The 57,034-nt window shown below is 42.5% G+C and carries 60 protein-coding genes (1 of these 60 cut by a window edge); 29 read left to right on the plus strand and 31 right to left on the minus strand.

Annotated features, from left to right (window positions below; genetic code table 11):
* Positions 1-427 precede the first annotated feature (427 nt).
* The 3 genes from RMO68_RS00005 (at position 428) to RMO68_RS00015 (ending at position 3,634) form a co-directional block, all read left to right on the plus strand.
* Positions 428-1,669 (plus strand): OmpP1/FadL family transporter, encoded by a 1,242-nt coding sequence (locus tag RMO68_RS00005; RefSeq protein ID WP_310438673.1) that lies wholly within the window; start codon positions 428-430, stop codon positions 1,667-1,669.
* A 184-nt stretch (positions 1,670-1,853) separates the two neighbouring features.
* Positions 1,854-2,804 carry a hypothetical protein gene (locus RMO68_RS00010; RefSeq protein ID WP_310438674.1) on the plus strand — a complete coding sequence of 317 codons (951 nt, stop codon included), beginning with the start codon at positions 1,854-1,856 and terminating at the stop codon, positions 2,802-2,804.
* Positions 2,801-3,634 carry a hypothetical protein gene (locus RMO68_RS00015; protein ID WP_310438675.1) on the plus strand — a complete coding sequence of 278 codons (834 nt, stop codon included), beginning with the start codon at positions 2,801-2,803 and terminating at the stop codon, positions 3,632-3,634. Before RMO68_RS00010 ends, RMO68_RS00015 begins: the two co-directional genes overlap by 4 nt.
* 36 nt (positions 3,635-3,670) lie before the next feature.
* Here RMO68_RS00015 and RMO68_RS00020 read toward each other — a convergent pair whose 3' ends face one another.
* From RMO68_RS00020 to RMO68_RS00030, 3 genes are read right to left on the minus strand one after another with little or no spacing between them, the layout of a single operon-like run.
* Positions 3,671-4,711 (minus strand): Mrp/NBP35 family ATP-binding protein, encoded by a 1,041-nt coding sequence (locus tag RMO68_RS00020; protein ID WP_310438676.1) that lies wholly within the window; start codon positions 4,709-4,711, stop codon positions 3,671-3,673.
* On the minus strand, positions 4,701-5,075 hold the full coding sequence (locus tag RMO68_RS00025; RefSeq protein WP_310438677.1) for a hypothetical protein: 375 nt from the start codon (positions 5,073-5,075) through the stop codon (positions 4,701-4,703). The genes RMO68_RS00020 and RMO68_RS00025 overlap by 11 nt, the downstream gene beginning before the upstream one ends.
* Entirely contained in the window at positions 5,072-5,677 is a 606-nt protein-coding gene (locus RMO68_RS00030; protein ID WP_310438678.1) for a hypothetical protein, read from the minus strand. The genes RMO68_RS00025 and RMO68_RS00030 overlap by 4 nt, the downstream gene beginning before the upstream one ends.
* A gap of 292 nt (positions 5,678-5,969) precedes the next feature.
* Here RMO68_RS00030 and RMO68_RS00035 point away from each other — a divergent pair, with 292 nt between their 5' ends.
* The 7 genes from RMO68_RS00035 (at position 5,970) to RMO68_RS00065 (ending at position 14,473) form a co-directional block, all read left to right on the plus strand.
* A complete protein-coding gene (locus tag RMO68_RS00035; RefSeq protein WP_310438679.1) occupies positions 5,970-7,091 on the plus strand; it encodes a sulfurtransferase in 1,122 nt (373 codons plus the stop codon).
* A gap of 10 nt (positions 7,092-7,101) precedes the next feature.
* On the plus strand, positions 7,102-10,014 hold the full coding sequence (locus RMO68_RS00040) for a molybdopterin-dependent oxidoreductase (protein ID WP_310438680.1): 2,913 nt from the start codon (positions 7,102-7,104) through the stop codon (positions 10,012-10,014).
* A 9-nt stretch (positions 10,015-10,023) separates the two neighbouring features.
* The gene (locus tag RMO68_RS00045; protein ID WP_310438681.1) at positions 10,024-11,121 is read left to right on the plus strand and encodes a 4Fe-4S dicluster domain-containing protein; all 1,098 of its coding nucleotides are present in this window, start codon (positions 10,024-10,026) and stop codon (positions 11,119-11,121) included.
* Positions 11,121-12,323, plus strand: a complete 1,203-nt coding sequence (locus tag RMO68_RS00050; RefSeq protein WP_310438682.1) for an ethylbenzene dehydrogenase-related protein — start codon at positions 11,121-11,123, stop codon at positions 12,321-12,323. The genes RMO68_RS00045 and RMO68_RS00050 overlap by 1 nt, the downstream gene beginning before the upstream one ends.
* Positions 12,323-12,724: a hypothetical protein gene (locus tag RMO68_RS00055; protein ID WP_310438683.1), complete on the plus strand. Its 402-nt coding sequence runs from the start codon at positions 12,323-12,325 to the stop codon at positions 12,722-12,724. The genes RMO68_RS00050 and RMO68_RS00055 overlap by 1 nt, the downstream gene beginning before the upstream one ends.
* 98 nt (positions 12,725-12,822) lie before the next feature.
* A complete protein-coding gene (locus tag RMO68_RS00060) occupies positions 12,823-13,392 on the plus strand; it encodes a molecular chaperone (RefSeq protein WP_310438684.1) in 570 nt (189 codons plus the stop codon).
* On the plus strand, positions 13,385-14,473 hold the full coding sequence (locus RMO68_RS00065) for a 4Fe-4S binding protein (RefSeq protein WP_310438685.1): 1,089 nt from the start codon (positions 13,385-13,387) through the stop codon (positions 14,471-14,473). Before RMO68_RS00060 ends, RMO68_RS00065 begins: the two co-directional genes overlap by 8 nt.
* Positions 14,474-14,593: 120 nt before the next feature.
* Here RMO68_RS00065 and RMO68_RS00070 read toward each other — a convergent pair whose 3' ends face one another.
* The 3 genes from RMO68_RS00070 to moaC are packed head-to-tail and all read right to left on the minus strand — an operon-like array spanning position 14,594 to position 16,373.
* Positions 14,594-15,643, minus strand: a complete 1,050-nt coding sequence (locus RMO68_RS00070; RefSeq protein WP_310438686.1) for a DUF6781 family protein — start codon at positions 15,641-15,643, stop codon at positions 14,594-14,596.
* A gap of 9 nt (positions 15,644-15,652) precedes the next feature.
* Positions 15,653-15,919 carry a DUF493 domain-containing protein gene (locus RMO68_RS00075; protein ID WP_310438687.1) on the minus strand — a complete coding sequence of 89 codons (267 nt, stop codon included), beginning with the start codon at positions 15,917-15,919 and terminating at the stop codon, positions 15,653-15,655.
* Positions 15,888-16,373 (minus strand): cyclic pyranopterin monophosphate synthase MoaC, encoded by a 486-nt coding sequence (moaC, locus tag RMO68_RS00080; protein ID WP_310439100.1) that lies wholly within the window; start codon positions 16,371-16,373, stop codon positions 15,888-15,890. Before moaC ends, RMO68_RS00075 begins: the two co-directional genes overlap by 32 nt.
* Positions 16,374-16,628: 255 nt before the next feature.
* Between moaC and RMO68_RS00085 the strand changes: the two genes are divergently transcribed.
* The gene (locus tag RMO68_RS00085) at positions 16,629-17,513 is read left to right on the plus strand and encodes a hypothetical protein (protein WP_310438688.1); all 885 of its coding nucleotides are present in this window, start codon (positions 16,629-16,631) and stop codon (positions 17,511-17,513) included.
* Here RMO68_RS00085 and mobA read toward each other — a convergent pair.
* From mobA to RMO68_RS00105, 4 genes are all read right to left on the minus strand, one after another.
* Positions 17,510-18,085: a molybdenum cofactor guanylyltransferase MobA gene (gene mobA / locus RMO68_RS00090; RefSeq protein ID WP_310438689.1), complete on the minus strand. Its 576-nt coding sequence runs from the start codon at positions 18,083-18,085 to the stop codon at positions 17,510-17,512. The genes RMO68_RS00085 and mobA overlap by 4 nt on opposite strands.
* Entirely contained in the window at positions 18,085-18,546 is a 462-nt protein-coding gene (locus RMO68_RS00095; protein ID WP_310438690.1) for a DUF2780 domain-containing protein, read from the minus strand. The genes mobA and RMO68_RS00095 overlap by 1 nt, the downstream gene beginning before the upstream one ends.
* 71 nt (positions 18,547-18,617) lie before the next feature.
* A complete protein-coding gene (locus RMO68_RS00100; RefSeq protein ID WP_310438691.1) occupies positions 18,618-19,886 on the minus strand; it encodes a 3-isopropylmalate dehydratase large subunit in 1,269 nt (422 codons plus the stop codon).
* A gap of 52 nt (positions 19,887-19,938) precedes the next feature.
* On the minus strand, positions 19,939-20,460 hold the full coding sequence (locus RMO68_RS00105; RefSeq protein ID WP_310438692.1) for a hypothetical protein: 522 nt from the start codon (positions 20,458-20,460) through the stop codon (positions 19,939-19,941).
* A 188-nt stretch (positions 20,461-20,648) separates the two neighbouring features.
* Here RMO68_RS00105 and RMO68_RS00110 point away from each other — a divergent pair, with 188 nt between their 5' ends.
* Complete coding sequence (locus RMO68_RS00110) at positions 20,649-21,194, plus strand: cytochrome b/b6 domain-containing protein (RefSeq protein ID WP_310438693.1); 546 nt, start codon at positions 20,649-20,651, stop codon at positions 21,192-21,194.
* Positions 21,195-21,200: 6 nt separating this feature from the next.
* Here RMO68_RS00110 and RMO68_RS11145 read toward each other — a convergent pair whose 3' ends face one another.
* From RMO68_RS11145 to RMO68_RS00165, 10 genes are all read right to left on the minus strand, one after another.
* Positions 21,201-22,715, minus strand: coding sequence for an HD domain-containing phosphohydrolase (locus tag RMO68_RS11145; RefSeq protein WP_409574815.1), 1,515 nt, complete (start codon positions 22,713-22,715; stop codon positions 21,201-21,203).
* The gene (locus RMO68_RS00125) at positions 22,705-23,106 is read right to left on the minus strand and encodes a hypothetical protein (RefSeq protein ID WP_310438694.1); all 402 of its coding nucleotides are present in this window, start codon (positions 23,104-23,106) and stop codon (positions 22,705-22,707) included. Before RMO68_RS00125 ends, RMO68_RS11145 begins: the two co-directional genes overlap by 11 nt.
* Positions 23,106-24,095, minus strand: coding sequence for a DUF481 domain-containing protein (locus tag RMO68_RS00130; protein WP_310438695.1), 990 nt, complete (start codon positions 24,093-24,095; stop codon positions 23,106-23,108). The genes RMO68_RS00125 and RMO68_RS00130 overlap by 1 nt, the downstream gene beginning before the upstream one ends.
* A 74-nt stretch (positions 24,096-24,169) precedes the next feature.
* Positions 24,170-24,853: a TonB family protein gene (locus tag RMO68_RS00135; RefSeq protein ID WP_310438696.1), complete on the minus strand. Its 684-nt coding sequence runs from the start codon at positions 24,851-24,853 to the stop codon at positions 24,170-24,172.
* Complete coding sequence (locus RMO68_RS00140) at positions 24,850-25,494, minus strand: sulfite exporter TauE/SafE family protein (RefSeq protein ID WP_310438697.1); 645 nt, start codon at positions 25,492-25,494, stop codon at positions 24,850-24,852. Before RMO68_RS00140 ends, RMO68_RS00135 begins: the two co-directional genes overlap by 4 nt.
* A 3-nt stretch (positions 25,495-25,497) precedes the next feature.
* Positions 25,498-26,499 carry a 4Fe-4S binding protein gene (locus tag RMO68_RS00145; protein ID WP_310438698.1) on the minus strand — a complete coding sequence of 334 codons (1,002 nt, stop codon included), beginning with the start codon at positions 26,497-26,499 and terminating at the stop codon, positions 25,498-25,500.
* Positions 26,492-27,307, minus strand: coding sequence for a hypothetical protein (locus RMO68_RS00150; RefSeq protein WP_310438699.1), 816 nt, complete (start codon positions 27,305-27,307; stop codon positions 26,492-26,494). The genes RMO68_RS00145 and RMO68_RS00150 overlap by 8 nt, the downstream gene beginning before the upstream one ends.
* A 9-nt stretch (positions 27,308-27,316) precedes the next feature.
* Positions 27,317-29,497: a TonB-dependent receptor gene (locus tag RMO68_RS00155; protein ID WP_310438700.1), complete on the minus strand. Its 2,181-nt coding sequence runs from the start codon at positions 29,495-29,497 to the stop codon at positions 27,317-27,319.
* 228 nt (positions 29,498-29,725) lie between these two features.
* Complete coding sequence (locus tag RMO68_RS00160; protein WP_310438701.1) at positions 29,726-30,928, minus strand: hypothetical protein; 1,203 nt, start codon at positions 30,926-30,928, stop codon at positions 29,726-29,728.
* An 11-nt stretch (positions 30,929-30,939) separates the two neighbouring features.
* The gene (locus tag RMO68_RS00165) at positions 30,940-32,280 is read right to left on the minus strand and encodes a c-type cytochrome (RefSeq protein ID WP_310438702.1); all 1,341 of its coding nucleotides are present in this window, start codon (positions 32,278-32,280) and stop codon (positions 30,940-30,942) included.
* A 385-nt stretch (positions 32,281-32,665) separates the two neighbouring features.
* Here RMO68_RS00165 and arsC point away from each other — a divergent pair, with 385 nt between their 5' ends.
* Complete coding sequence (gene arsC / locus RMO68_RS00170; protein WP_310438703.1) at positions 32,666-33,010, plus strand: arsenate reductase (glutaredoxin); 345 nt, start codon at positions 32,666-32,668, stop codon at positions 33,008-33,010.
* On the opposite strand, the gene RMO68_RS00175 is transcribed toward arsC, so the two are convergent.
* Positions 33,007-33,465, minus strand: coding sequence for a nucleoside deaminase (locus tag RMO68_RS00175; RefSeq protein WP_310438704.1), 459 nt, complete (start codon positions 33,463-33,465; stop codon positions 33,007-33,009). The two genes, arsC and RMO68_RS00175, sit on opposite strands and share 4 nt — an antisense overlap.
* Before the next feature lie 4 nt (positions 33,466-33,469).
* Entirely contained in the window at positions 33,470-34,237 is a 768-nt protein-coding gene (locus tag RMO68_RS00180; protein ID WP_310438705.1) for a M15 family metallopeptidase, read from the minus strand.
* Positions 34,238-34,344: 107 nt separating this feature from the next.
* Between RMO68_RS00180 and RMO68_RS00185 the strand changes: the two genes are divergently transcribed.
* Positions 34,345-34,671: a hypothetical protein gene (locus RMO68_RS00185; protein WP_310438706.1), complete on the plus strand. Its 327-nt coding sequence runs from the start codon at positions 34,345-34,347 to the stop codon at positions 34,669-34,671.
* On the opposite strand, the gene RMO68_RS00190 is transcribed toward RMO68_RS00185, so the two are convergent.
* Positions 34,625-35,953: a diguanylate cyclase gene (locus tag RMO68_RS00190; protein WP_310438707.1), complete on the minus strand. Its 1,329-nt coding sequence runs from the start codon at positions 35,951-35,953 to the stop codon at positions 34,625-34,627. The genes RMO68_RS00185 and RMO68_RS00190 overlap by 47 nt on opposite strands.
* Before the next feature lie 228 nt (positions 35,954-36,181).
* On the opposite strand from RMO68_RS00190, the gene RMO68_RS00195 reads away from it, so the two are divergent.
* Complete coding sequence (locus RMO68_RS00195; RefSeq protein WP_310438708.1) at positions 36,182-37,522, plus strand: diguanylate cyclase; 1,341 nt, start codon at positions 36,182-36,184, stop codon at positions 37,520-37,522.
* Between the two features lie 6 nt (positions 37,523-37,528).
* Here RMO68_RS00195 and RMO68_RS00200 read toward each other — a convergent pair whose 3' ends face one another.
* Together RMO68_RS00200 and RMO68_RS00205 are read right to left on the minus strand one after the other, a co-directional pair.
* Positions 37,529-37,819: a c-type cytochrome gene (locus RMO68_RS00200; RefSeq protein ID WP_310438709.1), complete on the minus strand. Its 291-nt coding sequence runs from the start codon at positions 37,817-37,819 to the stop codon at positions 37,529-37,531.
* A gap of 68 nt (positions 37,820-37,887) precedes the next feature.
* Complete coding sequence (locus tag RMO68_RS00205; protein ID WP_310438710.1) at positions 37,888-38,655, minus strand: RMD1 family protein; 768 nt, start codon at positions 38,653-38,655, stop codon at positions 37,888-37,890.
* A gap of 66 nt (positions 38,656-38,721) precedes the next feature.
* Between RMO68_RS00205 and RMO68_RS00210 the strand changes: the two genes are divergently transcribed.
* Positions 38,722-39,855: an OmpA family protein gene (locus tag RMO68_RS00210; protein WP_310438711.1), complete on the plus strand. Its 1,134-nt coding sequence runs from the start codon at positions 38,722-38,724 to the stop codon at positions 39,853-39,855.
* A gap of 2 nt (positions 39,856-39,857) precedes the next feature.
* Here RMO68_RS00210 and RMO68_RS00215 read toward each other — a convergent pair whose 3' ends face one another.
* Both RMO68_RS00215 and RMO68_RS00220 read right to left on the minus strand, forming a co-directional pair.
* Positions 39,858-40,739, minus strand: coding sequence for a hypothetical protein (locus tag RMO68_RS00215; RefSeq protein ID WP_310438712.1), 882 nt, complete (start codon positions 40,737-40,739; stop codon positions 39,858-39,860).
* A complete protein-coding gene (locus RMO68_RS00220; RefSeq protein WP_310438713.1) occupies positions 40,736-41,341 on the minus strand; it encodes a hypothetical protein in 606 nt (201 codons plus the stop codon). Before RMO68_RS00220 ends, RMO68_RS00215 begins: the two co-directional genes overlap by 4 nt.
* A 223-nt stretch (positions 41,342-41,564) precedes the next feature.
* Here RMO68_RS00220 and RMO68_RS00225 point away from each other — a divergent pair, with 223 nt between their 5' ends.
* From RMO68_RS00225 to RMO68_RS00255, 7 genes are all read left to right on the plus strand, one after another.
* Positions 41,565-42,560, plus strand: coding sequence for a hypothetical protein (locus RMO68_RS00225; RefSeq protein WP_310438714.1), 996 nt, complete (start codon positions 41,565-41,567; stop codon positions 42,558-42,560).
* A gap of 61 nt (positions 42,561-42,621) precedes the next feature.
* Positions 42,622-43,080: a hypothetical protein gene (locus RMO68_RS00230; protein WP_310438715.1), complete on the plus strand. Its 459-nt coding sequence runs from the start codon at positions 42,622-42,624 to the stop codon at positions 43,078-43,080.
* Positions 43,077-44,156, plus strand: coding sequence for an ABC transporter permease (locus RMO68_RS00235; protein WP_310438716.1), 1,080 nt, complete (start codon positions 43,077-43,079; stop codon positions 44,154-44,156). The genes RMO68_RS00230 and RMO68_RS00235 overlap by 4 nt, the downstream gene beginning before the upstream one ends.
* The gene (locus tag RMO68_RS00240) at positions 44,153-44,788 is read left to right on the plus strand and encodes an ABC transporter ATP-binding protein (RefSeq protein WP_310438717.1); all 636 of its coding nucleotides are present in this window, start codon (positions 44,153-44,155) and stop codon (positions 44,786-44,788) included. Before RMO68_RS00235 ends, RMO68_RS00240 begins: the two co-directional genes overlap by 4 nt.
* A complete protein-coding gene (locus RMO68_RS00245) occupies positions 44,757-46,307 on the plus strand; it encodes a cbb3-type cytochrome c oxidase subunit I (RefSeq protein ID WP_310438718.1) in 1,551 nt (516 codons plus the stop codon). Before RMO68_RS00240 ends, RMO68_RS00245 begins: the two co-directional genes overlap by 32 nt.
* Positions 46,304-47,257 (plus strand): hypothetical protein, encoded by a 954-nt coding sequence (locus RMO68_RS00250; protein ID WP_310438719.1) that lies wholly within the window; start codon positions 46,304-46,306, stop codon positions 47,255-47,257. Before RMO68_RS00245 ends, RMO68_RS00250 begins: the two co-directional genes overlap by 4 nt.
* On the plus strand, positions 47,254-47,784 hold the full coding sequence (locus RMO68_RS00255; RefSeq protein ID WP_310438720.1) for a YceI family protein: 531 nt from the start codon (positions 47,254-47,256) through the stop codon (positions 47,782-47,784). Before RMO68_RS00250 ends, RMO68_RS00255 begins: the two co-directional genes overlap by 4 nt.
* Here the strand turns inward: RMO68_RS00255 and RMO68_RS00260 are convergent.
* The gene (locus RMO68_RS00260; RefSeq protein ID WP_310438721.1) at positions 47,745-48,659 is read right to left on the minus strand and encodes an MBL fold metallo-hydrolase; all 915 of its coding nucleotides are present in this window, start codon (positions 48,657-48,659) and stop codon (positions 47,745-47,747) included. The two genes, RMO68_RS00255 and RMO68_RS00260, sit on opposite strands and share 40 nt — an antisense overlap.
* A gap of 98 nt (positions 48,660-48,757) precedes the next feature.
* On the opposite strand from RMO68_RS00260, the gene RMO68_RS00265 reads away from it, so the two are divergent.
* Positions 48,758-49,645 (plus strand): AEC family transporter, encoded by an 888-nt coding sequence (locus tag RMO68_RS00265; RefSeq protein ID WP_310438722.1) that lies wholly within the window; start codon positions 48,758-48,760, stop codon positions 49,643-49,645.
* On the opposite strand, the gene RMO68_RS00270 is transcribed toward RMO68_RS00265, so the two are convergent.
* On the minus strand, positions 49,642-49,878 hold the full coding sequence (locus tag RMO68_RS00270) for a CDGSH iron-sulfur domain-containing protein (RefSeq protein ID WP_310438723.1): 237 nt from the start codon (positions 49,876-49,878) through the stop codon (positions 49,642-49,644). The two genes, RMO68_RS00265 and RMO68_RS00270, sit on opposite strands and share 4 nt — an antisense overlap.
* 350 nt (positions 49,879-50,228) lie before the next feature.
* On the opposite strand from RMO68_RS00270, the gene RMO68_RS00275 reads away from it, so the two are divergent.
* The 3 genes from RMO68_RS00275 (at position 50,229) to RMO68_RS00285 (ending at position 54,466) form a co-directional block, all read left to right on the plus strand.
* Entirely contained in the window at positions 50,229-51,113 is an 885-nt protein-coding gene (locus RMO68_RS00275; protein WP_310438724.1) for a substrate-binding domain-containing protein, read from the plus strand.
* On the plus strand, positions 51,113-53,194 hold the full coding sequence (locus RMO68_RS00280) for a putative bifunctional diguanylate cyclase/phosphodiesterase (protein WP_310438725.1): 2,082 nt from the start codon (positions 51,113-51,115) through the stop codon (positions 53,192-53,194). The genes RMO68_RS00275 and RMO68_RS00280 overlap by 1 nt, the downstream gene beginning before the upstream one ends.
* 474 nt (positions 53,195-53,668) lie before the next feature.
* On the plus strand, positions 53,669-54,466 hold the full coding sequence (locus RMO68_RS00285) for a hypothetical protein (RefSeq protein WP_310438726.1): 798 nt from the start codon (positions 53,669-53,671) through the stop codon (positions 54,464-54,466).
* A 185-nt stretch (positions 54,467-54,651) separates the two neighbouring features.
* On the opposite strand, the gene RMO68_RS00290 is transcribed toward RMO68_RS00285, so the two are convergent.
* Both RMO68_RS00290 and RMO68_RS00295 read right to left on the minus strand, forming a co-directional pair.
* Positions 54,652-54,852, minus strand: a complete 201-nt coding sequence (locus RMO68_RS00290) for a hypothetical protein (protein WP_310438727.1) — start codon at positions 54,850-54,852, stop codon at positions 54,652-54,654.
* Positions 54,843-55,304 carry a hypothetical protein gene (locus RMO68_RS00295; RefSeq protein ID WP_310438728.1) on the minus strand — a complete coding sequence of 154 codons (462 nt, stop codon included), beginning with the start codon at positions 55,302-55,304 and terminating at the stop codon, positions 54,843-54,845. The genes RMO68_RS00290 and RMO68_RS00295 overlap by 10 nt, the downstream gene beginning before the upstream one ends.
* A gap of 397 nt (positions 55,305-55,701) precedes the next feature.
* Between RMO68_RS00295 and RMO68_RS00300 the strand changes: the two genes are divergently transcribed.
* Both RMO68_RS00300 and RMO68_RS00305 read left to right on the plus strand, forming a co-directional pair.
* On the plus strand, positions 55,702-56,094 hold the full coding sequence (locus RMO68_RS00300) for a hypothetical protein (protein WP_310438729.1): 393 nt from the start codon (positions 55,702-55,704) through the stop codon (positions 56,092-56,094).
* A gap of 473 nt (positions 56,095-56,567) precedes the next feature.
* Positions 56,568-57,034, plus strand: partial view of a hypothetical protein gene (locus RMO68_RS00305; protein ID WP_310438730.1) — the 5' portion only. The gene runs 28 nt beyond the window's last position; only the first 467 of its 495 coding nucleotides appear in the window; it begins with the start codon at positions 56,568-56,570; the stop codon falls past the right edge of the window.

Here is a 57,034-nt window from a genome sequence, read left to right on the forward strand (position 1 = left end):
GTCGCCGCCTGGCCTCAGATTTAACTCCTTAACTACTCAATCCTCAACTAAAATCGTAATCAAAATAACTGTAAGCAGTTTATTACTATACTTTTATCTAATCCATTCTTTTAATATCACAAAATTGTCACACACGATGTTACTTTTTTACACAATATGACAATTTCGTTATTCATCTATTTACTTATATCAAAAGCGTATTTTTGCTCTAATTCCTGATTAAATACAATTTAAGCCCTATTTTGACGCTTTATTGTTTATAAGTAATTGATATTAATCGTCATATTACAAGGATGATTACAATTATAAGAAAATAAAATAATGTGATATTTTCGTGTTAAGTTTCAATTAATTTTAGCAGACCTATAATGGTGGGGTAAGGGAGCCATTCATTTGGCTCAATCTATAAACTTATCGAGGAGAGTTAATGAAACGTTCAATCAAAATCGCGGTAGCTGCCGCTGTCGCACTAAGTGCAACTTCTGCATTTGCAACAAATGGAGATCATTTGATCGGAATGGGTGCAAAAGCACGTGGTATGGGGGGTATTGGTATCGGTATGTCTCATGGTGCTGAATCAACACTTGCGAATCCAGCCTTGATTACTTCAATTAAGGGTACCGAAGTGTCATTTGGTGGTACTGTATTTATGCCTGATGTTGAAGCTGATATGGGAGCTGCTGAAGGTTCATTTAAAAGTGACTCTGATTTGTCTATCATTCCTGAAGTTGCAGTTGCACAAAACTTAGGTAACGGTTTTGCTTGGGGTATCGGCATGTGGGGGACAGCGGGAATGGGTGTTGATTACCGCGGTTCAAGTGCTGACCAAACAAAAGCTGGTAACTATGAGTTCCTTACAAACTTGCAGTTGATGCAATTTGGGCTTTCTCTTGCATACAAAACAAATGGAATCAGTGTTGGTGTGACACCAATTATTCAATATGGTTCATTAGATATTAATTATGATTCCAATACAAGTGGAAATGGGGGAAATAGTGATACTACGGGTGTATCACAAGATTTAGGTCTCGGTTATGTTGTAGGACTTGCATATGAAATGAACGGATTGACTCTTGGTGCTTCATATAAATCTGCTATTGATATGGAGTATAAAGGTCAAATCTCTAAAGCCTCACGCCAATATAACTATAAAGCCGCTACAGGCTTTTTGGATGATCACTTGGAGCAACCTGCTGAAATTGGTGTAGGTGCATCTTATAAAATGGGTGAACACACTTTTGCGGTTGATTATAAAGAAATAAAATGGGGAAGTGCAAGAGGCTATAAAGATTTTAATTGGAAAGATCAAGACGTTTATGTTGTTGGTTATGAGTATAATACTGGAGTATGGGCAGCACGTTTAGGTTATAACCATGGTGATAATCCAATTGAAAAACAAGCGGGCACTACATATGATGGTGCAGTATCAAACTTATTTAATGCAACAGGGTTTCCTGGTATTGTAGAAGACCACTATACAATTGGTGGCAGTTATGCCTTTAGTAAGCAAACTTCAATAGATGTTGCTTATGTTTATGCGCCAGAAGTAACTGAAACATATGATGTATCTGCTTACGTAACTGGTTCTGGTGATGCACGTATTGCAAATACTGAAACTGTTAAACACAGCCAAGATGCAGTAACTATTCAACTCAACTTCAACTTCTAAGAAGTTTATCTTTTTCTCCCCCCTTCGGGGGAGGTTCACAATCCATTCACCTTTTCAAGCCATAATAAGAGACCAATATCGTTGGATTGTTATTATCGTTTATTTGATGTCTTTGTGATAAAATATCCCCTTGACAAATAAGGGCACATTTCGGCTCAAAAGCGATTACACGGAGGAGAATCATATGTTTAATAGAATAATAATAGGTGCAGCAGCATTATCATTGGCCGCTTCAATGGCATTTGGTGCCCAAGGGGCAAAGTTCTATATCGGTGAGGGCGATAAAGAAAAAGCGTATATGGATATGGTCAATACCAAAATCAGTACGATTGGATTTGTATTGTCCGATCCGCATGAGCGTATTAATGATGCGTATAAAACTAAATACGGCGGGACAAATCTTGATAATCTCGGATTTTTTTCGGTCATGAAAGATACGGCTGTCGGTCCTCTTCTTTTGAAAGAGCCGAGTTTGGGTGGATTTAGTCCGTTTAATCTCCATGTATGGAAAAAACAAGCGGAAGATAAAACCTACGTCGGTCATATCACTCCTGAAACGATGCTGGATATCACTGGGGTTAAAGATGCGGGTGTACGCGCAAAATTCATTGCAACCTTCCCTGAACTTGATAAAATGATCGAAAAAGAGATCGGAAGCAAAGTTCAAATCGTAGAATACAGTGCCCTTCCGGCAAAACCTATGATGACATTTGAGCTTCCGTTTGAACGAGGAGCTAGCTTGGATGGCTTCATTGCTGATTTCCAAGGAAAATTCGAAGAGAAATTTGAAGAGAACAAATATATTATTGCAGGATATAAAGATATCAAAGGTTCTATGACCGATGCGAATATCGAGTTCGGGCGATTTGATGCGTATTGGGTTTATTCACTTTGTCATTTCAAGTTCTCTGAGGGAATTTTTAACCAAGGACGCCCGGATGCGGGAGCACTTGCGCCGTGTTCAATGTATATGTATATTGAAAAAGGGTCTAATAAAGTAATGATCGGTATGCCGCGTCTCGCAACATGGACTGCGGTTATGGGAATTAAAGATCAAAAAATGAACGATTCTATTATAGCTCTTGATAAAGAGATCATTAAAATCATGACAGAGTTGGGAGCTAAAGAGCTATGAAAAAAATCTATTCGCTTATTATGAGCGCATTCGTAATCGGTTTTTGTGGATGTGCGGGAACGTCTCCTGAAGCGGAAGCAGGGGTAAAGATCGAAAAAGTTGTTGCAACGTATAAAATCGGAGCTTACAGTGATGTGGAAAGTACCAAGGCTAAACTTGCCAGTGCAGGGTTTGAGGTAGTTGGAACATACCCAACTGATTCAGGTACGTCAGTCCTTTATACCAATGCGGCGATGAAAGCTACGGCAAATAAACCAACACGTGGTCTTGCGGCGGTAGGGCGAATTTTGGTTGATGATGAGCGTAAACAAATTAGTATCGCCAATCCGGTTTATTTTGGAAAAGCGTTTATGCAAAAAGAGTACAGTCATGCAGTCGCATCGGCAGAATTGAGTGCATTGGAAAAAGCATTCGGTCCTTTAAAAGACTCAACTGATAAATGGGAGTTTGCCGGATTAGCAGGATACCATTTCATGGTGGGAATGCCGTACTATGAAGATATGGGTATTGTCGGTGAAGGATCAACGGCTGATTTGGTTGCAAAAGCACAAAATGCAAAAGGAACTACTGCAGTCGTTAAGCTCTCGGATGATCGCTATGTAGCATTTGTCTCATTGGAGCGTCGTACAAACGGATTTGTTAAAAAAATCGGTACTCAAAACGGGCAATTACTTCCATGGGCAGTGTTGATTGAAGGCGGACAGGCAAAAGCATTGAGTGCTAAGTACTTTATTGCAATTAGCTATCCATTGCTTACAATGTCTGAATTTATGACGATTGCAACCGTACCGGGCGCAATTGAAAACGATCTCAAAAAAATCTTCAAATAAGTATAAAGTTTCCACATGTTGTGGAAACTTCTCTTTTTACATTTTAAACTTCACCGATTTTAGCATATTCTCTACAATCTCTTTATAATAACTTTTCAGTGTATCGCTTCCTAGAACAACCGGCGGCTCACCGTTATCCGAACCTTCTCGAATATCCATGTTTAATGGAATTTGGCCTAATAACGGGATGTTATAGCGCTCCGCCAATCGCTCTCCGCCGCCGCTACCGAAAATATCGTAGCGGGTCCCTGTATCGGGAGCAATAAAATAGCTCATATTTTCAATTAATCCCGCCATTGGGACATGGATATCTTGAAACATTCGGATGGAACGGCTAACGTCATCACTCGCTACAAGTTGGGGGGTGGTTACGATCACCCCGGCTGTAATCGGAAGTTCTTGTGCCATTGTGAGTTGAATGTCACCCGTTCCCGGAGGCATGTCGATGACCATAAAGTCGAGTTCACCCCATGCCACATCTTCGAGAAATTGTATAAGTGCCGATACCGCAACGGAAGAACGCCATACGAGAGGGGTATCGGAGGTCGGAGTCGTGAGTGCGACACTCATAATTTTGATCCCATAATTTTCACTTGGGATGATTTGATTTTCATCATTCCAACGTATTTTTTCCAGATCGGTATTGGTGAGACGAGGAACATTCGGACCGTAGACATCGGCATCCAGAATTCCGACACGATACCCTTTTTGTGCAAGAGCAATAGCGAGATTGACACTAACGGTACTTTTGCCAACTCCCCCTTTGCCACTGGTGACGGCGATCACATTCGCAGCATACGGCGCTCGATTATTAGGTGCTGCGCTATTGCCGTAATTGGTATCTTTTTGAACCATTGCTTTTTTTGTAATGTTAAGGCTGGAAAATTGTTTTTCAAACGTAGCGGTAATTGCTGATTTGACTGTGAGGTAAGAATCATCACTTACGGTAAGGAGCTCAATTTTTGCATCTCCATCTGTTACTTTCACTTCCGAAATGAGCTTTAGCTCCCCGAGGGTACGGCTTAGACCCGGATAGGCGAGGGCATTTAGTGCTTCTTGTAACTCTTTAGTGTTCATACGGATTTCCTCTCGCTTCACGGGCTAACAATGCCTTTGTCCCATTGGCTTTTTGTGCAAGTTTGGCTAGAGGAATACGGGCAAGGGGGTATTCTAAGCTAAGTCGATGGCATACACTGATACGTTCGTCAATCAGAGCGTTGAGTGATGTGATGACATCTTTAAGGGTACCGATTTTATTGGATTCATTGAGTAAGTCTTTGATAAGCATTTCACGTGAATGCATCCGTAAGTTTAATCCATTGGCATTGCCGATAGCAATAAAATCAGCAGCGCTAAGATAAAGACCTGAAAAAAAGGTATTTAAAAAATGATTCTCGAGAGTCATAAATTGACTGCGTTCTTCAAAATGGTGTTTTTTCATCCACGTGTTCCCAAATTAGCAAGTGCAGCTTTACTGACATCGGGATCATTATCATTTGTTAATACGGTGATAATTTCTTTGGGTGCGGCATGGTTTTCAGCTAAACGCATACGAACCATTTTATCGTTGTCATCACATAATATTTTCAATAATTTAGCAGGTGTATTGGGATTGCCGGAGAGTCCGTCACGGACGATTTTCTCATCGCTAAAGAATTTTTCCAATACGTCGCTTGGGGTTGAGGGGTTGGCGGCGACTAAGGCTCTTACGAGATTAATCGGATCGGTTGAGAGGTGACGAAGTACTTCGATCGGTGTATGAGGGTTTTTAGCAACGGCCCAGCGTGCTCCCATATCTACAGGATTGCTCGCGATATCAATAAGTAATTCAACCATAATGGGGCTGTATTCTTTCTCACGCTCATAGACAGATGTCCGTAATGAAAGGTTCATTGCGACTTGTCCGACAAGTAATTTATCACTTTTAAAGGCTTCATAAATTGATTTGACCTCTTCAATAGGAAGGCTTTTATCTTCTAATAATTCAATAAGTACGGTTGTATCGGATTGCATGATCGCATGGTTGATGGTTTCGGTATGCATGAGCTCCCTTTTTTTGTGATAAAAATAATCGTCATACTATCAAAAAGTGATTAAAATGTAAGTATTAGTTATAGTGTATAAGTGTAAAAACAGAGTGAGCAGTATAAGAAAACGTAAAATAACGTCTAATCATGCTTTGTCGCAAAATTGTGATAAGAATGTAACATATTGTAATCTTTGTGTGTATAAGAAAAAGATATTTACCGTTTATTAAGAGTCTCGCCCCTATAATAGAAGCGGTAATTCCGTATATAAAAGCACCAATGTGTGCATATTAAAAAAAGGAGCACGGATGAACAGATTGCTAAAGACACTATGTGTTGCGGCATCACTGTCGGCAGCGACCGTATTAATGGCAGCCGATGGGTATAAGGATAACAGTATTCTTATTTCTGCCGAAGAAGCGGTCAAGCTGATTGGTAATCCAAAAGTGATGTTCGTATCGGGTGATAACGAAGATATTTATAAACTTGGACACATTAAAGGTTCGGTAGAGATGTACGCTCACCACCTTCACCATTCGGATATTGATGGAGAGATGCACTGTGCCCCATTGTATCGCTGTATTGACGATGCTGAAGAGATGATCGGCAAAAAAGGGATCAGCAATGATATGACGGTTATCGCATACGATGACTTTAAAGGGCCTAATGCGACAGGTGTCTATTCATTTTTCGACAGTTACGGTCATAAAAACGTAAAAGTGCTCAACGGCGGACGTGCGGCTATGATGGCAGTCGATCCGGCGCAAAAAGAGTACGATGCATTAAATAAAGCGCTTAAAGCTGCTAAAAAAACAGAAAAAGATTCGAAAGAAGCACTGAAAAAAGAGGGTGCGGATAAAGCGGCTTTGGATGCAGTAATTAAAAAAGCGTCTGAAGATGCCAAAGCACTTCAAGCGAAAATGGCGGAAGTTGAAAAACGTCTCCTTGTTGTCAAGGGGGACGAAGTTGTTAAAGCAAAAAAATATAAAATTGATCCTAAAAAAATCAAATGGAATGTAATCGCGGACAAAAACGAAGTTAAACACGCGATGGAAGATATCCTTAAAAACGGTAAAAAATCCAAATATGTGATCATTGATTCTCGCGGTATCGCGGAGATCGTCGGTGAGCGTAAAATGGATAACGTTGCACGCGGCGGACACGTACCGGGATCAACCTTTATCGAGTGGAGCCAAATCTCCGATGCCGATAAAAAACTCTCTTTCAAATCGGCAGCTGAAATTCAAAAAGTGTATGATGCTTATGGAGTTACTCCGGATAAAACCATTTACGCATATTGCCATGTAGGCGCGGGACGAAGTTCGGAACATATCACGGCGCTTCAATTGTTGGGTTACAAAAACGTCAAAGTCTTCACAGGAAGCTGGGATGTTTGGGGTAACGATATGAACCTTCCGATTAAACGATAAGGCTATAGAGATGACAAAAGTAATGAACAATCAACGCCGTGACTTCCTAAAAGTTTCAGGGATGACGGCAGCGCTAGTAGCGTCACAAGGCTCACTATTCGCTAAAACTAATGTAATGTCTGTTGAGAACGGTAAAGAAAATTATCCGAATACCAACTATACCGAAGATATGTACCGCAATGAGTTTTCATTCACATACGGTAAAAAAGAGGAACACGGTTTCGCATACCACTGTGTAAACTGCCAAGGTAACTGTGCATGGGAAGTCTGGTCAAATAACGGTGTTGTTACTCGTGAAAACCAATCGGCTCGCTATCCGGTAATCAATGCAAAAATCCCTGATTTTAATCCTCGCGGATGTAATAAAGGGGTTCAGCACTCTCAAGTAATGTATCAAAAAGACCGTATCCTTTATCCGATGGTACGTGTCGGTGAGCGTGGTGAAGGTAAGTGGAAACGTGTTAGCTGGGATGAAGCGGCCGAGCGTGTATGCCAAGAGATCTTCAACTGTATGACCGATCCTGAACGCGGGCCGGATAAATTGATGGTACATGCGGGAACCGGTCTTTTGACTGAGGGGCGTCGCGGTGCACCATTACGTTTCTCGACGCAGCTCGGAGCGATCCGTATCTATCCGTCATCATACCTTGGGGATATGTTCTCGGGTGCGGCGATTGCGTACGGTGAAGGTAACCTCGGGTGTACATGGGATTTCATGTATAACGTTGATACGGCTGTAATGTGGGGGGGAAATCCATCGGTTTCACGTATTCCTGATGCTCACTTCGTATGGGAAGGGAAATATAACGGAGCGAAAGTTATCGTTATTACCCCTGAGTTCAATGCGACGGCAAAATCAGCCGACCTTTGGATCCCGATCAAAGCGGGTTCGGATAATATCCTTGCAATGGGTGTAATCAATGTTATTTTGAATGAGAAACTCTTTAAGCCTGAGTTTGTTAAAACGTTAACCGATCTTCCGTTCCTCGTAGATATAAAAACACAAAAAATGATCCGTCGCTCCGATATGGAACATGCTGCAAATGAAGAAGATCATCACAAATACAATGAAGAGTTTTATTGTATGAATAAAGCGACCGGAAAAGTTGCTTTAATGCCGGGTACCGAAGGAAGCAGTGAGAAATCACTTCGTCTTGACGATCACGGTATCGTTCCTGAACTCGAAGGAACATGGACGATTACCGATATGCACGGACACAAACGTGAAGTGACAACGGTATTTGAAATGCTCAAAAAATCGGCTGCAAAATTCAGCCCTGAGTCTATCCAAGAAGTTACGGGTGTTCATCCTGATACCACGCGCCAACTTGCACGTGATATAGCAATTCCTAAAGTTGTTGAAATTACCACGGGATTCTCGTTGAATAAATATTTCAACGGTGTAATGACGATTTGGAATATCGCCTCTATCTGTGGTTTGACAGGACGTATGGGGCCATATGGCGGTATCAATACTGAAAATGAATTTACCCTCTCGGGGCTTGGCGCATTGTCAGGATTCAGCGGTAAATACAACGCACGTTTCGGATCAGGTTTCGTCGGTGAGTTCGTATTTGGCGACGGGATGAAAACATTTGACAAATATTTCAGCGATGAAGATGTTAAACGTGCTCAAAACGGTATGTCTAAAAATGAATATATGGCAGTATTGTCTGAGATGCTCAAATCGGGTGAAAACGATAAAGTTAATCAAGCGTCTAAACACGGAAATGTAAATAAACCGTGGTGGCAGCCTGATTGTGCTCTTATTGTCGCGGACTCTAAGTTCCGTCGTAATAAAGGATCTGATTACCGTAAAGCGTTTTTGAATAAAACAAAATTCTATGCGTATGTCGATTACCGAATGAGTGAAGCGGCGCAATTTGCCGATATTCTTCTTCCTGCGAAATCTCACTATGAAGTGTATGACTTACGTACTTCTCCGGGTTATCACCGTTTTACCAACTTGGCTCAGCCGGTTGCAAACATCAAAAACATCGGTGAATCGATGGACGAATGGTCAATGTTTACTTTCCTTGCTAAAAAAATGGAAGAGTTGGCAAACCGACCGGAAAATATCTCTAAAGCAAAAGTACCGGATCATAAAAAATTCGCGAAACCAGGTTTCCATGACTTGACGATTTTCCACAAAGAGTTCACGAATACGGATGAAGAGTCTGAGGGTGCAGGTGAAGTGTATCTCGGAACAGATAAAATGGCAGTTCAAGCGGCATTGGAAAAATGTGAGCAGTATGAGCCGTGGACGATGGAAAAAATGTACAAAGTGGGCGGATTCTTGCTGATCAATGAAAAAGCGGCAAAATCATCTCCATTGTATTCTGACCGCCCGTTTAACTCAAATGAAGACCATTTGTATAAAATGGAACGTCTTGAGACGGTTTCGGGACGTCAAACATTTTATGTTGACCATGAAATGTACATTAAAATGGGTGCGGCAACGAATACCGGTATGGAAGGAATTCGTCCACAAACGAAAGATTATCCGTACGTATTTATGACGCCGCATGCTCGTTGGTCAATCCACTCGAACTATAAAACATCACGTACGCTCTTGCGTCTCCAACGCGGCGTTCCTGCGATCCAAATCAACCGTGTCGTAGCGGAAGCCAAAGGGATCAAAGACGGCGATACAATCCGCATCTTTAATGCTCTGGGTGAGTTCTATGCGATGGCAAAACTCTCTTCTTCTGCACCGGCAGACGGATTGGTTCTTGAGCATGGATGGGAACCGTACATGTATTTGAAAAACAAAGGACACAATGAAGTTGTACCAACGGCATTGAACCTTCTTGAAATGGCAGACGGATGGGGGCACTTGAAATTCGGTGGCCTTTGGGACGGTAATCAGTACGCTTATGATGGCGCCGTGAATTACGAAAAAGCAAAAGACGTACAGTATTAAGGGGTTTAGATGTCTAAAAGACAATTAGCAATGGTAATGGACCTGAACAAATGTATCGGGTGCCAAACATGTACCGTAGCATGTAAAACGCAATGGACGAACCGCAATGGTCGTGAATATATGTATTGGAATAACGTTGAGACCTATCCGGGTACGGGTTATCCAAAAAATTGGATGGAATTGGGTGGCGGATTTGACGCTGCCGGTGACCTCCAACCGGGTGTAATCCCTAACCTAGAAGCCGATTACGGGGTGCCTTGGGATTACAACTATGAATCATTGATGGGCGGAGCGCAAGACAGTAATAGTTTTCACCCGCACGTTTCTCCGACATGGGGGCCGAACTGGGATGAAGATGAGGGTGCGGGAGTATTTCCGCAAGATAACTATTTCTTCTATTTACCGCGTATTTGTAACCACTGTACCAATCCGGGTTGTTTGAGTGCATGTCCGCGTGACGCAATTTTCAAACGTGAAGAAGACGGGGTTGTTTTAGTTGACTTGGATCGTTGTCAAGGGTACCGCTATTGTATCGCGGGATGTCCTTACAAAAAAATCTATTTCAATCCGAAAATCTCTAAATCAGAGAAATGTATCCTTTGTTTCCCACGTATTGAGCAAGGTTTACCACCGGCATGTGCGCAACAATGCGTCGGACGTATCCGTTTCGTAGGATTCTTGGATGACGAAGAGTCACAAGTACACAAATTGGTACACAAATATAAAGTAGCTCTTGGATTGCGTTCAGATTACGGTACACAACCAAACGTCTACTATATCCCTCCGACCGAATCTCCTGCGAAATTTGATGCAGAGGGTAAAATCATCGAGGGCTCAACTCGTCTTCCGGTAGAAGAGTTGGAAAAATTGTTTGGTCCAGCGGTTCACGATGCGATCAAAACACTTAAAGCGGAGATGAAAAAACGTAAAGAGACGGGTGTAAGTGAATTGATGGATCTATTGATCGCTTACCAACACTCTGATATGTTCCGTTTGGATAATAACTACTATCAACAAGTGGCGAAAGAGAACAAACGTAACCCATTGGCTCCGGTTGATACCCGTTATATCGCCGGTAAGTTCACAAAAGCAGGAGGGCACCACTAATGAAAAAGCTTCTTAGTACTATTCTTTCATTGGGAATTGCCGCTTCTGCGGCTTTGGCAGCTAACCCTGCGATCAGTGCGGTAAAAGTATCTGATAATCTTGATACCATTAAAGCGGACTCTGCTCTTTGGTCAAAAGCAAAGTTTGAAACAGTTATCCTTTATCCTCAAACATCCATTGAATTTAATGATAAAAAAGCAAATGCCCTTGTCGCAAATGCTAAAGGGAAAAAAGCTCAAATCGGTGCATTACACGATGGAAAAAATATTGCGGTAATGGTCAAATGGGCTGATAAAACGAAAGACGTTGAGCAATGCATGAGCAGTGATGTCTATACCGATGGATTTGCAGTTCAGTTCGCAGGATCGACTAAAAAAGCTCAGCCTTTACCGTATATCGGAATGGGTTCTGAGGGACGTCCGGTTGTTGTCCACCTTCAAAAAGCTACTGCAAAAGTATATGAACCGAATGGAAATAAAGATGTTTCCACTCAAATCAATCGCCAACAAACGGGTGTATTTGGTAAAGAATTAGCCGACTATGATGCGAAAGTTGCATCATTGGCAAAAACCGATTATGAAAAAGTTTTCGTAGCGGAAGGATTTCGTTCAACTACGGAAGTAAAAGACAACTCTGTTAAATCCAATGGGGCTATGGTACATGGTCCTGCAGGTTGGAACGGAACTTTAGTTCGTCCTCTTAAAGATGCTTATGTCAATCTAAACGGAACCGTTCCGGTTGCTATTGCGGTTTGGGATGGCTCAACGATGGGGCGTAACGGATTGAAAAATCTAAGTTCATGGGTTGCCATCAATCTCGAAGGCCAAAAGCCTGCGGCTGCTATGGTTTCTGAATTGACATCGGATACCAAAGGTGATGCGGTAAAAGGTAAAGAAGCGGCTATGACAAACGGATGTAACGGGTGCCATCAAATGGAAGCGGCCGATGCAAAATCATTTATGGCTCCTTCATTAAAAAACATCGGTGGGTACTCTACATCAGCGTACTTACGTGAGTCAATCTTAAAACCGTCTGCGGTTGTTGTACCAGGTTACAATCGTAATGCACACGCTAATACTCCGTGGTACAATATTGAAAAAGGGAAACGCGTTTCTACGATGACTGACTATAGTTTCTTGGATAAAGAGACGGTCGATAATATCGTAGCGTATCTCAAAACTCTCAAAGCGGAGGTAGAATAATGAAAAAAGTTGCATTGCTTTGTGCGGCACTGGTATTCAGTGCATTGGCTAATGAACCTGAAGAGTTCGAAGGGCTTTTAACTACTCCGGGGTGTGCCGCTCAAGGTGCATTTGCCGATTGTTATTTAGAAAATTATGTGTGCGGATCGGACGGATGTTTTCGTAAAACCGAAGCCGGTGTGACGACAAAAGATGCAAAGTATGCACTTTATCAACACAATACGGGAAAAGTGTATACAATCGATACCACGAAATTGAAGCTCGCAGAGATGCGTGAGGGGATCAATAAGAACGGTGTTGTTGTCGTTGGTATACTTGATGAAGCGACCAATACGATTAAAGCGACGGAATTTAAATCTCCGCCTCCACCTAAGAAATCGTTCTTCAAAGGGTGTTTATAACACCTCTCTAACCCCGCCGGGGTTAGCTTAATTGTCTAAACTTTGCTGTCTCAAAGTCCTCCTATGACACAATCCCTTACTTTTTATCAGGAATATGTATGAATAATGAATATCGCCTCTACATCTATGCTTTTTTATCTCGTGTTATGAGTGATATCCCAGATCGTCGTTTTATCAATGACCTCAAAAGCAATACGGAATTGTTAGAGATTATCGGTGAAGAGACAAAAGAATGGGTATTGGCAACAGATATTGAAACGCTCTATGATCAACTCAATACCGACTATACCTCAATGTATATCCTCAATACTCAACCGGTGGAGTCATTTGTGCTGGATGCTAAGAATGAAACACTAGTTGGGCTACAAAATCCTGTAATGGCATTTTATTTTACCCATGGATTTGAAGTCAATATGGATCAAACGCAGATTATGGCACCGGATCATTTGGGAATCGAATTGGCCTTTATGCAAACACTGGTCTACCGGAATGAGGAAAAGTCACAATTTGAATTTTTAGATCAACACATTTTTCCTTGGGTCATTCCTTATATGATGGGGATGAAAAGTATGGCAGATACACCGTTTTATCGTGATATGTGTGACTTTGTCGTTGAATTTTTGAGTGCGGATTATGAGTATTTGGTACAAGGGTCTGTAAATGGGTAATATCAATTTCGTTCAAAAAAGCAATTTGTTTAGCTATACGGCCACCCGTTGCCTTAGAAATGAGTATTATCATAACGATTGCACCCTCTGTATCGATATTTGTCCCAAGGGAGCGTTTCATATTGTACGAAACAAATTAACTTTGTTTGAGAATGAATGTGTCGAGTGTGCCGGGTGTATCGGAAGTTGTCCTACCGAAGCTTTGGAGATAGAGAGCTTCGATCCTAACGCCTATGCCGCAGCCTATCAGCATAGTGAGGAAACCCCAATCCTCTCTTGCAAAGTAACCACTCCATGTTTGGGTGTATTTGATGTTGAACATTTCACGGTAATGGCTTTGCGAAGCGGGAAGAATGTTACGTGTGATATGAGCCATTGTTCGGGGTGTGTTCTCAATACAAACGGAGTATTGGAAGGTTCAATTCGTGAAAAAATTGAGGAGACAAACCGATTTTTGGAGACGATTCAAAGCCCGCACAGAATTGAGAGCATTGAAGAAAAAGAGGAAGAATCGGGGCGTCGAGCCCTTTTCCGTAAAGGATTTGAGAAAGTAAAAGAGTCTCTTTCCGAAAGTTCGGCAAGCCTTGTTTCTATGACAACGGCGCATCATAAACTTCCGGATCAGAAGATGCCGTTGAAGCGAATATTACTTAAAAACTCCCTCAAAGAGATTGTTACAGAGTTGGAGATAACGCAATTTCCAGAAAGCACTCCACTATTTTTTAATAAACAGATCAATTTTGATACCTGTACCAACTGCGGGGAGTGTACGCAGTTTTGCCCTACGGATGCACTATTCCCGACCAGTGATAAACAGGGGATATATTTCTCACAGGGAAAATGTATCGGATGCGGTATTTGTGAGGATATTTGTAAGCCTAAGGCGATCACCGCTAAAGAGGGATTTGATTTGGTAAGTATTGCGTATGAACGCTCCGAACAACTGGTTCATTATGAGATGGTAACGTGTCATGAGTGTCGCTGCCCTTACCCTTATAAAGGGGGCGATCCCGTCTGTGATCGCTGTGCGAGCTTTATGAAAAGTAACGCCAATATGTTTACGTTAGCGCGGGATCTATAATTACTATACGCCAATCGAACAAAGTCCGATTTGGCTACGCTAACGCTAAGTTCTACCCGCTTCGGGGCACAATGTCTTCGGCAGAGAGCCCAGCACATTTATGTGCTTTTGGTTCATTAATTATTTTTTATCGATAACCTCTTTAGCCCCTTTAATGGCACCGTTCATTGCTGATTTGGCAACACTCCAAGCGCGTACACCCATAGCTTTAGCTTCTTGAGCTGATTTAGACTTCAGAAGCTTATTCCCCTGTTCTGTTACTCCGCGGGTAAGTTTTGAGAGACGATTTCGTAAGAGCTCTACCGTCTCTTTTGAGAGGTGTTTGATCTCTTCGATATCGAAACGGATATCGTTACTGATGTTTTCTAACCGCGCGATCATAGCAGATGAATTACGATTGCTCAGGGAGTGGATTACTTGGCTAAAGAGGGTATCGATATGATCGAGCTCTTCTTCAATGGTCTTATATTCGTCACGATAAAGGGCTTTGACCTCTTCAGGGACGTAAAGGAGATATTGATGGAATTTTTGAATTGATTTGTAGAGTGCTGAACGGATACCGAGCAAGGTACCTCGTAAAATAGTATCGGCTTGGTTTGGGGTGGCTTCCGCCAAGTTTAGCGCACTTTGGAGGATACTGGAGAGGATGCGACGGATACGGACAGCATTTAAGACATTAGCATTTAGGGTTTCGTAAGTAATCTCTTTGATAATTTCATGAAGAGTCTCTTCAATGTCTGAGCCTCTCTCTAGCGTGGTAATAATAGCACTCTCTACCATTTCTTCTAGAATATCAAGGAGATCAACCGACTGAATTTTGATTTGATGAAGCTTTTCAAGGGTCTCTTCTTCATGTCCGAACATTTTCTCGAACGTATCAAAAAGGGTATATTTAAGATGTTGTAATTCATCACTTTTACGGTGAATAAGACGTTCAATACGCTCTTTTTGCGCCATTAACTCTTCAAGCTCATCATGCAAAGAGAGTGTTTCTTCTTCTAAAATCGCACCGGTCAATGTTTTTAGTTCTTGGAGGGTGAGAAGACTGGGTTTGAGTGAAAACTCACTCTCTAATTCATTGATTACGCTGGTTACTTTTGTTTCGACATTGGTATCGTGAAGAGATTTATAGTGGGTTTTTATATCACGTTTAAGGGACTCGAGATTCATGAATTTCCTTTATAAAACCATTTTGATATGGGGATGCGCTTTAAGCGTTTCGAAAAAATAGGTTCGTTCGTCTTCATTATGGACTAATAATTCTAAGTTCATACTGATATATTTTCCATTGCGACTGGTGTTGGAAGGTTTTAAAGAATAGGCTCTTTCGCTGAATATCTCCAAAACAGCGATTTCGATACCCGCTCGCTCATGGGCAACAACCTTGTAGCACCAGTTACAAGGGTATTCTAACTCAAGCTTTTGCGTTTCTTCGTTGATAATCACCACTTTTGCCTCCTGATTTGGTTTCAAGTTGAATAGGTCCTATTACCATAGATTTATCAATAGCTTTTAGCATGTCGTAAATGGTAAGCAATCCGATACTGGTTCCGGTAAGGGCTTCCATTTCGACTCCGGTTTGACCGCTAAGTTTGGCGGTGACACTAAGGCGAAATCCCGGTAAATCGCTCAGCTCCTCGATGTCGCAATGGACCCCGGATAGATTCAGCGGGTGGCACATCGGGATAAGATCACTGGTTTTTTTCGTCCCCATGATTGCAGCAATAACCGCAGTTTGGAGCACCGGTCCTTTTTTAGCGGTTTGGGTAATAACCGCATCAAAGGCGGCACGGCTCATCGTAATGAGTCCACTGGCTACGGCAACACGTGAAGTGGTCGTTTTATCGGATACATCTACCATTTTAGGACGGTCGCGTTCATCGAGATGGGTTAGCTTCATCATTTCTCTATTATGTAGTATTTTCATTATTATAGCCAAGAGGGGTAAATTGGAGAGTGATTAAAAAATAATCATAATGAGAATAAAAAATGGGCTATAGTTTTGTCATGAGATTTTGGTAGAGCTAAAGGATAGCACGTAATTCCAAAATCCTCATAACCTCCTTCAAGTTTCATAGAATTGCTTTGTGCTGATGACTACAGTACAGGGCAAGATTTAAAAAAAAATCAAAAAAATTCATATAAAGGGGAACCGATGCAAAATTTAGTACGAAGTTACGCTGCGAATGCCCCGTTAATCGAAAAATTTATACTTACATCATTAGGACGAGTCAGTTTAAAAACGTTTAACGTGCAGCTTGCAGAGCGACTTTACAAAACATTTCCGAGTTTGGAACTTGTGTATAAGTGCGATGAGGGATTTGTTCAAAACTCACCCAATATTTATGCCGATCATGAAGAGGGGCATCATGCCGGAGTCGATCGTGCTTATTTGGTCGATGAGTTAGGTATTCAAAAAGGGTACCATGTTAGCGAACCTTATATTTCGACCGCCACGGGACATCTATGTATAACCGTCATTTATGCCGTCGGAGACGGATATTTGTTTTTAGATTTTCGGGTACGGAGTCTCTTGGAACGGTTTGATCTGATCGAGAAAAACGATGTATTTAAACGAATTAATCGCTCATCTTATGCGGTAATTGGTGGCGGACTTCTCTTTTTTGGAGTTTTTGTCGTTTTATACGGATTTTACACCTTCGGCGGATATATTTTTGGGGCTGAGCCGCTGAGTATGGATACGGTATTTAAGCCGATTATTGCTTTAACTTTAGGCCTTGCGGTATACGATTTGGGGAAAACGATTTTCGAACAAGAGGTATTACCTCGTACGCAACATGTAAGTGATACGTTTAATGCGAAAACGCTTCTAAACTTTTCGGTATCGATTATTATTGCGCTGTTGATCGAAGCGTTGCTCGTTGTTTTTAAAATCGCCCTCCACGACTATAAAGACTTGCCGTATGCATCCACGCTGATTGCTGCATTGGCATTTTTGCTATTGGTGTTTGCGGTCTTTATTTATTTGGTGCGTAAAAGTGAGAAAGAACCGTGTAAAAAGTGTGCGGAAGAGTCTTAAAGGTTAAGACGTTTTAGTGCTTCTTGGTATTCGTGAGGATGGTTAAGATTGCTAAAGAGTGCTTCGTCGGTAAAATCGACAAAGCGGGTGCGGGAAGAGGCGAGCAGTTTCCCTAAGCGATGATCTCCATCAGTTAACATACGTTCAAAATTTCCCAATAAAGAGCGATGGTATATGCCGCACATCGGATGGCTCCCCTCGTTTGTTCGGGCGATTACCGCATCAAGTTCCGGTGAATCGGCATCAATCAGGGTCTGAAATACTCTCTCATCCACAAACGGGGTATCGACACTCAAAACAATGATTCGCTCATCTTCCAATGCTCTTAGTACACTTACAAACCCTGCCGTAGGTGCAAAGTCGGCATGGATGGGATCGAGGATAAAGTCACCGTCAAAGTCAAATTTATCCCGATTTTTAGTCGAGATATAGACTCGAGTAAAAATCTTTTTTAAACGCGTATATTGAAACTCTGTGAGGGTAGTGTAGCCGCCAAAGGGGAGGAGGGATTTATCCTCCCCCATGCGGGAACTTTTACCGCCCGCAAAGAGGATACAAGAGAGAGAAAACATTATTGGGCAAACGCGGTGGCGAGGATTTTATCCATTCCCGGAGTTGTACCGCTTTGGAGGTATTGGAGTACCAAGGGTGAAAATTTCGTAATCATAGAAGCATCCATCCCTAAAAAAGAAAATTGAGACGTTACGTTTCCAAGGGACAGCATCCCTGAGGGTGCCGCACCGAGTAAAGTTCCGGCCTGAGGCATTTGCTTGGTAAGCTCGGTAAAATCTGCAGGCTTCATATTGCCTTTGGCATCATTGATGATAGCTGCGGTTCCACCGATTGCTTGGGTGGGAGTGACCCCAAGTGTAGTAGTGAGGTTTTTGATAAGAGGATTTGAACTGAGTGAAGTATCCACGGCGGGAGCCGCACTTTGGGCTACCGGCGTTACACTCTGCATAAGTGAGCCGAAATCCAACGCGGATGCATTAGAAACTAAAAGTAATAAAGCGGTAAGGGTGAGTGAACGCATGGGTAACTCCGATAATAAAATGGGAATATTATAACTTAGATGAGGGTTTATTTCTCCGAAAAGGAGAAAGGTTAAGCGATTGTGGAAGGGTCTGTGATATAGCCGGTAATCGCCGAAGCGGCGGCGACGGCAGAGTTGGCGAGGTAGACTTTGGATGAGCGTGAACCCATGCGACCGACGAAGTTGCGATTGGTCGTTGCCACTGCCACTTCATTATCGCCCAAAATCCCCATATATCCACCTAAACACGCACCGCAGGTTGGATTAGAGACAACGCCTCCCGCATCAATAATAATATCGATATATCCCGCTTTGGTCGCTTCACGGACGATTCGCTGTGTCCCCGGTGTGACGATAAGACGGACATCGGGATGAACACGCTTCCCTTTGAGAATCTCTGCGGCAATTTTAAGATCACTCAAGCGACCGTTCGTACAGCTTCCGATAAAAGCTTGATCGATTTTGATGTTGTCACTGACCGCCTGAGTAAGGCTGTGCCCGTTGGACGGTAAGAACGGATAAGCGATAACCGGTTCGAGCGCAGCGACATCGATTTCAAGGATTTGAACGTAGGTTGCGTCGTCGTCAGAGTAATGAATTTTCGGTTCACGGGCAAGCGGTTTGTCACTTAAGAATTCCGCCGTGATCGCGTCATACGCGACGATTCCGCTTTTTGCCCCCGCTTCGATTGCCATATTACACATACTGAAACGGTCATCCATGCTGAGGTAAGGGATTGTACTTCCGGTAAATTCGAGGGTACGGTACAGCGCACCGTCAACCCCGATCATGCGGATAATCTCTAAAATAATATCTTTACCCGTAGTATATTTGCCCGGTTTACCGCTCAATATAACTTTGATCGACTCAGGGACTTTGAACCAGTTCCCCCCAGTGATCATGGCAAATGCCAAATCGGTAGAACCCATCCCTGTAGAAAAAGCGCCCAATGCCCCATGCGTACAGGTGTGCGAATCGGCACCGATGATGACGTCACCCGGTACGACAAGCCCTTTTTCCGGAAGCAATGCGTGCTCAATACCCATATCTTTTTCATCAAAAAAGTGTTTCATCTGATATTTTTTAGCGAAATCACGGCTGATACGGGCTTGGTTGGCTGAAGCGATATCTTTGGCGGGGATGAAGTGATCGAGGACGATTGAGAACCCTTCAGGATTTGCAAGTTTAGTCGCACCTGAATCTTCGAATGCTTTGATCGAAATAGGGGTAGTGATATCGTTTCCGATGACCATGTCGATGGGTGAGCGGACGATTTCACCCGCGTATACGGTACGTCCGATATGTTCGGAAAAGATTTTTTCAGTAATGGTTTGGCGCATAAGAATGACCTTTTAAGGTGTAAATAATGGCGCGATTATACCATACCGCATCTTAGCGTTTTGGGGTGAGTTTTACGTTTTTAGGGGTGTCGCAACTTTTCGCACCACAGGATTTGCTTTTATCGCCGTCGCATCCTTTTTTTTGACTGGTACACATTTTAGAACTGTTTACAAACTTCATATGGTGCTGATACATTCCGATGAAGATCGGGAATTGTTTTTTTTGTTCGTCATTGAGAATCAGATAAATGGTGTCAAATAGATCAATTTGCGCTTTGAGTGCTTTTGCATCGGGAGAGTTAAGGGCGTAAGCACCCGGGTTGAAATTACTCCCTTGGAACGCTTCGGTAGGAATCGAAGGGGTCAATGAACGGACCTCCTTTTTATAAAGATGAACCGCAGTTCGAATATCGCTGTTGTCTTCCATCCCTATCTGATCCAGTGCATAGGTGATCGGTTCGATCAATGCCGGAGTCGAATGAGCGCTGTATCCGCTGTCAAAACTGTTGGATGGATTACCGCAGGCCAAAGCCGCGGCAGTAAAAAAACTAAGGGCAATCAATAGAGGTTTCATAAGTAACTCCTGACTCAAGATAACTAAATGGTACCCTCTCATCTTATAAGAAAAACTAAATTTATTGGGGTAAATAATTTCTACAAAATTTTAAACAGCCTGAAAATAATTATTTCCAGATTGATAAAGTGTTAACACTACAGTATCCAAATCTGTCTATAATAGAATAAAAATAAAGAGGAGTTATTATGCGCCATTTTTCCCCATCATTTAGAATTTGGCATTGGTTGAATGCGATTGCCGTATTTGGACTTTTTATTACGGTCGTTTTACGTGAGAGTGTAATGCACAAGGCTAATATCGGTACTGTAGTTCAGACCAAAATGGCAGAATTAGGAACAACAATTACCGAGGATCAGGCGGTGATGATCGGCAAAGCAGTGCGTGCTCCAATGTGGGACTGGCACATTTATTTGGGGATTGCGGTTGCTGTTTTATTGCTCTGGCGATTGGCGATGGTGGTTAAAAACGGGTTCGGATTTGACGATAATCCTGCGATGCAAAAGGTGTATCTCCTTTATCGAGCGGTATATGTTTTGATGGCAACTATGTCCCTTAGCGGTTTGGCGCTCTATTACAAAATCACCGGTGGGGCAAAAGAGAATGTTGAGACAGTTCATATGGTTTTAGGATGGGCGATTTTTGCTTTTATCGCACTTCATATTATCGGGGTTGTCCTCGCGGAGAAGAAGGATCAAAGCGGTTTGGTATCACGGATGATTAACGGGAAATAAGATTTTTTAAGATTCGTGGGTATCTTTAAAGGTCTCACGAATAGAGAGAAACTCATCCAAATGATCGAAAAATATATCGATAAGTTTCGGATCGAAATGTTCACCGCGCTCTTCTCTGAAGAGGGAAAATATTTTCTCATCATCCCATGCCTTTTTATAAACTCGGTCGCTTCCGAGTGCATCAAAAACATCGGCCAATGCCGTAATACGGCCGTAAATATGGATATTTTCACCGGATAAGCCTCTCGGGTAGCCGCTTCCGTTGTATTTTTCGTGATGTTCATACGCTACCGTAGCTGCCATTTTAAGGAGAGGTCGGTGGGAATGTTTGAGCATCTCATACCCGAGTTCGGCATGGGTATCCATGATGCGCCGCTCTTCCTCATCAAAACGACCCGGTTTGTTCAAAACAGCATCGGGGATGGCTACTTTTCCGATATCATGCATAGGAGAAGCTTGTCTGAGCATTTCAGCATCTTCTTCATTAAGGCCGTAATAGAGTGCAAGAAGTTTGGAATATTCTGCCACCCTTTTTACATGGTTTCCTGTCTCTTTGGAACGGCTTTCCCCGATGGAACCCATTGTAAATACGACTTCACGCTGTGTATCTTCGATCTCATGGTTGAGTGTGGTGATCTCATCTAACGCTTTATCCATCCCCCCGATCATCGTATTAAAAGCATCGGAAAGCTGTCCTATTTCATCATCCCTATCAACGGAAACTTGTTCTTTATAATCTTGGGTGCGGGTAATTTTTTTGGCGGTATCGGAGAGAGCAATAATCGGGCGAATCAGTCCCGTAGCTATATAATAAGCAGCGGCAGCAATGAAAAGAGCACCGGTGATTAATAGGGCAATAAACCACTGCTCATATTTATAAAGTAAGCGATAGGCAAACCCTTTTTCCTCTTCTAAAACTATTGTGAGTTCCGGCTGGTTTTTAAGTGAACGAGAGACTTCGAGTGATTCTTCGAAGATATTGGGTCGAAGAGCGATGGTACCGTCATGATGTTTGAGATAGTAATGGCGCTGTGGAGAGTTGGAAAAAAACGGTTGAAAGTTTGTAAGCGGATAAGTGACGATGAGCTCAGCAATTTTTTCTTGGTTAAAGCTTGAGTAAATAGGGATAGTAAAGAACGGATTTAACTTTTTGGTTCGGGAAATTGAGGTAAAGTCACTTGAAGCAATAATTTTACGGTTTGGATCCACTACATAAAAATCACCGCGCATCTTCATATCATTTTTCTTGGAGAGAAGCATAGTACTGATACGACGATCTAAATCTTGCGTATAGAGATCGTTCATCACCTCTGATTTGGCGATAAATGCCATATCGTTCTGGAGCGTTTTTAGATGTTGATCAATCCGCTCTACCGTAAGTCGAAGCTGTGTATTCATCTCTTGCGTTACCGAATCATATTGTTCCTGACGAAACGAGTTTCCCAGCAAAATCATACTTAGTGCATAGGGAATAAGACTGACTCCCAAAAAGAGGAGAATGGTTTTGAGTTTAAAACTCATAGAGTACCTTTACGCTGTTATCAACCATGGATGAGGGGATATAACCGATTGCACCTTCTACATTTTGGACGAATGCTTTAATGGATTCATGAGAAGGTTGGGTAATGGGAGGGGTTATCCCTTGGAAGTGTTGCTTGATCCAATAGGTATTTAAACGATCTCGCCCCATCCCCAACACATCCGTTTCGAAGGCAATGCGAGAAGGTTCTTGACCGACTAGATTAAGAGGAATTATTTTCTGATTTCCTAAAGAGTGCCGTTTTTGTAAAAAAATATCCCGAACTTGTTGAGCGGATAATGTCCCTACATCGACTTTTTTTGAGATGATCACACTGTATTGCGTTGCGAATAGGGTTGAAACAAAAATAAAGAGTAGAAGAATCGGTTTCATCAGAAGAGTACCGAAAATGATAGGAGTGCACGATTTTCGTCATGCTGTGAATGCCATTGATATTCCCCTTTGAGAGAAATGGGGTATAGCGGACGATAGCTGTACCCGAGCGTCAGGATACTGTCTTTATAGTCAGTATAATGATCGTTATAATATTCTAATCTTCCCACAATAGCGTGTTCGGGAACAACATGATACATGGCCTGCGCATAGCCTGAGAGGGTAGAGTTGTTGTGTCGGTCATTGAATTCGCTTTTAGCAAAGAGTATTTCTGTCATCAATTGCCATTGGGTATCGTCGTATTTGAGATTTCCTTGGAGAAATTGTGTTCGTTGATTTGTGAGGGTAATGTACTCGCCGATACCTCCTCCGCTACTCCACTCCATCGATATCTCTTTTTCAATGGAAAAGCCAAAAAAATGGGTGTTGGGAATATTGATGTACTCTTCATCCAAATCATTGTTTTTTTGTCCGAATAGGTGATAACGGAGCCCTTCAGTCCCCGGTACGTATCCGTTGATATCGATACCTGTGAGAAATTTAGGAAAAAGGAGCTTGCTATAGAGGGGATTGGAAGTGGTATCGCGTAAAACGTTGATCGGCTCCATATTCCAATATCCGATAGGGGTAATCTGTTTTCCGAAACGGATGTTGAAATCATCTGATAGCCACAAATCACCATAGAGTCGTTCCGCGTGAAATTTTTGACTGCCGTTTTCCGTTCCGTCATGAAAGCTTTTATGGTAAAAACCGACGGCTTCAAACTCCGCCAAATAGGAGATCATGGGATTGATATCGCCATACGCCATAACGGCTACGTCATCAAGAGTAAAGCTCTCATTATGTTGACTGGCTTCAAATTCGCTCGAAAAGTATCCTCCCACATTTAAAGCATCATTGATCTGTACCCCTCGTCCTAATTCGTAAGCATGAGTATACGTAGAGACTAAAAAGAGGATAAAAGAAAAAAATGGTCGTTTTAAGGGCACAGAAAATCCTCGTTTCAATGACGAATTAAATAAGATTAATCCTATCATAAATAGGGCTAAGTTGAGCTTATTCTCTAGCTGTTTAGCTTAAATTCTAACGTCAGTTCAATCTCCATCGGCAAAGAGTCTGCGAGATTTTTCGGCACATCAATACCTGAAGCTGAGGAGACGGCAGTTTTGACCGCATTATGGAAAATAGCCTCTCCCCGCTGAACCGAAATGGTATTAATCGTTCCATCATCCGCCAATGTGAATCGCACATCGATTTCCCCTTCCATCCCTCTGCGTCGTGCCGCGCTCGGGTAGCGTAAATGGTTTTGTATCGTGGTACGTAAAGAGGCAAAAAAAGATCTTTTAGCCGCTGTAAGATCGGGTTTGGGCGATACTTTTACCGGTGGCGGTGCGGGTGCAACATAGGGCTGTGCAGGAGCTACGGCGAGTGTTACATGTGAGATTGCAGAGGACTGAATCGGGGCTGCGATGGCTATAGGTTCTTTTGCAACGCTCTGTTTTTGCAGTAATGGCTTTTGCGGCTCTTTAAGAAGAGGTTTTATCTTCTCCGCAAGAGGCGGTTGAAGAGGTTGAGGGTTTGGAGCCAGGGTGGGTTTTGAGAGAGAGATCAGCGTAACGTGATGCAGCGGAATTTTCACAAGTTTAGGGGGGGTAGTGATCTGGGTTAGTACCCAAAAAGCCAAAGAACCCATGAACACATGAAAGGTTAGGGAGAGGAGAAACGATTTACGTGCAGTTGTCATCATAGGTGTATCCATCCGTTAAAGATTGCAATCCCTACCCCTGCAAGGAGGAGCGGTGCGGTGTGTTGGAGCACTACTCGGTAGCGAGAGAGGTGAATAAGACTCTCTTTGAGTATGGCCGTGAGAACCACTGAAAAAAAGAGAAACCACAGGAGTGTTGCCCCTAACCCGAATACTGCACCATAAGCGATTGCCCAAATCAAAGAGGGGGTGGTCGCGCTGAGGGTCATCATCGTGATAACGGGGGCGCAGAGTGACATCGACAAAAAAATGCCGGTCATAAAGAGACCAATAGTCTCTTGGGGTGTTTGAGTTGAAGTGCTACAGCAGGATGAGGTTTTAAGGGAGAACCATAATCGCCCCGCGAGGATGAGGGTGATACTTCCGAGCAAGTATCCCATGAGAGTGGTATCGCTGATAATCGATTTAACCATACTCGCACCCATATAGGCGATGAGCGAGAGGAAAATATATCCGCTAATCCGACCTAGACTAATGGGTAGCAATACGCGGAGGCTTTGTCGGCGTGTTGCACTGTTCGCCAAAAGTATGGGGGAGAGAAGCGGCATACAGGTGAGCATACACGCGGTCGCTCCATAGGAGAGGGCGACGATAAAAAGGGAGAGGAGGGCGAATGGTTCCACTCTTTAACCCTTCCACCATTTATCGATTTTGGTTCGCTTTTTGAACCCCTCTTTGGAAGAGCTATAAAGTGTAAGCGGACCGTATTTGAAGCTCATGACCCCATCATGAGGACAAAACTCGACACATCGTCCGCAGAGGGTACAATCACTATGGGTGATATTTTTGTTTTCGGCTTGGTTTTGAATTTCGTAAATGTCCATCGGACACGCTTTGACACAGCTTGAGCAGGTATCACAGTGGGAATTGCCATTTTTGACGAGGCGTAAAAGACCGATTTTTTTGAACAAGGTTTGCATCGGCAGAATCGGGCAGATACGGCAAAACGGCTGACGGACGAAGAGGGCGAGGGCTATCATTAGTCCGAACAGCGTATCGGCGATGAGGGAGAGGACAAAGTAGCCTCCGTTGGCCTGAGAGATATAAACTTGAGACATATCCCCCGTCATGGCGGTTGTCATAATACGGCTGGGGCAGATGGAACAGTACGGATTGCCCCACTCATGTCCTAAAAATCCAATCCCCGTGAGAAGCGGGAAAATCAGGACGAGAAAAAGGAAAATAAACCATTTGATCGGGCGGATTTTAGTGATCGTTTCACGGCTTAGTGACGTAAGCTGGGTAAGTCCAAGTTTCGTACCGATCATGGTGATCGTCTCTTGGAAGAATCCGAGAGGACAGAGCCATCCGCAAAACGCTTTGTTGAGGATAAGTATCAAAATAACAACGGTAGCGACGGTGATGAATGTTCCCATCAATGCTTCCAACGCCCCTGTATTTTGGGTAAAAAGGGTGGAGACACGGTGATCCATCTGATGTTGTAGAGGGATTAGGGCACAGTAGTCTCCCCCCTTCATGTCATAGGCACATGAGAGAGCTGGAAGTGCTTGGGTAAGTTTGTCATCCGTATAAAAAGTGGCGAAAATCATAGCGCCATAGACAAAAAAGACAAAAGCGGTGAGTTGTACAACACGGCGCAGTGCCGTGAGGGTCAGTAATTTATCCATTTTTAGCCCCTTTTTTAGTACGTCCATAGAGGAATAATCCCCCTAAAAAGCCGATAAAGATTGCTCCGGCTCCATAGGTTTGCGATTGCCAAAAATCGTTTGGATTGAGTGAATAGGGCATGGTTAGAGTGCTTTTATAGAGGTGTTCACCATTGCGGTATTGCGTTGATAGGAGAAATTCAGAAGGTTTGTTTTCGCTACGTTCTACTTTAACATTTTTAAAATTATTCGGAAGGGTGATCGAAAATGCACCTGTTTGATCCGTTGTATACGTTTGAGCCGGAGTATCATGCGTCTCTAATGTAACGGCGGTATTAATGAGCGGTTTTCCCTGAAAATGGAGGAGAAAACGGTACGATTTTGAGGCAGTATAGCGGTCATGCTCACGGTGCAGAGGATCGGGAATGATCTCCAAACCAGTTTTAGGGAGTGCGGTCAGTTTGGTTGGAGAAACTTTTGCGGGACGACCGTGAAGGGTGAGATAACGGATAGCGCTGTAGCTCCCGTTGGAATTTGTACCTTCTGCCACCATGGCATAGTACCCGCCCATCGGAGGTTTAGGCAACATTACCGTATTGAGTGTAAATGTCAAATTATTTTCGGAGAGATTGGGGCGGATGAGGCGAGCCGAAGCGTTCGCATCACTGTTCATTAGTGCGAACATTGCACTCTCCCCTTTGCCGTGACTGCCATGTTTGGAAGCGGTTGCTTTCCCCTCATCGCATCCGTGCGGAGCCCAATAAATGGCTTCGTCGCCGTATCCCCACAAGGCTGTAGCCGTGAGGAGCAATAACAGTATTTTTTTCATGCTAACTCCTTAAAATTTGATTGACAAACCTGCCGTATAGACTCGGCCCGGATTGACGGTAAGAGATAAATCTTCTTCATTGTAAATTTTGTTGTAATCACGATCTCCGCTGCTGCGTGCCGTGTTAAAATAGAATTTATCGAAGACGTTATCGACACGGGCAAACAGATCAAAGGTAAGATTTCCCCATTTCTCAGCATGTTTTACGAGTAAATTGACGACGCCGTATCCGGGCATTTTGAGCTGATTGAGTTCATCGGCGTAGTAGCTTGATTTGAGAGTCCATTCGGTACTTAATACTGTGGACGGGGTTATAGTGTAATTGCCGGTTAAATTCAGAGTGTGATGCGATGTTCGTGGAACGGTATTGCCCGTTAGGTCATAATGAACTTGCGTATACGTGGGCAGATAAGGGCTTCCAAGTCCGAGGTAAAAATTGTTGTATTGTGTAAAATAGGCATCCAAGTAGGTATAAGCCAAATCAAAAGAGAAGGTTCTTTTGGGGTCACTTTGGAGAGATAGTTCTAAACCTTGGCTACGCATACCGCCGATATTTTCGTATTTTTGTGGGTTAGTGGTGGTTGCAGCGGTGTATTGTCCAATCGAGGACATGATGTAATCTTTACGATCAAGCAAAAAGAGAGTCGCTTCGTAGGTGAGGGCATTATGCAGTATCGGAATATTTCCTCGAATTCCTAAGTCATAATTGATTGCTTGTTCCGGTTTGAGATCGGGGTTGTTAAGTACTTTAGAATCTAGGGTAATCGATCCGTTGAAGAGCTGATCGATAGAGGGGGCACGAAAACCGGTAGAGCGGCTAAAAAAGAGAGTTGTTGTGTCGTTGAGTGAATGTGACACGCCGATACGGTGAGAATAAACGTCAAAATCTTTTTTAAGTTTGAGGGAATTAAGTCGGTCATCGTAATCTAGGCGGATGTTATCATATCGGCCGTTTAGCGTCAGGGTAGTGGCTTCACTGAGAGGTACTTTGACTTCGAGATAAGGGGCATAGACCTCTTCCGTGGTTTCATTGTCTCCGGTGATCGTTCCGGCACGATAGATGGTGGGCGATGCTGCACTGGTTTTAAAATCTACTAGATAAGAAGTTTTGTTTTCATAAAGGTTGTTGCGAATATCGGCACCGATCATATAGGCAAGATTTTCTCCGCTACTTCGGTATTCGCTTTTGATTCCGCGTTGGGCTTGATGATAATCATTGAGGGTGGTATAGGCATCTGCATTGGTCACGACAGCACCGGTGGAACTGTATTTTTGGGGTGAGCTCACAAACTTGGTATCGTCTCCGTATTGATATACGTTGACGAGGAGGTTGGTGTTATTTCCGAAATCTTTAGCGTAAGTGAGAAAGAGTTTAAGAAGATCGACATCGTACATTCGTGAATAGTCACGCCCTTCTACACTGGTTGGGTCAGTGAGCGCTTGCACCATCCCCTCTACCGTACCGTGCGAATCTTTTTCCCGCTGAGACGCTTCTAGTCCGAAAGTAAGATCACTTGTATCATCAATGTAGTACTGGAGTTTTCCGTTTGCGTAGCGCGATAAATAATCAGAATCTTCCCAATAACCGTCGCTTTTACGTTCACTTATTTGGATCCGTCCGTTAAAGGAGTCTTTAGCAAAAGAGGTTTCGGCTAAGAGTTTCTGATAGCCGAAACTGCCAAATTCAGAAGCCGCCATTGATTTATTGATCGCCCCTTTTTTGGTGGTGATGATAACGGCTCCGGCCAGGGCATCGTCTCCGAAAAGGTACGAGGCTCCCCCCTTAATCACTTTGATTGAAGCGATGTTATCGAGATCGATATTGACAGCTCCCGTTCGCTCAAACACCGGAACACCGTCGATTACGACGGCAACCCCCGGTTTTTCGCCCATATAGCGCTGATTTTCTACACCGCGAATATGAATTTTTAGAGTGTCACCCGATTTGATTTCACTCGTAATTCCCGGTATCAATTGAAGAACCTGTTGAAGATTCTCAATATGGGCTTCATCGACTTTTTGTCCATCGATTGCGGAGGTTGAAGAGACTTCGGTACGTGTTGGGTGAAAACGATCATCGATCGTAGTCGAATCAATTCCGATAATTCCGAGATTTTCAACCCCAGAACACGAACTTGCAATGAGAGCGGAGAGTAAGAGAGAATGCGTAATTCGGCGGGTATTTACCATCACACTTCCTTAAATTTTAGGATTAAAGTGTGGGATTATGAAGAAGAAGTGTTACATTTGTGTTAAATAATAAAAATAAGAATATATTAATATTTTAGAAAAGAAGCAAAAATCATTTTTATACGAGAGCCTTAAATGGTATAAATCTTTAAGGAGGTCGATTTTGCAAGTAAGGCTCTCGTATGAAAACATCAAGAGGCCATTATGGCTTCTTGATAGATAAAGTTTTTAGGCTCCCATTGTATTTTTAAACAGGGCGACCATCCCCCATCCGAAATATACCAGTATCCACAGGATAAACAGTGTCAATGAAGCATTGGCGAGTCGGGATACGGCTGAACCTTCAACCGCAGTATAAATTCCTTTGGTTTTACCGACTTTCCATGCCATGGTTAAAATAAAAGCGATTCCGGTAAATCCGAGGACGACAAACGTCAACAAGAACATAATAATAGTTTCCCACTCTAAATTCATCGGATATCCGTACAGATCGTATCCGATACCGGACATAACGTTATATCGGATCAACTCTCGGACACCGGAGATCAATAGCGCTACAACGACAAGAACTCCCGTCGTAATATAGCTATTTGTATTTTTCGCTGCCAATACAAGGAGCATGACAACTGAAATAACCGTAGCCAATGAGAGAGGATGAAGCAAGAGATTTTCTCTTAGCATCCATGCCGCGAACAATCCAGCACTGATAACCAAACCGATCACCGCCATTTTGGTTCCAAGATTTGTGACGAATTCCAAATATTTCGGTTCGAAATCTTCGCGTGTACTCAAAAAGCGGCTGTAGTTTTGCATGAAAATGCCTGTTACCGGAATCATCAAGCTCACCATGAACCCAAGACGAAGAAGATCGAGATGCATATTCCACCCCGCATTATCAACGACACCGTTAGGGGCATACCACTCCATCCATTTCGTCGGCGAAATCGCTTCAACGGCGAAGTTGTGCATTAACACACCGCAAAATACCAAGATGGCAAAAGAGATAAGACCGATGAGGGTGTTACCTGAGGAGCCTTTTTTATTCGCGTATTGATACCAATAATACATCATATACCCGATTACGAGGGCATAGATAAAGATAAAAACCCATGCGCCGGAGAGGGTATTTGCCACATACCAGCCTGAATCATAAATGACCTGAGTAAACAGCAGGGGGGCAACCCCTAAAACGATAAGAACCGAGACGCTTATTTTTCCCGTCATGATGAGGTGAGGGGTCAATATTTTCCAATACGGATTACTCTTTTGTTGGGTGCTTCCGTAAATCGAAAGTCCCATAGAACCGAGTGCCAATAAAACAAAGGCGGCGTGCAGAGCCCATGTTAAAACATAGAGTCCTTGAAACACGACGGGATAAAAGGGTATCCCCGCAGAGTCTCTCATTACATTTACGAAAGTTGAGATTTCCATTCTTTAGCTCCTTATTTCGCTTGCGAAGCGATGTAGGCCGCTATCGCATCATACTCTTCATCCGGAAGAGCAATTTTTGGCATGTAGGGGCTTGATCCTGTGCCGATTACATTTTTCATATAGTCTTTAATTCCCGCTTCGCCCATCGGCCCAGCCAGTGTCATGAGCGGTCGATAGAGTCCCCCTTTGTCTAATGAATGACAGTTGGAGCAGGCAATGCGTGTCAGCAGTTTTCCGACTTCGAGTTTGTTTTCGGGCGTAATAGTGCGTAGACGATCAGGAATCCATGGATTGACGTTGAGTAACCCTTGGGTTGCGATGAGATCCACCTCGCTTTTAATCCCTTTTCCCGGGACATCTCTGCCGATAATTTGATTGCTATACACATATTGTCCTGCAACCCACGGTTTACGCATTGTTTCTCGAAGCTTTTCACCCGGCCAAACCCCTACGATACCTATGACAAACATCATCGTAATGGCAAGCGTTCTGGTAACCCATTGGGGTTTCATAATTGCGATAGAGAAATAGATCGAGAATAAAATAGCCAAAATGACACGGTTCATAATGATCGAATCTTTTGCCATTCCCAAAAGTGCATGGGCATTTGCCGGGAGCGTATCGATGTACCACATAAAGAAAAATACGGTGACAAATCCGCCGAGCAAACTCACCCAGCCCATTTTTTGAGTCAGTTCTTCGGAGAGTTCTTTGTTCTCTTTACGCATTGCGGAGGAGATAATCATCCCGATGATCCCCGACATCATAATCATGAACCCGATCCGTAAAAACATATGCGGGAAGGTGTTGGTACCGAAAAACGCGTCACTGGCAGAGCCTGTCGTATAGTATGCTTCTGTCCCCGGCCACATCATGAAACTGATAATACCGATGATCAGTGCGAGGGTTCCGACCGAAGCAATCGCAAAGGTATAGGTGAGTTTCAGATGGGTTTTTCGATCCACTTTATCCATAAAATAGATCAATGCAAAAACACCGAGTACTTCGTAGACGAAAAACACCCACTCCGTAGCCCATACCCATACGAAGTTATGGATGAGTGCGCTGATGCCTCTGGGACTGGCGGCTGTTGCCGTATACCAAATACCCGGTCCTGTAATTGAGCCGATAACGTACGAAAAGATCAATAAAAACATCCCGTACCGCTTCATATAATCATACAAATCGGTTCGGTTCTCTTTTTGTGCTTTATAGGCTAAAAATGCGAATAAAAGGGCGGCACCGACGGATGTGTGCGATGCCATAATGTGTATAGCTCCCGTAAGACCCATCAGCCATGCTGAACCAATTTGGGGAACATAAAATAAGGGATAAAATCCTAACAGATCCATAAAATCCTCCTATGAGATTTAAGTGTTATAGGTATTTTAAAGAGGAAATTTAGATGTTGAAAGAGAGTATCGAACATATATTTCCTGTTTAAATAAGGTGTATATGCACGACAACGTCGGAGAAATAGCGTAAAAAGACGTTATAATTTTGGCGTTGCTATGCAATACGTTTTCCGCTTGCCTGAGAGGTCCAATTCATAGGGCGAGCGGAGTGTCGGTCGGCTTCTTTGTCTTGTTTTCTCCTTCGTTTCTCCTAAGTAGTAATTTCTGTAGCTACGATTATGAACAGTTAGTGTTAATTTTGTGTTAACTACTTAATAAAATTATTTAAGTTTTTTTTGATGTAACTAATCGGCTATAATACGCCTAAAAAAAAGACACGTTTATGATAACAATCTGGCATAACTCAAAATGTTCAAAATCACGTGAAGCGTTAAAGCTATTGGAAGAAAAAGGGGGTAGATTCGAGGTTTTTAAATACCTCGATACTCCGCCATCACGTGAAGAAATTACTCTCTTATTAAAAAAACTAGGTATTTCGGCGCGGGAGTTAATGCGCACCAAAGAAGATCTGTACAAAGAGTTGAGTGTTGCGAAAATAGCGGATGAAGAAAAACTGATTGATTTATTAGCAGAACATCCGAAACTCATCGAACGCCCGATTATAATCGATGCAAATCGAGCAGTGATCGGTCGTCCCGTAGAAAAAGTGGTTGAGTTTATCGGCTAATAAAACTCTTTATCCTCTTTAATGTGCCATAAATATAAAAGTTTTTTGCCCGTTTCCGGGTCAACTACTTCGAGGTTGATTGCTGTTTTAGGATGTTTGAGGGCTTTATAAAAATGGGTATCTTCGAATCCTGCGGCGGCGGCTTCTTGAGTGGTCGAAGCATAACAGACTTTTGATAGACGAGCCCAAAGGATGGCCCCAAGACACATCGGACAGGGATAGCAGGTCGTATAGAGGATACATTCGGAAAGATCATGCTTTCCTAATAGTGCGCTAGCGCGGCGAATAGCAAGAATTTCGGCATGAGCGGTAGGATCATGAGAGATGAGCACTTCATTATGCGCGCGTGCGATCACTTCATTGTTACGGACGATTACCGCTCCAAAAGGCCCGCCTTCGGTAGTTTCCATCCCTTTTAGCGCTTCATCGTACGCAATTGCCATCCATGGGTTCATAATGTTATTTTACTTTCTCCACACAAGAAGGGGCAAGAAGCTCCGGACGGTATTCGAAATGCATGGTATCGTAGTGATACCATCGCCCCCCCCAGATAAAACCGTATTTTTCAAAAATACGGACAATGGAGAGAGGCATAGTGTTTTTATAACCGATTTTAGCCGTTTCTGAGGGGGCTTCGTCTTTCCAGTATTGTGTTGTAGTGGGGGCGAGATCGATAGCAATCCCGAAACTGTGCATCGAGAGGCGATCCGTGTCTTTTATGACGCGGTAGCAGTACGTGGTTGCCCCCTCCGCCCAAATACGATCACGTTTAGGTAGTTTAGCGATCTCTTGACCGATTGCGTAAAGTTTTTTATCCACTCCGCCTACTTTAGTAACCGGAAGTTTTACGGAACCTTTAAGGGTTGGCCAACTAATGGTGGCGATATTTTTTTCGATCTCTTTTTTATTTTTGCCATAGAGGGCTTGAAAAAACGGTTGGTAGCGTAAGCGTCCCGGATCGAACAGATACTTAGGCGGGGTCTCGCTTCCCCCTGCATCGTAACGCTGAGAGAGTTGCGTAGCAAGATCGGCATTGTTTATTTTATCGTCCCATGAGGTTTTGACACTGTCGGTATGATACGGAAAGCGTGTTCCGTCTTTGAGAAGGAGAGTGTTATTGTCCGCAGAGGCGACGAGGTCGGGATAGCTTTCGAGGTAGCATTGCGGATTTCCCCAAAGAAGCGAAAACAGAAAAGCCGAAGCGGTGAAAAGGGTGAGTAGGCGCATTGTATTCCTCCGATAAGTAGTGCTATTTTAGCGAATATTTGGCCATTCACAATCGCTTCACACTTCTTTGTCATGATACTGTTATCTTTTAAAAATAGGAGTTCCCTATGAAAACAGTACATCCTTGGGTAGCGGTTATGGCGGCTACCGTCCTTGCAGCTTCAAGTGTATATGCCGGTCACCATGATAGAGGAAGAAGCCATTATGAGCCGTCTAGACATGCAAAAGTTTCCCACTATCACGCTTCAAACTGGGTGGTCCCTTTGGTTATCGGAGGTGTTCTCGGATATACGTTGTCCGAGCCGCGACGGGAAAGAGTGACCTATGTTCAAAGTGCTCCCATTGTTTATGCCCCGCAACCGGTCTATCAGGAACAATGGGTCTATTTTAGTGACTGTGATTGTCAGCGCAAAGTATTGGTTCGCGTCCCTTGAGATTTTTCTCTTTTTTGACAACATACATTGCCATATCGGCTGCTTTGATCAGGGTTTCAGCCTCTTGCGCATCATCCGGATAGAGCGCCATTCCGATGCTTGCACGGGCATGAAGGGTGGTGTTTTCATCCACATAAATCGGTTCACTGATGGCAGTATTGATACTTTCATAAATATTGCGTAGATGTTTCTCGTCGTTGACGGCTTCAATCATAACGATAAATTCATCTCCGCCGTAACGGCAAACCGTATCGCTGTTGCGCAGACTAGATTGAATGTTTTGTGCGACATCTTGCAGTAATCGATCTCCGGCTTCATGCCCATAACGGTCATTGACTAATTTGAAGTCATTTAAATCAATAAAATAGAGGGCTATTTTCTCTTTGAGCAGTTTTGATCGGCTGATAGCCTGCTTTAATCGATCATTGAGTGTGGCACGATTCGTTGCTCCGGTAAGTGGATCATGTTGAACTCGATAGGTGAGATCATCAACATGTGAGGTGATATGGGTTATATCGTGCAGATTCGCAACATAGCTGATAAGACGGTTGTGATGATAAATCGCCGTAATGGTGACACTGAGAACTTTTTCTTTGTTTGCAGAAGGTTTCGTAACCGTTCCTCTCCATGTATGGCCATTAGATTGGGAAAGGAGAGAATTAAACGTAAGCCGTTCTTTAAAAAGATATTTGCCGATATGGGTACCGTATAGATGATCTTGATCGTTAAGCATGAGGGCAAAAAAACTTGGATTAGCAAACTCGATCAACCCTTTTTCATCGGTATAGAAAATAGCATCCCCGGCACTTTCAAGTGCAGTGGAGCGCTTATTTAGCTCATCGAGTGTTTTTTTGGAGAGGGTAATGTCTTGGGCCATACACAGGATCTCTCCCTTGCCGCCCTCTAATCGGCGATTGCGCCATTCACAAAATATTTCGTTGTTGTATCTCGTAACATTATAGTTTTTGGAGTAGCTTACCCCCTCAAGAGAGGTTTTTTGAAGTACGGAGGTGACGTGTTCTTTATCAAAAATAGGGACAATAAACTCGATGATGTTCTCCCCTGCCGCTTCATCATAGTTCCATCCAAAAATCGCTTCGGCGGTTTGGTTCCATTCTATAATATTATAATGGCGATCAACAACGATAAGGGCGACGGGAGAGTCGCTGAAAAATTGCAGATATCTTTTTTGACTTTCGATAAGACGACGGTTGAGAAAGATGGAGTGCCCGACCCAAAGGGCTAACACGATAACAAGTGAGGATATCGCCAATAGTTCCATCAGTGGCTAAGCGATGGGTATAAACCAACGGTGGGCGAGAGTAACAATGTTACCGATACGACGGGCAAAGATTTTGCAGGAACTCATAGGGAGCACGATATCCTTAAGTAATTTTACAGATTGTATAATGTTATATATAATTTTAATATTAAACTCGATTTTCGGTTTGATTTCTTTTTTGGTTTTCAATCGTTATAATCAAAATAATTAAACTGAGGAGATGTGTTTATGTTTTTTCCCACTCTTGGATTGATCGCGACAACCGATGTAATTACGGTTGATATCCATGGTACTATCCAAGATGCGTTAAACAAAATGCATCAACATAATCATCGCAGTATTATTGTCGTTAATAAAACGCTTCATTATATTATTACGACCAAAGACATTATTCGCCTTAAGCTCGAAGGGGTCTGTTTTTCAACGTCGCTTTCTCAAATTCAACTCCGTGCGCTTCCTTTAATCGATAAAGAGAGTAATATTATTAATGCCCTCAATCTGACGAATGATATCGATGAACATATTTGTGTGTGCAATAAAGACGGGAGTCTGTACGGGCTGGTGACCAACAGTGATATTGTTGCCAGCGTCGATCCGCAAGTTATTTTGGAATCACTTCAGATATCGACTATTTTTGAAAAAAAATACGGATATAAAAGTTTTTCACCCTCTACGGCTATGTCGGAAGTATTGAGTTTCATGAAAGACTCACTTAGTGATTGCGTCATTATTCAAGAAGATAAACAGGCGATAGGTATCCTCACCTCCAAAGATATTATAAAATTTATCGGTGAGGGGATTAACCCTTCCGTTGTTGTGAGTGACGTAATGTCTACTCCGATTGAAATGCTGAGTGAAAAAGTCTCGATTCATGAAGGGCTTGAATATTTGCGTAACCGTCATTTTAAACGAATCGTTGTAACGAATGACGAGGGGGCTGTTGTGGGGATTGTAACTCAGCAGGACCTGATCGCGCGTACCTATTTGAAATGGTCTCAGCTCATGCAAGATCACTTTAAACAATTTGAGGAAATTACCCAAATTCTTCAACAAAAAAACCGGCATTTAACCCAATTGGCGACAAAAGACTCTTTGACGGAGATACATAATCGTCATATGTTCTCCGAGTTGTTTTCCCAAGAGCTTTCCAATGCGAAACGTCAGGTGACGCAACTCTCATTAATGATGATTGATTTAGATCATTTTAAACAGGTGAATGATACCTATGGGCATAATATCGGAGATTATGTCCTGAAAAATTTTGTTGCTTCAGTCGTCGCAACAGTTCGTGAAGCGGATTTGTTCGCGCGATGGGGTGGAGAAGAGTTTGTTTTACTGCTTCGAAATACGGGATGTGAAGAAGCGTATCATGTCGGGGAAAAAATTCGGAATATGATTGAATCAACATCGTTTGACGATGTGGGACAAATTACGTGCAGTATCGGAATTACCGAAGTAAGCTGCGAAGATACTTTACACAATGCGGTTGAACGTGCCGATAATGCACTGTACGCGGCGAAAAATATGGGGCGCAATCGAACGATTGCTTGTGAAACGCGCCCCGCTTAAGGGGCTCTATTTTAGAGTACCGACGTGTCCCGCGATAGCTTTTAGATCGTCATCGCTTAAACCGTCCAAAGAGGCTTGCATGGTTGCTTTTTGATCGCCGCCGAAAGTTCCGGCTTTGTAGCCGGAAAGCTTGGTGAGTGCCGCTGCGTCACCGGCGATCGCTTTACCTGAGATCGCGATGTCTTTCCCGTTGGCTCCGTGACATTCGGCACATTTCGCACCGTAAAGTTTAGCTCCGTCAGCAGCCATTAATGCGGATACCCCTAACACACTTAAAACAACTAATTTTTTCATCATGCGATCACCTCCAAAGTAGATTAAGATTATTGTAGCATAAAACCTATTGGGTGCTATTGCGGTTTACTTTAGCGGATAAATTCAATGACGCCCATCACGATTTCGACAGCAATCAAAATGATGATAATCCATTCTAAAAATTCACTCTTTTTGTGGTTAATGATATCCATGACAAGCATCACGTCTTCTTTGATCTGAGAGAGTTTTGAGAGAGCTATTTCGTGACGATCGTAGAGTTCGAGGACAAAGGCCAAACGGTTGTATAAGGTTTCCGCCTCTTCATCGTCCCATAAGATATTAGGTTTATCGAGTAGCAGTAAATTACTTACCATATCATGGCGAGTAAGGGCGAGGCGTTTGGCAAATTGCATGAGATGGGAACGGCGGCTGATGGAGAAGGTATGGATCGATTCGACGATGCGGCGACTTTGGGAAAAGAGGGTATCAAGTCGTTTTTCATAGTGCTCTAATCCGACGCTTTGGGAAATCGCGAGGGCAATAACATTGAGATTCAGTGTCGAGGCTTCACGCAAGGTAATGGCTTCATTGGTTACTTCAAAAAGTGTACTCAATTGCGGATCGATACGGATCGGATAGTCTTGGGTGATGAGGTTTTGCAAATCCAATGCAATGTTGAGCAAGGAGAGGGCATCGAGTATCTCTTTTTTCTCTTCGGCGATTAAGGTCAGAACCCCAAACGGCGACAATACGACATGCAATGTTTTATTTTTTCCGTAATAGCCGTTTTCCACTCCTCGTACGAGGGTAAGATCGAGCGCGTATTGTACGGTGGCGGTTGTGAGGGTATGGTTTAGAAAAAGGGAGAGTAGATTCATTGGTACTCCTTTAACCAAAAATTGGTTTGATTTATTGTATCATCCCTTTATTACAGTGAGGTGATAATGCAAACTAAAATGGCAGTCGGATTACTAGGGTTATGGTTGAGCTGGAGCAGTGTTTCAGCGGATGTATCGGAGATGATTTTTTATCCGCAGGCTGATTTTTCGGAGGGTATTTTCCATTTTAATTATCAAGGCGAAAAAAATAAAAACTACGGTTTTATGTTTGAAAAAGGGTTTGACTCAAATCGAATCGTTTATGTCCGTCCCGCGAGTCATAGTATAGAAAAAACAAAAGAGGGGATGACGAAACTCTCTTTTGCGAATACGGATCGTTACTCCTATCTTCAACGTGCATTGAGAGATGATTTTTTAGTCTCCGATGAGAACGGTATCGTCAAAATTCTTCTCAGCGGGGGAGATTGTAAAGGGAGCCCTGATTGCGTCACGGCAGAGAATATCCTCACCGTCAATGTACCAAAAGGGTACGGTGTGAGAAAATATCAGGGGTTAGATCAAGACCTTAAGCCGCTTAAGAATCCGCTATGGCAGCGAAAAGGAAATACCTATACCCTCACCGCACACGATGTCAAAGGGGCGTGTGTGATGATGGAGTTGGAAAAATTAAAGCCGGGGCAGAGTGCGGTGAGTGTCGCGATGGCAGAGCCGATGAAACCTATCTCCAAGGCGGAAAAAGTTGAGGCGATACAACCGATTAAAGAGGTGCCTGCGGTGAGTATTGCGGCGGAAATAAAAACGGAAGCTAAACCGAAAGTAGAAGCAGCAGCCGCAGCCGTTGAAAAGCTGATTCCTGAAAAACAGGTTGCCTCATCACTTTCACCTGCACCGTATTTCAGAAACTTCCAGTTATTTGAGAGTCGGGTCGTTGCCTTGAGTGAAGTGGGAAAAGAGCGTTTGCGAGAATGGGCAAAAAGTTTTAAAGCAGGTAACTATAAATCGGTAGCAATCAATGGATATACGGACAATATTCCTCCGCAACGGCTTAAAGCACAATATGCGACAAATATTATCCTCTCTCAGGCACGTGCAAAAATAGTAGCAGATTATCTTATGACATTAGGGATTGATTCGAGCATTATGAGTGTTAATGGGATGGGGGATGCCAATCCGGTTGCCTCAAACGAGAATGAAGAGGGGCGATCAAAAAATCGTCGTATAGAGTTTATTCTTAATTGACGTTACATTTGCTCGTAAAGATCGAACAAATCGATCCCATCAGGAAGACGGGGTTTACCGTCACGAAATGATCGGGTATGGGCGATAAGCCGTTTGAAGTGTTTACGCAAGTGGTAGGCATCGGGAACATTGGGACGGAACCAATCTCCTTTCGCACTAAAGAGCCAATCAATCGCCGATTTGATATCAAGCAGTGTATAGCCGCCTGTCTCGATTAGGAGTTTGATCTGAGCCGCCCAGCTTTTCACATCAAACGGTTCTTCGAATTGCGGATCAATAGAGGCGAGGTGGCGGATGAAATATTGTGCCATCTCGAATTCTTCGGTAGAGGGTTTAGTCTCTGCGAGAGCTTGCGCCGAAGCTACAACCGGAGCATTGGAAGCGACCTCTTTGCGCACCCACCGCTCGAATTCGGCACACCAATCAAATGAACGGTTGTTTTTGGAACGTTGATAAAGATTAAAATCCTCGAATAATTCTCGCCGTAATCCTTCTCTGTCGCAGAGCTCTAACGCAAATACGTGTAGTTCCTCATAGGCCTCGTTGCTGAGATTGAGATAGTAGTTGCTGTCACTGTATTCTCTTGGGGTGAGAGAGAGGAGTGCAGAAGTGATGGTCTCAATCGGAACAAAGGTGTAATAGATCATTACCCCTTGAGCACTTTTGCGGCGGATGGTCTTTAGCACCCCTTTTTTAACCATACTATCGAGGGCTTCAATCACTTCTCTCGGGCTGTGGCGGAGCGCTTGTGCAAGGGTAGCGGCATCAATATCGCGCGGCTTATCTCCCCATTGCTGCGTGTGACGGGCGATGAGAGGGATGAGGGAGCGCTCCATCAAGCTCAAATCCTCTCGATCGATCAGGGCTGCCGGAAGGGTAATCATGTACGTTTAACCGATGTTATGAGTTTGGTTTTAAGCGGTGCAGAGAGCGTTTCATTTCTGGAGCGCTCACGGCGGAGTATTTCGTTACGGTATTCATGGGTAACACGTGAGGAGAAGAGACTTCGATCTAGCGAGACATAGTCGTAAATCCACCGTTTGGTAAGTATTTTGACGACATTGATATCGGTTTCATCGAGTAAAGGTTTCTCTTGGTTTAGATGTTTGATCGACGTAAAACGGATCGCCTCAAACCGCTCCAACGCACTTTTCTCACCGTCTTTTACCAAGCTCACATCCCGTCTGATATCGTACATTAGAGAGTATAAGTTTTCTGCACGCTCTTGCGCTTCTTGGTCGATGGGGGTGAGTGCTTGAGTCTCGAACTCTTCCGCAATGAGGGCGATTTTTTCAAAGCCGTTTTTATAGGGCATTTCCCGAAGGGATAAGCGGCGAAAAAACTCACGGTATTGTGAAGGGTGAACAGTACGTACCAAATCGGCGACGTGCGCGCGGAGGTTAATGTCCTCTTCGATTTTAAAGTATTCCATCAACGAAGTGACGAATTGAGTACGGATTTGATCTTCGGTCGGTCGGTTTTGCATAAATAAAGTATATCACGATGATCTTTAGAGTAGTGTTAGGGCAAAAATAAGGTAAAATGTTAGCGGGTATTTGTGAGAGTACCCTAATCCGCCAAAAGAGGCTCCCATCCTAACATTCGACCATACCGTTATCCCTGAGGGTGATGCAGAACTCGGTGATAATCTTTTATATTATGACTATAACATAGATCATCTTCTCTCTCTTGAAGCGAAGGGATTGACGATGGAAGATGAGGGGTACATCAGCGCATTTCGCTCGTTTGAGGGGGAAGTGTATGAGAACTATATCTACGAAAAGCTTCTCCGTTATGCCGCTAACGAACCTAAAATTAAAAGTTTTATCATCAAAGGACCGCATAAAAATCGCACCCGTGCAATGAGCGATGCTCTCTCGGTGAGTTGGAAAGGGCAGATTATTTATCGTGCCCGTCACAAAGAGATCGGAGAGTTTGACGGTCTCTTGTTCACCGATAAAGAGCTCTATTTTGTTGAAATGACCCTCGTTAAGTCGGTGAGCAATCTGAAAAAACGGCTTCGTAAAAAACGGGCATTGCTTGAGGTTCTTTTCCCTCGCTATAGCGTCAAAGCCCTTTTGGTTTTAAATGAAGGGGCAACGGGAACCTCTGATCTTCCTCCGTATGCATCGGTATGGCTGACAAAACCTTACAGTGCACGCCATATTTTGGAACGTTTGAGTTCCAAGTCCGAGCGTGCCCCGATGATTCGTGTCGAGAGTGCCAAGATTGCGCATGCCGAAGAGTTAAAAGTTGCGGCGTTTAAATATTATGCGACACTCTCGTGGATGCTCCGTTCCCTGAGAGGAAAAGATCCGATGGATGTTGATTTCTTCCGTCGAGCCGCAACCCAGCGCTATCATGATATTTATACAAAAGTATACGTCGGCTATCTTAGTGTCGATGATTTTAAAATCATTGCACCGGATCTCTCATGGAACGGTTCGAATGCCGCACGTGTTGTGGTTGCGATTGAAAAAGATCACTCCGGCGGATACTTTCTAACCTATTTTATCCGTCACAGCTCCAAAAAACTGGATAATGTTGTTATTGGTTCTGGAGGAAGCAAAGTGGCGAAAAAAGATCCGTTCGGGATCACTTTGACCGAGATGAACCACCTTGACAAAGTAATGGACGAGGGTTTCGCCCTTACACTTGAACAGCATACGGAATTAGAAAAGCTACTCAGTAAGCTGACGCATTAACCGTTAATTATCCTTTTTTCCTTTATACTTTCGTCACTTCACTAAGTTATAAGGGTTTATTATGAAAAAGGTTATCATTTTACTATTTGTAGCACTCAGTATGTGGGCAGCTCCTTATAAAGTAGGTCAATCGGTTATGCCGTTGGATTTGAACGATCAGTTTGGAAAGCGCTATACCCTCAAAGCGATGCCGAAAACGCTTATTATGGCGTTTGAAAAAGGGACGGGTGCTACGGTAAATGAGTATCTTACCGTGCAAGAGAAAGGGTATTTGGCAAAAAATAAAGCAGCTTTTGTTGCGGATATCAGCCAAATGCCTAAATTTATCACTGAGAGTTTCGCACTGCCGAAAATGCGTAAATATACCCATACGGTTCTTTTAATCCAAGATGAAGAGCAGGGATTAAACTTTCCCGCGCAAGAGGATAAAATTACCGTAATGAAATTTCGGGGGAACTTTCTGACGAAAGTGGAGTTTATCTCTACGCCGGCTGAACTTAAAAAAGCGATTGAGCAGTGATTACACCGCTCAAAGCTCTACGTAAAAATCGCTTTAAAACAGCACTCATTTTTATCAGTATGAGTGTTTCCATCTCCGCTATTTTTCTTATCAGCGCTATATCGGGTGGAGTCGTGAGCATGTACAGCGCAATGCTTAAAACCGATGGTGATATTATTGTGACCCAAAAAGGGATCGCCGATACTTTTTTCAGTGATATTAATAACTCACTGAGTGCAGAGATTCGAAAAATCACAGGGGTAAAAGAGTCAAGTGCCCTTATTTTAGGAGCTGCTCCGGTTGATAAACTCCCTATTGTCGCTATTTACGGGGTAAGTGATAATCGATACGACAGTTATACTCTTGCATCGGGGAGATATCCTAGGGCGGATGAAGTGATATTAGGTTCAAAAATTTTTGAGACCCTCAAACATCCGAAAACGATTGTTCTTTCCAAAAAAGAGTTTGTTGTCAGCGGGGTATTTAAAAGTCGTATCGGATTTGAAGACGGCGGAGTCGTGATGAATCTCTCCGATGCGGGAGAATTATTTCATAAAAGTGCCTCTATTTTTCTTGTAAGTCTCAATGATTTAGGGAAAAGTGAAGCTATTGTAACGCAGATAAATGTATTGAGCGGCGATATTGAAGCAAAAACTACGGAGAGTTTTATTGACTCCTACAATCAGTTTAAAATTATCCAAACCAGCTCGGATGTAATCGGTGCAATGGCATTTTTGATGGGTATTTTGGGGATTGTCAGTATGATGAGTATGGTGGTTAATGATCGTAAGGGAGAGTTTGGGATTATGCGCTCCATCGGGCTCTCCTCGCGCGTGATTATATTTAAACTGTTGAGCGAGACACTCATCATTGCCCTTGTTGCTTATGGAGTAGCATTAGGTGCTTCTCTTGGAATCTTGGAACTGATTGAGCATGCCGATAAATTTCAAGGTTATATCAACGGTGAGATAACTGCGGTACTTATGATTAATGTTTTTATCGTTTCGGTAACGATGGCTCTTATCGGGACATTTCTCCCTGCCCTTTATGCCTCTCGTATCGATCCGATGAGTTTGATTCAGCGAGGTGGCGCATGAAAATCGAAGCGTTCGGAGTGGAACATTTTTACGCTCACGAGAAAGTTTTAAACGGTGTCGATATCGAGATCCTCTCAGGAAGTTTTATCGCTATAATCGGTGAGAGCGGAAGTGGAAAAACAACCCTTCTCTCTATTCTTTCAACGCTGCTTCAGCCATCACTCGGCACGGTTCGATACGACGGTAAGCTTTTGCAGGAACTTGGTAGTATTGATCGTTTCCGTCGTACCAATATCGGGTTTGTATTTCAGTTCCATTATTTGATCTCTTATCTGACTTTGCGTGAAAATGTGGCATTGGCAGCATTGGATACGACACGTATTGATCCACTTCTTTCAGAACTTGGAATAGAGAAACTAGGAGGGCGTTACAGCGATGAGGTCTCTGGTGGTGAGCGTCAGCGTGCCGCGATTGCCCGCGCCCTTATCAACCGTCCCTCAGTCGTTTTTGCCGATGAGCCGACGGGGAATCTGGATACGAAAAATGCACTCGGGGTGTATGAGTTATTTAAACGCTTTGCTTCTGAGGGGACAGGTTTTGTCGTGGCGTCGCATGATAAAAAAATAGCCGATTATGCAGATATCATTATTGAAATGGAGGATGGCATTGTTAAGCAAATTCATAAACGATGAGCTTCCTTTAGCTTTTGTATGGTTGATTTTAGGCCTTTTTGCGGGGTTGGTTTATGCCCTAGAGATGCTTGGACTGGACGGTTCTATGACACTTCTCTCTCCTGAGCGTGCACGGTCGCTCCATATTTCGCAGATGTTGTACGGTTTTTTCCCGTTGATGCTCTCGCTGTTACCGTTTGCCCTGTTTCAGAAAGAGGGAGTTTTGTCCGAAACCGCAATAGCTCATTTGCGCCGTTATTTCGTCGTTTGGAACCTCTTTTTACTCACAATGACGATGGCTTTGCTATTTGGGAACATTCGAGGATTGCCGTTTTACGATTTTCCCTATCAGCTGAACTTTTTACTGGCATTTAGCGGTTTGTTTTATCTCCTCGCCCTCGTCGATGCACTGCGCCGCTACGAGAAACGCCCTTTGTGGGTTAATGTCTCGCTCGCAGCTGTTATCGCCGCCCCGATTGCATTGGTAGTCCTTATGAATCCTGATTACGGTCAGGTGGAGCAGACCCTTGTGGGGCCTCATGGGGATAATACATTGGGGATGAGTTTTACTCTGATCCCGATCTACTATCTTCTGATTAAACTTGTGGCAACACAAGAGTTTAAGCCGCGCTGGCATTGGCTCTGGATCGTCCCTTTAGCCGGTTATGCGTTGTCACTGATTATTCGCAATTTCTTTCATAGTTTGAGTTATAACGAAGAGTGGTTTTTTCAATATCTTACTCTGCTCTATTTACCGTTGTTATGGGTATGGCTCCGTGACGCTGGGGTGAGTTTTAAAACGAATCCGTATCTGATCCTCTCGATTTGGGCATTTGTCTTTGTTGATCTTCAAGGGAATTTTCTCTTTATCCCTGAACTTCGGGCATTGATTCACCGCAATGATTTGGTAGTAGGGCATGCGCATATCGCGATGGGGCTTGGGGTGGCATTTATGGCGCTGTCGATCCTTCATTACCTTTTACCGAATCTGTTTCGCCGTGTGTATGCAATCATATGGACGGTGTTAATGGCACTGATGGCACTCGTTCTAACGATAGCCGGAGTGATCGAAGCCGGAGGGTTTGGCGGAGCGATTGAGCCGTTTTTGGGAGCGCGTGCGCTGATCGGTGCATTGCTGGTAGGAATGGTGCTTTGGATTACGTATGAGAGAATTAAATTTAAACTCGATTCACCGCTAAAACTCTACCATCTGAGCGGATTTTTAAGTGATGCGGGGGGCGGGGTGATCCTCATCCTCGCAGGTGCGGCATTGTTTCCGTTGCTCGGGTTTCATTTTAGCGGGACGTATGAGTACATTGTATTTGCTTTTATGATTGGGACGGGGTTAGCACACTGGTATGGACTCCACCGTGATCCTTATCATTTTGCGGAGTTTACCGCCTCGGTACGTGCGGTATGTGCTTCGGTATTTATTGCCCTTTATCTGGCGGGGATATTAGATGGAATCGCCCTTCTTGTAGCTTTATATGATGCTGGTTTTGCATTGGTATATTGGCTGGTGCTACGGGGTAGAGAGTGAATTTGCTCGTAATTGTCCTTAGTTCACAGCTTCTGTATTATCTTCTGATTGCCCAAACCGGAGTAGTCGGAGCATTTGACTCTCATATCCATGACCTCTACACACTTCCTATCGGAGGGGTTATAGGGAGCTTACTTAGTGCACTTTGGCGTCATCACGGACTCAAGCAGGAACTCTGCTTTTTATTTGGTGTCCAGATAATGATTTCGTGGTTCTATCCTAATTACTCATTAGGAATGTTGTTAGCACTTGGGTTTGTTGTCGGTTATACGACCCCATTACTTCTTTATATTTTCGGATCACAGGGCAAGTTTCAGCTCTCCTTAGGATTGGCAATTTCTTACGCGGTAGGGACGGCATTTTATACATATCCTTACGTAGAACGTGACGATATAGCGGTAATACTTCCTCTTATCTCTGTTGCGGCTCTACGATTTGCACATCTAAAACATGTAGTTCATGTTGAACATGTCAATTTTCCGTGGCAGCTAATCGGAGTAATGATGCTCTGGATCTTTGCCGATTCGGCATTGTTTGAAACATTGAGTCGATCAGGAGATATGGACATTTGGAGTGAATATACCCTTCTTATCATTACATCACATTTGTTTGGGGTATTTTTAGCCTACCGCTACGGAGATGAGTTATTGCGACAAGTTCGTGTTGTTTTAGGGCTCTTTGCCGTGAGTTATCTGCTGTACTGGATAAAAGAGCCGATATTACTTGCCGTTGTCTATCCGATTGTCATTTCGTATTATAATGTTTTGTTGTTTCATAAGCTTATTCAGACAGGGGATATCCGTATAATCGGACTCTCTATGATCGGAGTCGGCTGGATCGCGGCATCTGCAGCTAATGCTATCGCATTGCATCATCAGCTTTGGATCGTTGTTTTGGTATTGGGGGCGTTTGCCGTGATGTATCCATTTTATTTTAGGAGAGTAACATGAAAAAAATAGTGAGTTTGGCAGCAATTTTATTGGCTGCCTCTGCATTTGCGGGTAATTTGGCATTTGAATCGGGAAGTATAAAAGCACATACCGAAGTATTCGGCGATTCTACGATTGATCCGACTGCAAAAAAAGCAACATCGCATTTGTCAATGGATACGGCTCCCGCAACGTTGAGAGGGACGATTGAAGTATCTATGTCTGATTTGGTAAGCGATAATAAAAAACGTGATACTAATATGCAAGAGACATTGGAATCTTCTACTTTTCCTAAAGCGGTCTTTGAAGTCAAAGAGGTTGTGGCTAAAGGGGGGGATAACGTCATCCTCAAAGGTTCAATGACCCTTCATGGCGTCACGAAACCGATGAGTTTTGAGGGGACACTTAGCGAAGAAGCTTCTAAGGTACGTATCAAAGCCAAAAGTACGATGAAAATGTCCGATTTTGGGATCACTCCTCCGAAAATGGTTTTTTTAACGGTACGTGATCAAGTTGATTTGAATGTTGATATTTCTTTGAAGCGATAAATTTCTCCCACACGCAGTATGTGTGGATGAAACGGATAAGATACCGATCGGATAAGTTTTTCAAACCATTCGATGGGCTCATCAATCGGCTCGTCCGAGAGGATAAACGTGCCGTAGTGGATCGGTATTATCGTTTTAACCCCCAAATCACAGGCAGCTTCAAGCGCCTCGGGAGGATTGAGATGGTTATGTTTCATAATCGCTTCAGGACGATAGGCTCCGATCGGTAAAAAAGCTTCATCAATCTCAAACTTCTCTCCGATCTCCTTAAAATGTTCTCCGTAGGCACTGTCACCTGAATGATAGAGGGTGTGCTCGGCATTCTGGATCACATATCCCCCCCACAGTGCTTTATTTGTGTCATAGGGAGTTCGCTTGCTCCAATGCTTGCTCGGTGTCAGGGTGATGAAAAGTCCCCCCACCATGACCGATTCCCACCACTCCAGTTCAAAACATCGTTCCCGATCAATTTTCCCTTTCAGATAACGCCAAAACCCTGCCGGTGCGACGATAATCATTTGTGGATTTTGTCTGAGTAGATAGGCGATGGAGGATTTGTCGTAGTGATCGTAATGGGCATGAGTGATGAGAATGACATCAGCATTAAGTTGATCTTTCGGGAGGGGAAGAGGGCTTTTTCGACGGTATAGCGGGATATCTCCCAAAACCGGATCGATGGCAACGGTGGTGCCCGCAATCTTTAACCAGAGGCTTGCATGTCCTAGCCAAAGAGCATATTCACCATCGGGAAGTCCCTCTTGTGTAACGACAGGGAGCGTTGAATCTTCTGTGGATCGTTTACGCCAGAATTTTGACAATTGCCATTTGAGTATAGTCGTAAAGGATATTCTGGGGGAGGTATAGTGCGTACTCATTTAGGATTTTTACCCATCTTTTTTATCCCTATTGTACCTTTTAGAGGTTTAAAAGGGGTATAGGATTACTATTTCGACAATTTTAATCGGAGCCGTAAATGGAGCAGTTTGTTTTTATCATAACATTGTTGTTAATCGGAATACTTCTTCAAAAAGCGGATGCTCCTGTCGATTTTGCGAAAAGCCTTAATTTTTTTGTTATTTATGTCTCTTTACCTGCAACGGTATTGCTTCAAGTTCCTAAGATACATTTTGATTTCTCCGCGCTTGGCGTCATTCTTATCCCTTGGCTACTACTTCCGATCGTGATTGCGATTGTGATTGCGATGACCCGTAACCACCCTCCTCATGTTCGTGCGGCACTACTTCTTGTGATACCGCTTGGGAATACGTCGTTTGTCGGCATACCGATCATCCATACACTTTTAGGAGAAGAGGCGATAGCGTATGTTTTGATGTATGATCAGTTTGGAACCTTTTTAATCCTCTCCCTCTACGGTGCGGCAGTGATTGCACGATATGAGAGCGGGACATTTCATAAACGGTTGATTGTCAAAAAGCTGCTCCTCTTCCCCCCATTCCTCTTTCTTTTGTTTGCCCTTACTTGGGGAGAAATGCCTCCGCTTACGCACCCCTATCTTCAGATACTTGCCGCTACTCTTGTCCCGTTAGCGCTGATTTCAGTCGGGTATTCGATGAAATTCGGCGGTGGAATTGATTATGGGTTATTTACTCAAGCATTGGTTGTAAAATTGATTCTCATGCCGTTGATCGCCTTTGGTATTTTATTAGCAATGGGAACCGATCCGCTTGCACTTAAAACGGCCGTACTTGAATCGGGGATGCCTTCTATGATTACCGCAGGAGCATTGGCAATTGCAGCGGGGTTTGCTCCTGCACTTAGTGCCGCACTGGTAGGATACGGAATTCTGGCAGCATTGATAACCTTGCCGTTGATAACGTATTTGATGGAGAGGGTGCTTTAAAGGCCTTGTTGATGTGATCCGTCACAATAAGGTTTTCGTCCCGATCTTCCACAGCGGCAGAGCCATTTATCGGTTTCAACATCGACTGAAAATTTGATGGGTGCTTTCTCCGTTCCCTCATGGCTTCCATCACAAAAGGGGAAGGTTTTGGAGAGACCGCAGGTGCAGTACCAATACTCTTTATCGGCATCCAATGAGGCTTTAAACGGTTCATTTATAAAATGAGTTTCCATAAATCACTCCTCAAACAAAATAAAAAAATCATACTATGCGTTATAATCAAACCAAATAAAGTTTTAGGATTAGTAGCATTAAATTAAAAAATAAGTGTAATGTTCAGTAAAATCAAGAAGCTGTTTAGGTACTATTAATAAAATCGATTTGGCTTTTTAGCAAAAGGTGTAAAATGGACAAACGCTTTAACAAACCTCTTTTAATCACTTTTATTCTACTCTTGTTTTTCGGTTTTACCGTAGTTTTTTTTAATTTAACAACCATTTCAAAAAATAAACCGCTCTCCCGTACGGAAATAACTACTCCGACAAATTCGTTTGTTCCATCTAAAAAAACAAGGATAAAAAAGTTGGTCTATATTGTTTCCGATACGAGAATTCCGTTTTGGGAAATTATGGGTCGCGGGGTAAAAACCGGTGCCGATTCATCAGGGTATACGATTGATATTTACAGTTCTGAAAACAGTCGAAAACGTGAACTGGAGTTTATGGCGAAAGCAATCAATGAAAACGTATCCGGAATCATAATATCCCCTACAACCTCCTCTGCCTGTGCCACTATTCTTAAATTAGCTTCAAGTGCTGAGATCCCTGTTGTTATAGCGGATATCGGAACTGATGGGGGTGAGTATGTCTCCTATATCTCTTCCGATAACAAGGAAGGGGCGTATCGAATTGGAAAAGTACTTGTTAAAGCGCTGCATAAACGGGGATGGGAAAACGGAAGAGTCGGGATTATCGCGATACCTCAAAAGAGGTTGAATGCACAAGCGAGAACCAGCGGTTTTATGCAAGCGATGAGCGAGGCGGGAATTAAAGGTGCGGATATTAGGCAACAAGTTACTTTTACGTATGATGAAACGTATGATTATACAAAAGAGATGATCGAAAAATACGCTGATCTTCGTGCAATATGGTTGCAAGGTTCGGATAAATATAAAGGGGCACTGGATGCGATTGCCGATACAGGGAAAAAAGATGAAATATTATTGATTACGTTTGATGCGGAACCGGAATTTATAAAGCTTATTCCTCAAGGTGTACTTGTCGGGAGTGCAATGCAACAACCTTATTTAATGGGGCAGGAAGCGGTTCGTGCTATGGATAACCATTTGCATGGAAAAAAGGTTGAAAAAAATCTACAATTACCTATTCTTGCCGTTTCTGCAGAAAATATTGTTGAAAAACTTCCGATTATTAAACGAAATGTTTTGGGTATCGAGAGAGAAAAATAATGAAAAAGATTTCTCAAAAACGTTCTTTATATCTAAGTGTCGGGATCGTAGTAATCTTAACCGTTGCTATCATCATGTCTGTTCACTCTGCGTATACCTACATTGTGACGAAAAATAAAATAATAGAAGAGATGAAATACAGCTCAATGCTCACCGTCTCCTCTTTGCAAAAAAATCTTACCCCCTTGATTGAGTCTTATTCGGTTAATGAGTATAATTTACTCCTTTTTAATGAACTGGAGCCGAGAGATATTTTTGCCATTATTGTTGAAGATGATAATATGGGAAAGATTTTGGGAAGAGAGTCTTATATTAGTGGAAAAATTCGAGATAAAACGGGGAAGATAGCTGATTACGACGTTAAAAATAAGCAACACAATCAACGGCTAAAAGAGTGCTATTACTCTAATAAATACACAATTACGTCGTCTTCGGGAGATAAACTCGGTTCGATTAGTATTTATATTTCGGATAAGGCTATGAATGCTCAATTGAATCAAATTGTAACCGAAGCCTTCATTAATACCGTAGCGATCTCCTTGCTCCTTATCCTCTCTCTTTTTTTAGTGATACGTTTGTTTATTTTTAAACCGCTTTCCGATATCGTCACCCTTATCAGTAATAGTGATGAAGACGGCATCCCTATTAAATTAATTCCCGAGTATGATGCGAGAGAAATCGATGCGCTCTCCATCACAATGAACACCATGATTAATTCAATAAGAGGTTCAAAAATAGCGTTACTTAAACAGCATAATGAGTTGCTCGAACAGAAAAATGAAATAGAATATCAAGCAACGCATGATGCATTAACTGGATTGGCAAATCGTATTCTTTTTAATGAGAGACTGGAGATGGCGATTCAAAAGTCGAAAGAACATGATTCCCAAATGGCATTGCTTTTTATTGATCTTGACCATTTTAAAGAAATCAACGATTCTCTCGGACATGAAGCCGGCGATAAAGTTTTGAATATTGTGACGCAAAAGCTAATGGAAACAATACCGAATGAAGAGGCTTTGGCCCGTTTCGGAGGGGATGAATTTACGGTTATTATTGAAGGGATTCAACGTGCGGAGGATGCCTCATTTTTAGCCGATCAAATTTTAAACCTTCTTTCAGAAGCGATTAGGATAGAAGATACGGAGCTTTATATAGGATGCAGTATTGGCATCAGTCTTTACCCTGATAACGGGGATACTCCACAAGATCTCTTGAAATACGCAGATGCGGCAATGTATACGGCCAAAAGTGAAGGGAGAAATACGTTTCAATATTACAGTGCTGAAATGACGGCACGGGCATTTGAACGGGTTATTATGGAAACAAGCTTGAGAGCCGGGCTAAAAAATGAAGAGTTTGTGGTGTATTATCAGCCGCAGGTTAGAGGAACGGATAATAAATTATTGGGGATGGAAGCACTTGTTCGATGGCAAAGCCCCTCCATGGGGTTGGTTTCTCCAGCAGTCTTTATCCCGATTGCCGAAACGACGGGGCTTATGATTGAACTCGATAGGTTTGTCATGAAGCATGCGATGACACAACTCGCTACATGGTACAAAGAGGGGCTCTCTCCCGGAGTTTTAGCCATGAATCTTACGATTAAACAACTACAGCAAAAAGACTTTATCGATTTTCTTGATACTCTCATCAAAGAGAGCGGGTGCAGGGTTGAATGGATAGAGTTGGAAGTGACGGAAGATCAAATTATGATCAATCCCGAAGGGGCAATAGCTATTTTAAAAAGAATTAGCCAATTGGGGATAAAAATTGCCGTAGATGATTTCGGAACAGGATATTCTTCCCTCTCCTATCTTAAAAAATTGCCTATTAATAAGCTCAAAATTGATCAATCTTTTGTGAAAGATTTACCGGATGATGATGAAGATGTGGCTATTGTAAAAGCGATTGTTGCATTGGCGCATAGTTTAAATTTGGAATTGATTGCCGAGGGAGTTGAGACTGTTGAGCAAAAAGAGTTTTTAGTGAAAAGCGGATGTGAGAATATTCAAGGTTATTTGTATGCTAAGCCGATGCCCTCAGAACAGATGAAAGTGTTTCTTGAAAAAGAGTTGGATTAATATTTCTGGACTTTAAAAGTATTGTAGGGGAATTTTTTGTAATGTGATGGCGGGCCACCAAGGATTTGAACCTTGGGAGGTGTTACCCTCGCCGGTTTTCAAGAACGTATAACGAAAGTCTATAAGGGCATAGAACTCCTATATAGGAGCTATATTGCGATATTTGCTAAAGTCTAAAATGAGTCTTTTTCATGCCTCATCCAACGAAAGTAAGGCGGAAAAACTCCCTTCTCAAGCGAGGCAGTATTCCTTTAAATATTCTTTACATTGGTTCGGGTATACCACACTCTTTTTCAAAATTGATATTAAAGACGTCTGCAAGCTTTGTCAATATTTGCTATACTATTTCATTAAAAAAAAGACTATATTAGGTATTTTTGGCTAAATAGCGACTTTATGACGAAAGAGGATTATTATGTCGATGAATCAAGACAGCCAATTCAAAATATTGAGCTTGAAGCAGGGGTACGCTAAATGAAAAATTTACTTATAGCATTAATGATTATACTATTTGTGAATCTTATATGGACTGTAGTTTCCATTGAAACAGCTCCTTTTTACTGGTTAGGGAATATTCTGAATGCTGATACCAACAGCACTTTAGCCACTACAATTATTGACAAATGGGCTATTAGGGGGCAGATAGGCGATATTATGTCAGGACACTTTTCAGCGCTAGCCTTCCTTGCAGTTGCTTTAAGTATCATTTATCAAAGTGAAGCTAATCAACAAATGAGAGTGAGTATAGATAAGCAAGAAGAATCATTAGAACAACAGAGTATAGCTTTGGGTGTTCAATCTAAAAGCTTGGAAGCACAAATAGAAGAGCTGAAAGAATCACGAGAAGAGAGTTCAAAACAGACTGAAGAGTTTTTTATAAACAATATGAATACTAAGTTAGATAGATACTATAAGTTGTTGGAACAACAAGTAGATAATGTCTTAGATAAGAGGGATTATATAAATCTAGCTAGTGTTGTAACAAAAAAGATGAATGGACAGTTTGTATCAGATGAAGAATATCAACAGATTAACAATTCTATTATATTATCAAAAAATGTTCATGATATCTTAGAAATAATTTATCAAGAGATACATTTGATATCAGAGGAATCAAATGCGTTTAAACAGTTTGATAGAGAATTTAAATTAAGAATTGAAGTCGATCATAAAATAAGTTCTTTATGTGCCATTGGAGATAAAGATCAGTACGTCTTCTTAAATGCCTATGGTTATCCCTGTTATGCCTTGAAATATAGAGAACTGTCTTAGCCTTCATATTTTATCAATCATCTTAAATTATATTTATAATGAAGAGTGATAGCCTGTCGAGGTTAGCCCTGATTTAGACTTACTCATTTTTCAAAATCTCTTGTGATAAGCTATCTCACGGCATTTGCGTCTGGATTAATTATGTAATGAAGGATATAGCATTCTACATATATTTTAGGCTATTTTTATATTCTTCGTTCATGCATCATATCTTGCAGAAATTCTCTCACAATCGCACTAAGTGGTACGTCCTTAATTTCTGAAAAGGCTTTGAGTATCTGCGCTTCTTGTTTGGTTACATAAAAAGTCATTCTGATCTTTTTCTCTTTGGGCGGTCTTCCGCCGATAGCATTTTCGATTTCATCGAAGGTAGGCATTACTTGCATTTAATTCCTTTTTTGGCAATTTTATTGATGGCTTCATACATCTCTTTATGAATGCTTTTGGTGACTTTCAACTGATGTTCTCCTCTGGCATGCCCTATATTATTGAACCACTTAATCCCATCTCTTGCGACACGCTCGAAGAGGGTACTGCTTCGTACATCCAATAGAGTCAGCTTACCTAACGCCGTTGTTAGTGTGTTATAGGCGAATTCGTACTTACTGGCTTGCTGATAGTTATTGATAATGATGATGACTGATTTGGCTTCGTCTTTTATCAGTAGATAGGTCTCTATGGTGGCCTTGAGACTCCGTGCATCAGTTAGCGTGGGAATAATCACACAATCGCAATGTTTGACTGCATGCGTCACTTTTGAATCGATCACGCTACTCATTGCCCCAAAGTCAAACACTACATCTTCAAGCTCAAGCAACTCCTTTGGTATTCTCTTCATGCTGTGTGGAATTTGATGGAAACTCTTGATCAATGTTCGATCCATATTGGTGGTAATGTCATTGGTGACGTAGCTATAATTATTTTCTAAAGCATGGTTCAAAGCAATTGAGCTTTTACCAACTCCTCCTTTGAGACTAAAGTATAAATACTTCATATTTTGTTCCTATTTTTGAGATTAAATCGAGTTTTTGAGACTCGATTTAATCTAATGTTCGAAAAAATGGTGCTACAAAAGTGCTATTTAGTCCCTCATTTATACCCGTAACGTCACTATATTCAAACACATATTATTACTATGAATCAAACTAAAAGGAGGAGGTTTGTATGAACCCAATTATCGTATTGATGATAGTAAAGTGCTTAATTAGCACTATTTCACGTAAGTAAGGTGTGTGATGATTATTGAGATACTGAAGCCAGAAGATGTGAATAGGATTGTAGACACGCTATTAAGGGACTATCTTGAATATTCACTTCACAGATTGCCTGAGGGGTTTGATTATTACCACCATACTCACGAATATGGGTACTTCTGTATTGTGACAGAGAAGGAGGATTTGATGGGTGAGAAGATCGTGTTGTCCCATTGGACGTTGCCTTCTATGGGAGAGGAAGCGTTTTGGGAGAGGATTGAACTTATTGAGATGCAGAACAATGGGGAAAATGATGATGTGGTTGAGATATTGGTGAGAGTTGATATGGATGTGACGGTTAGTTTGATATTGACAGAGGGGATTTTGGATGAGGATTTGATAGAGAGAATTGAGGGCTTTATTTACGAAAAATGAGTTAGCTTTGTTATTAAATAGAGCCTGTAGCCACCTGCACAAGGGCTTTTAAGCAGTGGTGGGAAGTACCGCGTTGGGGAGCACAGACATATTTCATTCAATTTTTTCAGAAATCTATTGTGTATGAGATGAAAAAGTTTTCTTAAAGTGTTAAAAATAACGGTGAAAAAAATTACCCCTTTAAAGCGTATAAATCGTATCTTCTGCGCTGCTATCGCCTTATTATTTGAAGTCATTAGTATAAATACAATTTACCCCTCATTCTGATGGCTTTATTATTAGTAATTATTATAATTAATTGCTAATGAATATTTTATATAAGCAGTTTATAGCTATAGATTTATAATTTAATTGATCGAATCATTATAGGTGTATAGACCTGTTATAGGGTTAAATGCACCAAAAAAAAGTTGCAAGATGGGACTTCTCTTACAACATATTTATTCGATACAACAATTTAGGAGAATTTTATTATGGATGCAGAAAAAGCAACCGAAAAAAGCGCAAGCAAAAAGTGTATTGAATCACCTAATGCCCAAATTTACAATCGAATTACAAGCTCTAAAGGTGATTGGAGCGTCAATAAAACAATATCTATATTTAATGAGAGCAATAGTGTTGTGATCAAACAAGCAGATTATGCCGAAATAGTGACTAAGGTCGAAAAAGATAGCAAAATTGCCTATAGAATACAGGATCATAAGCAAAGTAATCCTGCTTACAATACTACAGCGGTTCCTGCCGTAGTAGTCAAATTTACTAAACATGACACGCAAGTGGTTTCTTTAGACATTATGGAAAGTCTTCCTGGCACAGAGTTTAATAAAGATGACATTCATAAACGATATACCCTCGCTATCGATTCGGCGATGTTTTTTCTTTATGGGAATGTCGTCAAAAATGATCTAGAAGTGGCTGAGTCGATGGCTACTAAAAAACA

Source organism: Sulfuricurvum sp., from assembly GCF_031427015.1.
Classification (GTDB): domain Bacteria; phylum Campylobacterota; class Campylobacteria; order Campylobacterales; family Sulfurimonadaceae; genus Sulfuricurvum.

Bases quoted from the DNA above. Each gene is read 5' to 3' on its own strand.
- RMO68_RS00220 (WP_310438713.1), bottom strand. From the start codon at position 41,341: ATGCAAAACCGACCGACCGAAGATCAAATCCGTACTCAATTCGTCACT.
- RMO68_RS00015 (WP_310438675.1), top strand. From the start codon at position 2,801: ATGAAAAAAATCTATTCGCTTATTATGAGCGCATTCGTAATCGGTTTT.
- RMO68_RS00045 (WP_310438681.1), top strand. From the start codon at position 10,024: ATGTCTAAAAGACAATTAGCAATGGTAATGGACCTGAACAAATGTATC.
- arsC (WP_310438703.1), top strand. From the start codon at position 32,666: ATGATAACAATCTGGCATAACTCAAAATGTTCAAAATCACGTGAAGCG.
- RMO68_RS00020 (WP_310438676.1), bottom strand. From the start codon at position 4,711: ATGAACACTAAAGAGTTACAAGAAGCACTAAATGCCCTCGCCTATCCG.
- RMO68_RS00100 (WP_310438691.1), bottom strand. From the start codon at position 19,886: ATGCGCCAAACCATTACTGAAAAAATCTTTTCCGAACATATCGGACGT.
- RMO68_RS00225 (WP_310438714.1), top strand. From the start codon at position 41,565: ATGGAAGATGAGGGGTACATCAGCGCATTTCGCTCGTTTGAGGGGGAA.
- RMO68_RS00025 (WP_310438677.1), bottom strand. From the start codon at position 5,075: ATGAAAAAACACCATTTTGAAGAACGCAGTCAATTTATGACTCTCGAG.
- RMO68_RS00165 (WP_310438702.1), bottom strand. From the start codon at position 32,280: ATGGATCTGTTAGGATTTTATCCCTTATTTTATGTTCCCCAAATTGGT.
- RMO68_RS00185 (WP_310438706.1), top strand. From the start codon at position 34,345: ATGAAAACAGTACATCCTTGGGTAGCGGTTATGGCGGCTACCGTCCTT.
- RMO68_RS00290 (WP_310438727.1), bottom strand. From the start codon at position 54,852: ATGCAAGTAATGCCTACCTTCGATGAAATCGAAAATGCTATCGGCGGA.
- RMO68_RS00270 (WP_310438723.1), bottom strand. From the start codon at position 49,878: ATGGAAACTCATTTTATAAATGAACCGTTTAAAGCCTCATTGGATGCC.
- RMO68_RS00035 (WP_310438679.1), top strand. From the start codon at position 5,970: ATGAACAGATTGCTAAAGACACTATGTGTTGCGGCATCACTGTCGGCA.
- RMO68_RS00050 (WP_310438682.1), top strand. From the start codon at position 11,121: ATGAAAAAGCTTCTTAGTACTATTCTTTCATTGGGAATTGCCGCTTCT.
- RMO68_RS00135 (WP_310438696.1), bottom strand. From the start codon at position 24,853: ATGATGACAACTGCACGTAAATCGTTTCTCCTCTCCCTAACCTTTCAT.
- RMO68_RS00155 (WP_310438700.1), bottom strand. From the start codon at position 29,497: ATGGTAAATACCCGCCGAATTACGCATTCTCTCTTACTCTCCGCTCTC.
- RMO68_RS00200 (WP_310438709.1), bottom strand. From the start codon at position 37,819: ATGATGAAAAAATTAGTTGTTTTAAGTGTGTTAGGGGTATCCGCATTA.
- RMO68_RS00095 (WP_310438690.1), bottom strand. From the start codon at position 18,546: ATGCGTTCACTCACCCTTACCGCTTTATTACTTTTAGTTTCTAATGCA.
- RMO68_RS00030 (WP_310438678.1), bottom strand. From the start codon at position 5,677: ATGCATACCGAAACCATCAACCATGCGATCATGCAATCCGATACAACC.
- RMO68_RS00280 (WP_310438725.1), top strand. From the start codon at position 51,113: ATGAAAAAGATTTCTCAAAAACGTTCTTTATATCTAAGTGTCGGGATC.
- RMO68_RS00300 (WP_310438729.1), top strand. From the start codon at position 55,702: ATGATTATTGAGATACTGAAGCCAGAAGATGTGAATAGGATTGTAGAC.
- RMO68_RS00110 (WP_310438693.1), top strand. From the start codon at position 20,649: ATGCGCCATTTTTCCCCATCATTTAGAATTTGGCATTGGTTGAATGCG.
- RMO68_RS00145 (WP_310438698.1), bottom strand. From the start codon at position 26,499: ATGGATAAATTACTGACCCTCACGGCACTGCGCCGTGTTGTACAACTC.
- RMO68_RS00105 (WP_310438692.1), bottom strand. From the start codon at position 20,460: ATGAAACCTCTATTGATTGCCCTTAGTTTTTTTACTGCCGCGGCTTTG.
- RMO68_RS00240 (WP_310438717.1), top strand. From the start codon at position 44,153: ATGAAAATCGAAGCGTTCGGAGTGGAACATTTTTACGCTCACGAGAAA.
- RMO68_RS00070 (WP_310438686.1), bottom strand. From the start codon at position 15,643: ATGAATCTCGAGTCCCTTAAACGTGATATAAAAACCCACTATAAATCT.
- RMO68_RS00195 (WP_310438708.1), top strand. From the start codon at position 36,182: ATGTTTTTTCCCACTCTTGGATTGATCGCGACAACCGATGTAATTACG.
- RMO68_RS00065 (WP_310438685.1), top strand. From the start codon at position 13,385: ATGGGTAATATCAATTTCGTTCAAAAAAGCAATTTGTTTAGCTATACG.
- RMO68_RS00150 (WP_310438699.1), bottom strand. From the start codon at position 27,307: ATGAAAAAAATACTGTTATTGCTCCTCACGGCTACAGCCTTGTGGGGA.
- RMO68_RS00010 (WP_310438674.1), top strand. From the start codon at position 1,854: ATGTTTAATAGAATAATAATAGGTGCAGCAGCATTATCATTGGCCGCT.
- RMO68_RS00160 (WP_310438701.1), bottom strand. From the start codon at position 30,928: ATGGAAATCTCAACTTTCGTAAATGTAATGAGAGACTCTGCGGGGATA.
- RMO68_RS00230 (WP_310438715.1), top strand. From the start codon at position 42,622: ATGAAAAAGGTTATCATTTTACTATTTGTAGCACTCAGTATGTGGGCA.
- RMO68_RS00040 (WP_310438680.1), top strand. From the start codon at position 7,102: ATGACAAAAGTAATGAACAATCAACGCCGTGACTTCCTAAAAGTTTCA.
- RMO68_RS00205 (WP_310438710.1), bottom strand. From the start codon at position 38,655: ATGAATCTACTCTCCCTTTTTCTAAACCATACCCTCACAACCGCCACC.
- RMO68_RS00285 (WP_310438726.1), top strand. From the start codon at position 53,669: ATGAAAAATTTACTTATAGCATTAATGATTATACTATTTGTGAATCTT.
- RMO68_RS00005 (WP_310438673.1), top strand. From the start codon at position 428: ATGAAACGTTCAATCAAAATCGCGGTAGCTGCCGCTGTCGCACTAAGT.
- mobA (WP_310438689.1), bottom strand. From the start codon at position 18,085: ATGTTTTCTCTCTCTTGTATCCTCTTTGCGGGCGGTAAAAGTTCCCGC.
- RMO68_RS00055 (WP_310438683.1), top strand. From the start codon at position 12,323: ATGAAAAAAGTTGCATTGCTTTGTGCGGCACTGGTATTCAGTGCATTG.
- RMO68_RS00085 (WP_310438688.1), top strand. From the start codon at position 16,629: ATGCAAAATTTAGTACGAAGTTACGCTGCGAATGCCCCGTTAATCGAA.
- RMO68_RS00295 (WP_310438728.1), bottom strand. From the start codon at position 55,304: ATGAAGAGAATACCAAAGGAGTTGCTTGAGCTTGAAGATGTAGTGTTT.
- RMO68_RS00210 (WP_310438711.1), top strand. From the start codon at position 38,722: ATGCAAACTAAAATGGCAGTCGGATTACTAGGGTTATGGTTGAGCTGG.
- RMO68_RS00255 (WP_310438720.1), top strand. From the start codon at position 47,254: ATGAAAAAAATAGTGAGTTTGGCAGCAATTTTATTGGCTGCCTCTGCA.
- moaC (WP_310439100.1), bottom strand. From the start codon at position 16,373: ATGAAGCTAACCCATCTCGATGAACGCGACCGTCCTAAAATGGTAGAT.
- RMO68_RS00215 (WP_310438712.1), bottom strand. From the start codon at position 40,739: ATGATTACCCTTCCGGCAGCCCTGATCGATCGAGAGGATTTGAGCTTG.
- RMO68_RS00125 (WP_310438694.1), bottom strand. From the start codon at position 23,106: ATGAAACCGATTCTTCTACTCTTTATTTTTGTTTCAACCCTATTCGCA.
- RMO68_RS00175 (WP_310438704.1), bottom strand. From the start codon at position 33,465: ATGAACCCATGGATGGCAATTGCGTACGATGAAGCGCTAAAAGGGATG.
- RMO68_RS00060 (WP_310438684.1), top strand. From the start codon at position 12,823: ATGAATAATGAATATCGCCTCTACATCTATGCTTTTTTATCTCGTGTT.
- RMO68_RS00260 (WP_310438721.1), bottom strand. From the start codon at position 48,659: ATGAGTACGCACTATACCTCCCCCAGAATATCCTTTACGACTATACTC.
- RMO68_RS00245 (WP_310438718.1), top strand. From the start codon at position 44,757: ATGGCATTGTTAAGCAAATTCATAAACGATGAGCTTCCTTTAGCTTTT.
- RMO68_RS00180 (WP_310438705.1), bottom strand. From the start codon at position 34,237: ATGCGCCTACTCACCCTTTTCACCGCTTCGGCTTTTCTGTTTTCGCTT.
- RMO68_RS00190 (WP_310438707.1), bottom strand. From the start codon at position 35,953: ATGGAACTATTGGCGATATCCTCACTTGTTATCGTGTTAGCCCTTTGG.
- RMO68_RS11145 (WP_409574815.1), bottom strand. From the start codon at position 22,715: ATGAGTTTTAAACTCAAAACCATTCTCCTCTTTTTGGGAGTCAGTCTT.
- RMO68_RS00265 (WP_310438722.1), top strand. From the start codon at position 48,758: ATGGAGCAGTTTGTTTTTATCATAACATTGTTGTTAATCGGAATACTT.